Below are 55836 nucleotides of genomic sequence, written 5' to 3' on the forward strand. Positions count from 1 at the left end.
GGAAGATGCCGGTGGCCGCGGCCAGCGAGACGACGTCGCGCCGCCAGCCGAAACTATTCTCCAGCGGCAGCATCATGACTGCCGGTGCCGAACGCAGGCCCGCGGCGATCAGCAGGCAGAGGAAGATGACGGCGACCACGACGAAAGCGTAGCGCTGGCCAAACGGGCGGGATTGAGCTATCATGTTACTGACCGGTACGTTTCAGGTGTGCGGAACATACGTACCGACCGGTAACATTGTCAACCAGGCAATCGGCAAACCAGACATGAAAAGCATTGAACCAACGATCAAGGAGAATGGCGCACCGGTGCCTCGCGCCGCCGAACGGATTCTCCAGGTGGCGCGCGACCTGTTCTACCGGCAAGGCATCAGGGCGATCGGCGTCGACGAGATCGTACGGCGTGCCGGCGTCACCAAGCCAAGCCTCTACCGCAGCTTTCCGTCCAAGGATGAGTTGGCCGCATCCTATCTTCGGCACTATGACCTCGAATTCTGGGAGCGCTTCGACGAGGCGGTGAATGCCCATCCCGGCGATCCGCGCGCGCAGATCGTCGCCTTCCTGACGCGTGTCGGCAAGCGCACGCAAAGGCCCGACTATCGCGGCTGCGGCATGACCAATGCCGCGGTCGAATATCCCGAACACGGCCATCCGGCCCGCGTCGTGAGCGAGGCCAACAAGCAGGAATTGCGCCGGCGCCTGCGTGCCATGGCGGCGGCGATGGGCGCCGGCGACGCCGACACGCTGGGTGACGGGCTGCTGCTCCTGATCGAGGGCGCCTATATCAGCGGCCAGTTGTTCGGTGCCGGCGGACCGGCGCAGTCGGTGGCCCGCAACGCCGATCTTCTGATCGAGGCAAGCTTGAGGAAATAGCGTTCCGTTTACCAGGTCACTGTGAGCAGCCTGACTTCGTCTAGGCTGCTGCTGAATTTGACGGTACGCTGCGGCAGCCCGAACGGAGTTGTCCGCCATGCGCGCTCTTTTGATCCCGCTTGTCCTCGCCGGTTTCTGCCAGGCGGCTCGGGCTGGCGACATATCCAGCGTCTATACCGATCTCGTCTGGGAGAAGGACTGCGTGACTTATGCCCAGGCGGAGGAAGGCGACGGCGACTGGGCCGACCTCGCCTGTTCGGGCTATGGCGGCTACCCGGTGATGGTTTCCTACGACGACGCGCGGGAATCTCTGTTCTACGGGTTTCCACCTGGCGACATGACCACGGTCTGGGAAAGCTTTTCCGGCCTCAACTCGGCTGGACCCAAAGTCGAGTGGCGTATCGAAACCAAGGGCGATATGGCCGTTCCTTTCGCAGTCATCCATCGTCGCTCGATCAGCGATAGCGAGGGCGAGAACAAGTCGACGGAAGTGCTGATCGTCGCCAAGGTTGCCCAGCCTGGCGCCCACGAAGGCTGCACGATCGCTCTTGTGCTCGCCACCGGCAATCCCGCCGCCAACGATCAGGCGCGCAAGCTTGCCGACGAGAAGGCACGCACCTTCGCCTGCGGCAAGGACAAGCGTGTGGTGATCGGCAACACGCCCGATTTCGGCCGCGTCGACAACTGACGATTTGCGCCCGTTAATTACTTGCGCTTGGCCCGCTCGATTGCCTCGACGATCATCTTCTTGGCATAGGCGGCATCGTACCAGCCCTCGATCTTGACCCATTTGCCGGGTTCGAGATCCTTGTAGTGCTCGAAAAAGTGCTGCACCTGCTGGCGGGTGATATCAGGCAGCTGCGTGTATTCGTGAACGTCCTCATAGCGCAAGGTCAGCTTGGGCGAAGGAACCGCGATGACCTTCTCGTCCTGGCCGGCATTGTCCTCCATCACCAGCACGCCGATCGGCCGCACATTGATGACGCAGCCCGGCACCAGCGCGCGTGTGTTGCAGACCAGCACGTCGATCGGGTCGCCGTCGCCCGACAGCGTGTGCGGTACGAAACCGTAATTGCCGGGATAGCGCATCGACGTGTGCAGGAAGCGGTCGACGAACAGCGTGCCGGCCTCCTTGTCCATCTCGTACTTGATCGGCTCACCGCCGATCGGCACCTCGATAATGACGTTGACGTCCTCGGGCGGGTTCTTTCCGCTGGCAATCGCTTCGATACGCATCGCTTTATCCCTCTCTCGATTGAAGATCGATAGCGGGCGACGGCGAATGGTGCAATGCGGCGAATGGTACTGGGGGATCGTCCGAACCGAAACCGGTCGGATCATGCGCTGGCCGTCATTCCCAGACGAAAGCGACCTTCTTCAGCGCCTTCTGCTCGAATATCTCGACGCCCTCGGCCACATCGCGACCGCCGGCGCCGGCATAGAAGGCAAGTGCGTTCTGATTGTCTTCCAGCGCCCACACGACCATGCCCTTCAAGCCATGGTCGGCCAGCCGTGCCCGTGCCGCCGAGAACAGCCGGCTGCCGAGCCCGATGCCTTGATATTCCGGCCGCAGGTAAAGCTCGTAGATCTCGCCCTGCTGCCTGAGTTCGCGGGCACGGTTCTTGCCGATCGTCGCGTAGCCGGCAATTTTGCCGCCGATTTCGACGACCAGGACGGTGGCGGCGCGGCGAATGGCATTCGCCCACCAGTCGGCACCGCGGCGGTTGATCATCGATGTCAGAGTGCGGTGTGGGATGATGCCCGAATAGGCGCCGCGCCAGGCCTCGAGATGCACGTCGGCAATGGCGGCTGCATCGCGCGGCTCGGCTTTCCTGATGTCGATGCTCAGCGTATTCATGATTGGTTAACCATAAACCCGCGGCGCCCGATTGCAAGAGTCCGGTCAGCCACTGCGATGCTTTCGCACAGCCGAACGGTGCGTCCTTGAGACGCTGCAAAACCGCCTTTAGCGAGATCAAATCTCGACCAGATGGTCGTCCAGTTCGTTGCTGTCGCCGGTCGACACCGGAAAATGCTCGGCCAGTACCGCACCGACCGCTTCGACCGCCCTGACGAAGCCGTCGGCAAGCCGATCGTCGCCGGCATGCGCCGTAAGGTCGCGGACGACACCGTCCCAGACATGCTGGCCGACACGAGAATCGATGCCGCTGTCGGCGACCACTTCAGCATAGCGCTCGGCGATCGAGACGAACACCAGCACGCCGGTGCGCGCCGCGGTGCGGTGGACGTTGCGGGCGAGGAACTGCTTCATCGCATTGGCGTGGGCGGCCTGGTAGCGCAGCCGCCTCGGCACCAAATGGATGCGCAATGCGGGCAATGCCCACAACAGGATGAGCACACTGGCAAGCGCCAGAAGCTCGGCTATGACGAAATGCGGCAAGCGGATCGACAGCCACCAGGCTTCCAGCCCGTAACCGACGGCGAGGCTGACGACGAGCATGCCGAGCATCGCCATGAAGGCGGCCGGGAAGAAATAGCCGTCGCTTGCATGCGCCACGACGCAGTAGATCTCGCCGTCGGTCTTTGATTCGGCAGCGCGGATCGCATCGGCGATGCGCTCATGATCCTCGGGGCTGATCGGTCGTGTTGCCATGATTGATGTCTCACCAGCTTCCTGAAGAACCGCCGCCGCCGGACGAACCGCCGCCGCCGGAAAACCCGCCGCCGGAACTTCCTGACGACCAACCACTGCCTGAACTTCCCGACGACCAGCCACTGCCGGACGAGGTCCCCGACGTCCAGGCACCGCCACCGGAGGGTGACGAACCTGGCCCGCGGCCGTAGCGGAACGTCATGCCCAGCCACTTGTACACGCCCGGCGACAGTTTCGTGCCGAAGATCGGCGGCAGGAACGCCATTGCCAAGCCGCCGAAGAACATCGTCGCCCACAGGATGATGAACAGCATGAAGATGGGATCGACAGGATTGTCATTCGCCGGATTGCGCTTGCCGCGCGCCTCCAGCTCTTCGGGATTGCCTTCCAGCACCATGATCATGTCGTCGACGGCCTTGCTGATGCCGCCTGAGAAATCGCCGGCACGGAAGGCCGGCACCATGTCGTTTTCGATGATCAACTTGGTGTGCAGGTCGGTCAGCGTGCCTTCAAGCCCATAGCCGACCTCGATGCGCATCTTGCGGTCGTTCGGCGCCACCAGAAGCAGCACGCCGTTGTTCTCCTTCGCCTGGCCGAGTTTCCAGGCGCGAAACAACCGGTTGGCGTAAGGCTCGATCTCCTCGCCGTCGAGGCTGGGAATGGTCGCGACGACGATCTGGTCGGACCCCTTGGTCTCGAAATCGGCAAGCTTCTGCGTCAGCGCCACCTCGGTCGCGGCATCGATGATGCCGGCATTGTCGACGACCCGTCCGGTCAGCGCCGGCAATTCGGCGGCGAAGGCCGCGAAGCCGAACAGCAGCACCGCTATGGCCAACAGTGCGATGCCGGTCATTTTGATGAAACGGCCGGATTCCACCGGGCTGACGGCGTGTCTTGTCATCTCGTCACCAGCTTCCCGAGGAGCCGCCGCCGCCGGACGAACCGCCGCCGCCGGAAAACCCGCCACCGCTTGAACCCGACGACCATCCCCCGCCGGAACCTCCCGACCAGCCGCCGGACGACCGCCGGCTCGGCTCGAAGGTCATGCCCAGCCAGCGATAGCGGCCGGGACCGATCTTCTGGCCGAAGATCGGCGGCAGGATGGAGGCTGCGAGGCCGCCGAAAAAGATGATTGCCCAGATGGCTATGAAGATGGTGAAGAACAGATCGTCGCTGTTGAACGGCGGCTGCTGGTTGCGTTCGCCGCGCGCTTCCAGCTCTTCGGGATTGCCTTCCAGCACCATGATCATGTCGTCGAGGGCCTTGCTGATGCCGCCGGAGAAATCGCCGGCACGGAAGGCCGGCACCATGTCATTTTCGATGATCAACTTGGTGTGCAGGTCAGTCAGCGTGCCTTCAAGCCCATAGCCGACCTCAATGCGCATCTTGCGGTCGTTCGGCGCCACCAGCAAAAGCACGCCGTTGTTCTCCTTCGCCTGGCCGAGTTTCCAGGCGCGAAACAACCGGTTGGCGTAAGGCTCGATCTCCTCGCCGTCGAGGCTGGGAATGGTCGCAACGACGATCTGGTCCGAACCCTTGGTCTCGAAATCGGCAAGCTTCTGCGTCAGCGCCGCCTTGGTCGCGGCATCGATGATGCCGGCATTGTCGACGACCCGTCCGGTCAGCGCCGGCAATTCGGCCGCGAGAACGGTGAGAGGGAGGAGGAGAAAGCTTAGAACGAAGCCAAAAAAAATCCGGCCGGCATTTCTTCCCACCCCCCTCTGTGGGGAGATGGCCGGCAGGACAGAGGGGGGTGGGACGGAGTACAAGGCCAACGGGAACAGACCCGCTAAGCGCCGTTCACCCGCCCTGCTGCGTGCCGAAATCGACCTTCGGCGGCTGCATCTTGTCCTCCTCGATGGTGAAATTCGCAAACGGCTGGTTGCCGCGGAACCACAAGGTCGCCCAGATCACCGACGGGAAGGTCCTCAGCGTCAGATTGTACTCTCTCACCGCCTGGATATAGTCGCGGCGGGCGACCGTGATGCGGTTCTCGGTGCCTTCGAGTTGTGCTTGCAGCGCCAGAAAGTTCTGGTTGGCCTTGAGATCGGGATAGTTCTCCACCACCGCCAGCAGGCGCGACAGCGCGCTGGTCAGGCCGGCCTGGCTGTCCTGGAATTTCTTGAAGGCTTCCGGATTGTTCAGCGTGTCCGGCGTCACGGTCACCTGCGTCGCCTTGGCGCGCGCTTCGACCACGGCATCGAGCGTGTCCTTCTCGTGCGCGGCATAGCCCTTGACCGTGTTGACCAGATTGGGGATGAGATCGGCGCGGCGCTGGTATTGATTCAACACCTCGCTCCATGCGGCCTTGGCGTTTTCCTCAGCCGTCGGGATGGTGTTGTAGCCGCAGCCGGCAAGCAGCGGCAGCATGACGGCCATCACCAGGAACGCAGCTAAATTACGGAAGATTGGCGGTAAAGCAAGGCGCTGGACAAGCATGATAACGTCCCCTCGATAGCATTGGCACGCGAAGCATTAGCACAATCCTTGCGCAAGAAAATGACTTCGGCCGAGAAGCGTTACTGGTTTCTACCATTCGCCGTCAGGCCCTGTGACAGACGAGGCGAACGGGTTAAGCTCGGCATGAAACGGGATATCACCATGGCGAAACGCCACGACAGCGACGCGGAATCGCGCCGCATCATCGAACGGGTGGCGCGCGAGACCGACCCGGGCGGCACCTCGTTCCTCGCACGAACCGCCAGAGGCGCGCGAGACCACGTCACAGCGGCCGATGCCGACCGATCGGACCCGATCGAATATTGGGGCACCCGTATTGGTCGGGCGGCAGGCTTGCTTATTGCCATCGGCCTGTTGATCTGGCTCGTGCTTTTCATCACCAGGGGCGGTTAGGACAAAGATCAATGAGCGCCGAAAAAGCCGACGCGCCGCGCGCGGTCATCGTCGTCTCCAGCCATGTCGCACGTGGCTCGGTCGGCAACCGTGCCGCCGTGTTTGCGCTGGAGACGCTGGGGTTTCCGGTTTGGGCGGTGCCGACCGTCATTCTGCCCTGGCATCCGGGGCACGGCCGGGCCACCCGCATCGTGCCGCCGCTGGACCAGTTCAAGGCGCTGATGACCGACCTCGAGCGCGCGCCGTGGCTGGGCGAGGTCGGCGCCGTGCTGTCCGGCTATCTCGGCGAGGCTGGCCAGGCCGAAGCCGTCGCTTCGCTGGTCGGCGCCGTCAAGGCGAAGACGCCGGACGCCCTCTATATCTGCGACCCGGTGATGGGCGATTCGGGCGGCCTCTACGTACCTGAGCCGACCGCAATCGCCATGCGCGACCGGCTGATGCCGATCGCCGATATCGCCACGCCCAACCGCTACGAGCTGGAATGGATGGCCGGAGCGCCGCTGCCCGACCTGAAATCGGCAATGGCTGCTGCCCTGCAAGCCGGCCCACCGGCCATGCTGGTCACTTCGGCACCGGCGATGATGGCCGGCGGCATCGGCAATTTGCTGCTCAACGGCAGAGAGGCGCTGCTTGCAGAACACCGGCTAATCGACAAGCCTCCGAATGGGCTCGGCGACCTGACGGCGGCCGTCTACCTGGCGCGCATCCTGTCCGGCCAAACGGCCGCCAAGGCGCTGCAATCGACCACGGCAGCGGTCTACGAGATCCTGGCGCGCACCGCCAAGCGCGGCGGCGACGAATTGCAGCTCGAGACCGATGCCCAGAGCCTGTCGCACCCGATGGCGATGGTGCAGCTTCGCCATCTCCTGCATCCGGGACGGGATCGCCGGGCGTGACGCAGGCCGAAGACGCCGTGCCCCAGGATGATGCGCCCAAGGGTGCTGCGCCCGACCATGTTGTGCCTGGGGATGTTGTGCCCGAGGATGTTGCGCCTAGGGATGTTGTGCTTGTCGGCGTCGACGGTTGCAAGACCGGCTGGATAGCCGTCCGCCGCGATTCCGGTGCCGCACCGTCGACAGCCGTTTTCCCAAGCTTCGCGGCGTTGCTCGACCAGCTACCCGTCAATGCAATCGTAGCGGTCGATATGCCGATCGGCCTGCCCGATTTCTCGCAAAGAGGCGGTCGCGGTCCGGAGGCGCTGGTGCGGCCATTTCTTGGCGCCCGGCAATCCAGTGTCTTTGCCATCCCCTCCCGCGCCGCGCTCTACGCGGAGATCGAAGCCTTCACCACGGTCGAAGCCTGGTACGCGGCACATCGCAGGGCAAGTGACGTGGCCAAGACGACCTCAGATCCGCCGCGCGGTGTCTCGATCCAGGCCTTCGGCATCTTTGCCAAGATCCGTGAGATCGATTCGCTGCTGATCGCGCGGCCCGAACTGCGCAGCCGCGTCTTCGAATCGCATCCGGAAGTTGCCTTCTGCAGACTGAACGGCGACCGGGCGATGCGTCTGCCGAAGAAGATCAAGGGCAACATCAATCCGGCCGGCATGGCCGAACGCAAGGCGCTGCTTGCCCGGCATGGTTATGGCCAGCATTTTCTCGACCAGAGGCCGCCGCGCGGCGCGGCCACCGACGATTTCCTCGATGCCGCGGCGATGATGCTGATTGCCGGCCGCATCGCCAGAGGCGAGGCAATGCCGTTTCCGGATCCGCCGCTCGCCGATCGTTTCGGCATTCCCGTCGCCATCTGGGCTTGAGGACCAGGGCTAACGTTTTAGGTGGCATGCGTCAGGAGCGTGATCTGAGCGCCTCGTTGAGCGCCCACATATCCTTCTCCTCGGGCGCGGTCTCCAATCCGAGCACGGGAATTTGCTTGCGCAAATGGTCGTGGTGGGTGCGCACGCCATATTCGAGATCGGAGAGGTAAAAACCTCCGAAGGCTTCTGACAGCATGGATTCGTTCGACCATATCGAAAGCTGTACATCTTCGGCCAGCGTGTCGCGGTCGATGCGGTAGGATAGGTAGCGGGCAGCCGCCTGCTCCCTGCTCTCGTCGCGATAGCGGTAGATGGCGCCGCGCAGCAGCGTCTCACCCGTCGACAGCGGGAACTCCTGATAGAACTGCACCGACTCCGGCATGATCGACAGCGCGTTGTTCGGGAAGATGCCGTAATAGATCCAGGCCTTGCGCAGGTGCTCCGGCAGTTGCTTCGCCTCGGGTGCGAGCTTGATGTATTGCGCGACGCTCCAGCGCCGTCCGGCATGCGGGTTGTAAGTGGCGAACGAGCGCGACACGCCGTTGACGAACGGCTCGTCGAAGTAGGTCGCGCCATAAAGATCCTGCAGCGCCGGATGCGCCATGGCGACGTGGTAGCCTTCATTGTCGACGTCGCGCACCGACTTCCAGTTGACCGGCGTCTTTTGGGTCCAGATGCCCCAGGACGGCACCATCTCGGCGACGCCGTAATGGGCAATCTCGGCTTCGATCGGCTTCAACAACTCGGCAACGGATGGCTGCGGGCCACCCTTGCGGAAGCGGATGAAGATGAAGCCCATCCAGATTTCGAGCTCGAGCGGCATCAGGCCGAATTCGGTCTTGTCGAGGTCGGGGAAGGACCGCGGGCGGGCAGCGCCGCGCAACGTGCCGTCGAGATTGTAGACCCAGCCATGAAAGGGGCAGACCAGCGCATTCTTGCAAGTGCCTTGGCTATCGGCAACGACGCGACTGCCGCGGTGGCGGCACATATTGTTGAAGGCGCGCACCACGCCATCCTTGCCGCGCACGATCAGCGCCCGCTCGCCGACCACATCCATCGTCAGATAGTCGCCGGCGTTCGGCAGGTCGCAGACATGGCCGGCGATCTGCCAGTGATTGCGGAAGACGTGCTCTTTCTCGAGTTCGAGCAAGGCGTCGGAATGATAGCTCCAGCCCGGCAGGCCCCGCCGATCCCAATCGTTGGGGATTGCCACGTCACGCAGATGCGGGTTCATAAAAGGCTCTTATTTATTGAATGGCCGTTCAATACAAGCATATTTTCTGTTGAAATGCAATAGCTTGCGAGAATAGGGCGAATTCCCGACGCGAAACCGATCGGTAATTGAGAGCCGAGCTCGAACGATCGAAGCCGGGAAAATCCCGGGAATTCCGGGCGTTAATCCCCTTACGCTTGTTGAGCGCCCAGCCCTCCGTGGACCGGAAAAGTCGACGTGGATCCGGTGCCGTGGATAGCGGAAAACGAGCGCTGAATGTCACCGGTGCGGCCAGCTACGCATCATCGGTTTGCCCCCGGAATGGCCGCGGGCCTGGTTTCATGCCGGTTACACAATCGTTAATCCATCATCGTTGGCCCGTTACAAGGTGCGGTTAAGTTCGTTTCAACAGGGAAAAGAAGAACACCGAAGGAAACGACGATGCATACGAAAACCCAGATCACCGACAACGACCATCGCCTGCAGGGTCCGCAGCGCAACGACCGGCGCCCGAAGCTGGCGCTGCGCCAGCGCGCCAGCGATCACCCGATGGCGATGTTCCTGCTGCTTGCCGCTGCCGCGTTTGCCGGCATGGCGTTCACGCCGACCGTCGGTCCGGCCTTCGCCTCGCTGAACCCGCCGGTCAACCTCATCGACGGCGCGACGACCACGACCAAGACGGCGCGCCTGCCGATCCCGGACATCGATTTTGCCTGCAAGGGTCAGGCCTGGGGCGCCGAGAGCCTGGACTGCCTGCGCGCCATCGCTGCCCAGTCGGGCAAGGCACGGCCCGTCCGCATGATCGCCAACGCCGCCCCGCTGGCCGATACGCCGAACGTTTTTTGATCTTTTCGCGAGCGCCCTCCAGCACTCCAGTCAGGCTCCCGCCGCAATGTCGGCTGGGAGCCTTTTTTCTTTCCTTTTTGTCTCTCTGGGAGTCTAGCCGCCCAAAGCGACCTGCTCGGCAATGGCCGAGAGCACGCCGCGCACATCCAGCGTGCTGAACGGCTTTTCGAGGATTGGCGGCCGCTGCGGCGCCGGCAGCGCCTCGATTTCGCCTTTTGCGCCGATCAGATCGCCGGTGACAAGGACGAAACGCCGCGCCAGATCCGGCATTTCGGCAAGCAGCTCGCGATAGGCGGCTATGCCGCTGGTGCCGGGCATGCGCAAATCGGAAAACACGATGTCCGGCGGCATGTGGCCGCTCAGGGTCGCGGCGGCCGAGACCCAGGCCGGCACGATCCGCGACTTGATGCCCATCAACTCCAGAATGTCGGACAGCGACGCCGCGACATCCGGCTCATCGTCTATGATCAGCGCGTGACGCAAGCCGCTCGACCGCGACGGACTGTCGCCGGCGGCGACCGCGCCGGCAGCGATCGCCGGCAACTGCACGACAAAACGCACGCCTCTCGGCGAAACCTCCTCGAACCAGATATTGCCATTGTGCCGCTCGATGATCGATTTGGAAATCGACAGGCCGATACCGGTACCGACGCCGACTGGCTTGGTGGTGAAATAGGATTCGAATATGCGTGAGCGTATCGCTTCCGGCACGCCTGGCCCGTTGTCCTCGACCGAGAATCCGGGATTGCCGCGGTCGCTGCGAAACGTCCGGACCTTGATCCGCCGGTCGCCGGCAATGCCGGCCAAGGCATGCTGGCTGTTGATGAGGAAGTTGGCGGCTACCTGCGTCACGTGGTCGGCATCGGCCATGGCCAGCAGCGGGCCGCCGGCGAAATCGGTGTCGATGATGATGCCGCTTGATCGCGCGCCATAGGCGGTCACTTCGAGTGCCGCGCGGATCACCTGGTTGAGGTCGGTCTCGGCCTGCGCCGTCGGGTGCAGGCGGACCATCGACAGGAAGCTTTTGACGATACGGCCGCAGCGCTCGGCAGCGGCGCGCACCTTTTCGGCGCGTACTTTGGTCTGCGGATCGGCGGCGAATTCATGCAGCAGCGTCGACTGGGCGACGACCACGGCCAGCGGGTTGTTGAGCTCGTGCGAAACGCCCGCAAGCAGCGAGCCCATCGCCGCCATCTTCTCGTTCTGGTGCAGTTTTTCGCGCTGACGGTTGATTTCCTCCTCAGCGCGCAATCTGTCGCGCAGGTCGCGGATGGAGCCGAAGATCAGATGGCGATCGGCGACCCGCATCTCGGTCGCCGTCAGCTCGATCGGAAAAACCTCGCCGGCGGCATTCTGGGTGACCGTTTCGAGCCGCTGGCCGACCATCGGCGCGCCGCGGCCCGACATGTATTCGGCGCCCGACGCATAGCCTTTGCGGTAATATTCCGGCACGACCGTGTCGAGCAGGTCCTTGCCGAGGATATCGCCGCGTCGATAGCCGAACATCTTCTCGGCGGCCGGATTGAATTCGATGATCGAGCCGGTCTCGTCGATGACGATGATGGCGTCGAGCGAGGCCTGTAGCATGGTGCGGCGAATGACGTCACTGGCATGCGCGTCGGAGGGCGACCGTTCGATGGCGTCGCCAATGGCGAGTGCCACCATGTGCAGCGCCGCCTCTTCCTGGTCGGTCCATTCGCGTTCGTTGACGCAGTCGTTGACCGCCAGCGTGCCCCACAAATTGCCGTGCGAAAAGACCGACACCGACAGGAACGACTTGATGTTCTGCTTTTCGAAATCGGTCCGCAGAAAGCCTTCGAGATCGCGTGTGTGCCCGGCGAATATCTTGCCTTGGCGCTCGTCCTCCGCCAGCTGTTCCAGCAATGGGTCCGAATCGACGACCGACTGCATGATGACGGTCGGTGACGCCAGCTCGCCGCCAAACCGGGGGGCGATCCAATAAGCGGCGACCGACTGGGCGAAGCCCTGGCCGGGCAGTTCGCGCAGGCGAAACAGGATGCCGCGGTGACAATCCATGGCTTCGCAAAGCGTTTGGAGGATACCCTCCATCTCGCGCTGCCAGTCGCCGGCTTCGCGCAGCCGGCGAACCACATGCACGGCCGCCATCGCCGCGCCCTGCCTGGCGCCCTGCGAGTCCGCGCGTGCTGTTTCAGCCGTCATGGTCATTTCCTGGCCGTGGCTTGCTCAAGCCGCCGGGCCTCAGTTATTTTCGCCGGCTGGCAGCGAGAAGATATAGCCTTCGCCGCGCACCGTGCGCAGGAATTTCGGATTGGCCGGATCCGCCTCGATCTTCTTTCTCAGCCGCATGATGCGGATGTCGACGGCGCGGGACGATTCCGCGTCCTCGACGAAACCGATCGCCTCGGAGATCGCCGCCCGCGTCAACAGCCGGTTGGCGCGGGTAAGGAACACCTCCAGCACGTCGAACTCGCTCTTGGCCATGTCGATGACCGCACCGTTGGCGCCGGTGACGAGCCTGCCGTCGAGGTCGGCGTGAAAGGCGCCGAAGCTCACGGACCGGCGGCCACCGGATGTTTCAGCCTTGGCTTTTTGTGGCTCGGTCGGCTCCGGAACGCGGCGCAGCACGCTGCGCACCCTGGCCAGCACTTCTCGCAACTCGTAAGGCTTGACGATGTAGTCGTCAGCGCCGAGTTCCAGTCCGACGATGCGGTCGAGCGCGGTACCGGCGGCCGTCGCATAGATGATGCCGATCGGCATTTTCGACCGCATCCAGCGGCCGAGGGACAGGCCGTCCTCGCCCGGCATGGCGATGTCGAGAATGGCCAGATGGAAGGACTGGGCTTCCAACAGGTCGCGCGCCGCCGCCGCACTTTCGGCCGTGGCCACATCATAGCCGCTGGCGCCGAGATACTCGGCGACCGCGTCCCTCAGGTCGGGCTCGTCCTCGACAATGACAATTCGTGCCCGCACGATGCGTTCGCTCCCGCTTTCAGCGGAAAGTAGATTGGGTATAAACATGATGTCCAGCACTCTTCTTGGGTTGCCGTATGCGGGGTAGAAAAACATGGCTGCACGATCCGTCATCGCGCTTGTTTCCGTCGCTGAAGTAATTGCGACCGATCTCGCCGATCATCTCAAGCGACGCGGTCATGACGTCCGCGCCGCGCGACAGCCGTGGGAAGCCGAATCGCTGCTTTCTGAAAAGGGTATCGATGTCGTGGTTGTCGGCGACAGCGTCAGCCAGGCGGAGGGGCGCGACCTGCTCAGGCGACATGGCGGCGAAGGTGGACCGGATTTCATCCTGATCTGCCGCCCGGCCGATCTGGTCGACAAGGTGCTGGCGCTCGAGCTCGGCGCCGCCGACGTCGTCGAAAGCCCGCTCAATGTCAGGGAGCTTGCCGCCCGCGTTGGCGGCCTGCTGGCTCGGCGCGGCAGGAGCGCCGGGGAATTGATCGTGCTGGAGAACGCGACCGTCGATCTCCGGTCGGCCATCGTCATGCACCGCTCGGGCACGGAAGAACAGCTGTCCGCCGGGCAGGTGGCGCTGCTCAGGCTGTTCCTGGCCAGCCCGCGCAAGGTGCTGACGCGTGACGACATCATCGCCGCCGCGCCCGCCGAAAATGCCGAAGCCTTCGACCGGTCGATCGATTCGCGCATCGTGCGGCTGCGCCGCAAGCTCGACACCGAAACCATCACCACCATACGGGGTGCGGGTTACCGGTTCGATCCGCCAACGCAATTCGCCGATTGAATGCAGGACAGCCACCCCTTTTTTGAGTATCGGATTTTCCTAAAACCGGTTCCCGCTTTTGGGTCCGATGCTCTTTCCTCAGCGCGCCACGAGAAGCGACGGGCCTGACGGCATGTCACTGTTCGTGCTGACCTCGCCGGCATGCGCACGTTCCTTCAGCAGCACGGTTGCGAGGCCGGCAATGCCGAGCAGGCCCTGCACGTAGAGCAGGGCAGAAAGCACGGAAGCGGCGAATTTCGTTTTCATCCTGTTCTTTCCTCAAAATTGGGATTTACGGGCGCTTCAGGGGAACCCCCGAAGCGCCCGCGCCGCCAGCGGAGCCCCCCGTTGCGGCGCGGGCCTTCGGTCCTCTCGGCTGCAAGTTGCCGGAGGCGCCGCGCATCCTCAACGGCTCTAAGCCGCCCCCGCCAGAGGGGCTTGAGCCGGTCGACGCGCAGGCTGGAAACTGTCCAGACAATCCAGACCGTAGCGAAAACAGTGTTGGCTTCCGATCGTTCGTTGCCCGCTGTTTTCGTTACGTCAACTTTGCCCGTTCGCTGTATCCGGATCATGCCGCCGAGGCCGCGCTTTGTTGCAGCTCGGTTTCGGAGTCAGGTGGAATTCCTCTCAAACGAAAGACAATCGCGTATTCGTGCCGCGGTTTGGCTGATCCGCTTAGGCAAACACGCCGCCGCTGTCATGACGACGTCCAACAGCTGTAAGCCGCTTTGCACGGCGTTTTCTGTTAACCCGGGGGAAACAGAATCGAAACACAAACGAGCATCTAGCGAAATCGGCTCGAAACATGACGCCCCGATAAGCCGGTCATCGAATTGAGCCGGCCCCGACCGGCAGAATAGGGGAGACATCATGTACACCGCCATTTCCGCCAAGCTCATCAACATCGCCGCCGCCGTCATCACCGGTGCTGCCTTGCTTGTCAGTGCCGGCAACAGCGCAGCCCACGCCGCCGCCAACAAGATCGTCGCGCGTGTGTCGCTATCGCAGCAGACCATGGAAATCCTGGTCGACGGCCGGCCGACATTCGCCTGGAAAGTCTCGACCGGCGACAGGACGCACGTCACGCCGACCGGTTCGTTCAAGCCGACCCGCATGCATGAAATGTGGTATTCGAAGAAATACGACAACGCCCCGATGCCGCATTCGGTGTTCTTCAGCGGCGGCTACGCCGTACATGCGACAAGCGCCATCAAGCGCCTCGGCCAGCCGGCCTCGCATGGCTGCGTGCGTCTGCATCCGGACAACGCCGCCGATTTCTATCAGCTCGTCGAGGTGTTCGGCCCGGCCAACACCAGCATCGTCATCGTCAAATGAGCGATGCTTTTCGTAGCTCCCAAGAAAGGCCGGAAATCCGGCCTTCTTTATTGTGCAATGTTAGTACAATCTAATCCGGCATCACCGGCATCAGCTTGGGGTCCGGCTTTTCGGCGTGATGCGGCAGGTCCTTGCTGGCGATAAACGTGTAGAACATCGGCACCACGAAGAGCGTGAACATGGTTCCGACCAGGATGCCGGTGAAGATCACCAGGCCCATCGAATAGCGTGCCGCGGCACCAGCGCCGCTGGAGATGATCAGCGGCACCACTCCGAGCGCCATCGCCGCCGTCGTCATCAGGATCGGCCGCAGCCGCACCTTGGCCGACGCGATGATCGCATCGCGCCGCCGCATGCCGTGCATTTCACGCTGCTGGTTGGCGAACTCGACCAGAAGGATGCCGTGCTTGGTGATCAGGCCGATCAGCGTAATCAAGCCGACCTGGGTGTAGATGTTGAGGGTGCCGAGCCCGACATTAAGCGGCACGATCGCGCCGAAGATCGAGAGTGGCACCGCCATCATGATGATCAACGGATCGCGGAAACTTTCGAACTGCGCCGCCAGCACCAGATAGATGACGAGAACGGCTGCCGCGAAGGCGATGATGATCGTGTAGCCCTGTTGCTTCTCCTGCCGCGACTGGCCGGTATAGTCGATGAAGAAAGTGTCGGGCAGGCTCTCCTTGGCGATATCCTCGATCGCTTTCAAACCGTCGCCGGTGGTGACGCCAGGCAGCGGCAGGGCGGAAATCGTTGCGGAATTCAACTGGTTGAACTGCTCGATCGCCGCCGGCGACGCGTTGGTCGAGATCTTCACCACCGCAGAGAGCGGCACCATCTCACCCGAGACGCTGCGCACGAAATACTCCCCCAGTTTTTCGGGATTGTCGCGAAAGCTCTGCGGCACCTGCGGGATGATGTCGTAGCTGTTGGATTCGCGGTCGAATTGCGCCACCTCGGCGCCACCGACCAAGAGGGTCAGCGTCCGGCCGATATCGGCGATCGGCAGGTTGAGTGCCGCGGCGCGGTCGCGGTCGATCGTCACCGTCACTTGCGGCGCATCGTAGGACATCGAATTCTGCACCGCGAGGAAGCGACCGGAGGCCTGCGCCTTGTTCTTGATGTTCTCGGCCGCCTCGTACACTTGGGAGGCCTCGCCGGTCGAGCGCACCACCATCGTGATTGGCAGGCCGCCGCCGGAGCCGGGCAGTGTCGGCGGTGCGAAGACGAAAGCCTCGACGCCCGCCACCTTGGCAAGGCGGGCAGTGATGTCTTCCTGAAGTTCCTTCGAGCTGCGCGCGCGCTCGGCCCAGTCCTTGAACGCAAAGCCGACGAAAGCGCTGTTCGTCGGGCCTTGGAACGCGACGGCGGAGAACCGCGCCCTGGTTTCGGGGATATCATTCACTAGCCCGAGAATCTGGTTCACATAGGTCTCGGTGTAGTCCGACGTCGCATAGCGCGGTGCGTTCACAATAGACAGCAAGAAGCCCTGGTCTTCTTCCGGCGCCAGTTCGCTCGCGGTCTTGGTGAACATGAAGCCGGTCGTGGCGACCAGTGCGATGACGATCATCAGCGTCACCGGGCGATATTTCAGCGAGCCGCTGACCAGCCGCTCATAGACGTTTTCGACGCGCCCGAACGTGTTGTCGACAATGCGCTGGAAGCGGCTGTGCGAGCCGGCCCTCAGGATGCGTGCCGACATCATCGGCGTGACGGTTAGGGCAACGACACCCGAAAGGACCACCGAGCCGGCAAGCGTCACTGCGAATTCGCGAAACAGTGCGCCTGTCAGGCCGCCGGTGAAGGCCAGCGGCGCGAACACGGCGGCCAACGTTATCGTCATGGCGACGACGGCGGAGGAGATCTCCCGCATGCCGTTGAAAGCCGCCTGCATCGGCGACAAGCCGTCTTCCTCCATGTGGCGGTGGATGTTTTCCACCACCACGATGGCATCGTCAACAACCAGTCCGATCGCCAGCACCATGGCCAGCAACGACAAAAGGTTGATCGAATAACCCAAAGAAAACAGCAGGAAACAGACGCCGATCAGCGACAGCGGAATGGTCACGATCGGCATCAGCACCGAGCGGAACGAGCCGAGGAAGAGCAGGATGACGACGATGACGATGGCGACCGCCTCGCCGATGGTCTTGAACACCTCCTCGATCGACGCGCTGATCTGCTCGGTCGAGTCATAGACGATCTCGATCGTCATGCCGAGCGGCAGCGTCTCCTGGATCGTCGGCACAATCTTGTGGATCGCCGCCGCGGTGGTCAGTGGATTGGCGGCCGGCGTCGGAAAGATGGCGAGAAAGATGCCGGGCTTGCCGTTGAAGGTGACCCTGGTGTCGGTGTTCACCGCGGCGAGTTCGACGCGGGCCACGTCGCGCAGTCTCACCACATTGCCGTCTTTCGAGCGGAGCGGAAGGGCAGCGAAAGCCTCCGGCGTCTGCAGGGTCGAGCGAACCGTGATCGAGGAAGCCACATATTCGTTTTCGGTATCGCCGGGCGCGGAGAGGAAATTCGATTCGTTAATGGCGGTCAGCACTTCCGCCGCCGTCACACCGCGCGCCGCCAGTTTGATCGGGTCGATCCAGACACGCATCGAATATTCGGCGGCGCCGAAAATCTGCACGTCGGCAACACCTTCGACCGTCGACATACGCGGCCGCACGACGCGCTCGATATATTCGGTGAGCTGTTCCGGCGTCATGTTCGGGTTCTGCATCGAGATGTACATCATCGCGAACTGCTGGCCGGTGCCCTTGACGATCACCGGGTCTTTGGTTTCGTCCGGCAGATCGCCGCGAACGCTCTGAACCTTCGACAGGACTTCGTTCAGCGCAACGTCGGGGTCGGAGCCGAGTTTCATCTGCACTGTCACGGTGCTGGATGACGGCCGGCTCGCCGACGTGACATAATCGATGTTTTCGGTCGAAGCGACAGCACGCGCGATCGGCGCGGAAATGAACCCCTGGATCAGGTCGGCGCTGGCGCCGGGATAGGCCGTGGTGATCGTGATGGCCGTTTCTTCAACCTCTGGATACTGCCGGATCGAAAGGTTGAAGATGCCCTGAAAACCCAGAAGCAGGATCATGCAGGCAAGCACGGTCGAAAGGACCGGGCGGCGGATGAAGAGGTCGGAAAAGCTCATTGCTGGGCTGCCTGCTGGTTCCCCGGCTTGCTCGGATCGATTGTGTTGTCGACGGCAACGGACATGCCGTTGGAGAGCCGGTTCTGGCCGGCGGTAACGACTTCGTCGCCGGGCTGGATGCCTTCCAGGATCTCGACCAGGCCGGCGTTGTGGCGGCCTGGCTTGACGAACACCTGGGCGAGCACGAGCTGCGGCTTCTGTTCTTCCGCTGCCGGTTTGGCTTCCGCTGCCGGTTTGGCTGGGGTAGCGCCCGGCTTTTCTTCGGGTTTTGCCGCGGGTGCTTCGGCAGCGGGCTTGGCAGCATCCGCGGCTGGTTTTTCTTCCGGCTTTGCCTCGGGAGCCGCGCCGTTGACTTCTGCGGATTTGGCCGGGCGCACCACGAAGACGAAGTCACCGTACAGGCTGGAGGTCAGCGCAGTCTGCGGCAGCGCCAGCACGTTGTTCTCCTCCGGCAGTTCGACACGCACCTGGACGAACTGGCCGGGCGTCAGCTTGCCTTCAGGATTGGCGACCTCCGCCCTCACCGTCACCAGCCGGCTCGTCGGGTCGATCTTCGGATCGATACCGCGGATGCTGCCGGCGAACGGCATGTCGCCGCCGCCAATGCCCAGCCGCACCGTCTGTCCGATCTTCAGCAGCGGAAGCTGCTGCTCCGGCACGGTGAAATCGACACGCATCGTGTCCATGTCCTGCAAGGTCACCACGGCGGTGCCGGGTGTGAGATACTGGCCAATGTCGATTTTCGGAATACCGACGGTGCCCTTGAAAGGGGCCGTCAACTGCTTTTGGTCGAGCACCGCTTGCAGCTTGTTTACCTGCGCGGAGGAGACCGATGCTGCCGCCTGCGCCGTGTCCAGCGTAGCGTCGGTGCCGACCCCGCGCTTCTGCAGCTCAAGAGCGCGCATCAGCGTCGTCTGGTCGGATGTGGCTTGCGCCTTCGACGCCACGAGGTCGGCCCGCTCGACGGCATCGTCGAGCTGCAGCAGCACGGCGTTGGCGGCGACCTTCTGATTGGCATGAAACTGGATGTCCTTGACGATACCCGCGGTTTCGACGGTCAGGTCGACGCCGCGCACGGCACTGACAGTACCGATCGCCTCGACGCCGGGCGTCCAGGACATCGGTTTGACGATGACTGTCGACACGGTCGCGGCCGGCGGCTTCATGGTGGCGAAAAACTGTTTGATCGCATTGTCGCGGAACAGGTTGAAGCCGACGATGCCGCCGCACACCAGCACGAGCAGAATGAAGGCGATGATGAAGCGCTTGATCACGAACAGTCCCCTCGGCCATGGCCCAGCATAACGGTCGGATGACCGGAACACATACCTGTGACTGGTCCCAATTTCAAATGACGGCAATCTTACTGTACCGTCTGGACGGTCTTGTCAATTCCGCTTAAGCTAATGAATGGGGAACGATTGATGAAGGCCCGCAGAACAAATTCGCGCGAGAAGATCCTCGCCGCCGCCGCCGACGTGGCACGCGAGACGGGTCCTGGCAGCCTGTCGCTGGATGCGGTCGCCAGCCGCGCCGGCGTGTCGAAGGGTGGTCTTCTCTACAATTTCCCGACGAAGGCGAAATTGATGCAGGCGCTGGTGGAGGATTACCTCAGCGCGTTCCAAAAGGCGCTTGAGGCCGCCCGCACCAACGGCGTCAGCGGTGAGAGCCCGCTTGCGGCCTATATCAGGCTTTCGGCCGAGCATGCCGAGGAGTCGAAACCGTCGGCGTCCTGGATATTTTCGGCGATTGCCGAGGATCCCGATTTCCTGACGCCGATAAAATCGTTCAGGCGGCAAGTGTTCGAGCGGCTGAAGGAGGAGACGCCGAATCTCAAGGCGCTGCTGGTCTGCTATCTCGCTATCGAAGGGCTTCGCAGCATGAACCTGTTCGGTTCGGACATTCTCTCCGCCGACGAGCGCCGGCTGCTGATATCGACCCTGCTGGAGATCGCGGAATAGATCAGGAACCCCCGTCCAGCACTATCTGCTCCAATCTCAAAGTGCTCTGCCGTCACACAGGCTTCATTGTGCCGACATAGCGTCCTCCCATTCTTTGCTGCAACGCAAGAGGAGTGGGGTATGGTCGATATTGTTTCCAGCGAAGCAGGAATTCCAAGGCCGGAGCATCCGCTCGACCGGCCAAACAGCACCGGCAAATGGTTTCTGCCGGCCTTTGCCGTCATCATCCTGGGCGGCCTTGCCTATGTCGGCTACGCGCTCAGCCAGGACCTGACCAGCACCGTCGCGGTGCCGTGGATTCTGCTTGGCCTGGCGCTGCTGATCGCGCTCGGCTTCGAATTCGTCAACGGTTTTCACGACACCGCCAATGCGGTGGCAACGGTGATCTACACCCATTCCATGCCGGCCGAGCTTGCAGTGATGTGGTCCGGCTTTTTCAACTTCCTCGGCGTGCTCACCGCCAGCGGGGCGGTCGCCTTCGGCATCATTTCGCTGCTGCCGGTCGAACTGATCCTTCAGGTCGGATCAAGCTCCGGGCTGGCCATGGTCTTCGCGCTGCTGGTCGCAGCGATCATGTGGAACCTTGGAACCTGGTATCTCGGCCTGCCTGCCTCGAGTTCGCACACGCTGATCGGTTCGATCATCGGCGTCGGCCTCGCCAACCAGTTCACGGCGCCGGCCGATTCCATCACCAGCGGCATCGACTGGTCGCAGGCAAGCAATGTCGGCCTGTCGCTTCTGATCTCGCCGCTGGTCGGGTTTTGCCTGGCTGGGCTGCTGCTTCTGGCGATGAAGCTGCTGGTCAGGAACCGCGAGCTTTACGAGGCGCCGAAGTCGAGCGCTCCGCCGCCGCTGTGGATCCGGGCGCTGCTCATCTTCACCTGCACCGGCGTCAGCTTTGCCCACGGCTCCAATGACGGGCAAAAGGGCATGGGCCTCATCATGCTCATCCTGATCGGCGTGGTGCCGACCGCCTTCGCGCTCAACCGCACACCGGACGTGAACTATCTCGAAGCTTACAAGTCCGCAGCGACGCAGGTCGAAACGGTACTCGGCAAATACGTCAAGCCCGGCGTCGCCGTGACCGACGCGGCAACCGTGGTCGGTGACGCCGTTCGCACCAAGACCTGGAAGGACGAGACCACGCCTGCCCTGCAGAGCTTCATCCACGACACTAGCGCAATGTTGTCGCCCTATCCGTCCGTGGAAAAGCTGCCGACAACGCTGGTCAGCAACGCCCGCAACAACATCTATCTTATCGGTGAAGCGCTGAAACTGATCGACAAGAAGAAGCTGCTGCCGATGGAGGTCGACGACCTGAAGGCGGTGACGACCTATCACAAGGCGGTCGACAACGCGACGAAGTTCATCCCGCTCTGGGTCAAGGTCGCCATCGCGCTGGCGCTCGGCCTCGGCACCATGGTCGGCTGGAAGCGCATCGTCGTCACCGTCGGCGAGAAGATCGGCAAAAGCCATCTGACCTACGGCCAGGGTGCGTCCGCAGAGCTTGTTGCAATGGCGACCATCGCATCGGCCGACTATCTCGGCCTGCCGGTCTCGACCACCCATGTGCTGTCGTCGGGCGTTGCCGGCACCATGGCGGCGAACGGCTCGGGCCTGCAATGGTCGACAGTGCGCAACATGCTGATGGCCTGGATACTGACCCTTCCGGTCTCCATCTGTCTTGCCTTCGTGCTGTTCGTCATCTTCCGCCAGATATTCTGAGCGGGGATAGGACTTGGCCAGAATGTCGCGGCGCCGGCTCCGGCGCCGCCCGGATCCTGAACGTGCATTGTCTCGGCGGCGGCCATGAATGACGCATCGCATCTGACATTGCTTGCCGCGGACGACCAGCATCATGCCCCCGGGCTGGTCTGGGCCTATCATGCCGCTCCCGGCAAAGCTCCCGAATCGCTGGCGCCCCGGGACATGGAGGCCGCGCTGGCCTCACTGGACGGCTGGGTCTGGCTGCATGTCGACCTTGTCGACCGGCGCGCCCATTCCTGGGTCAGCCATGCCTGCGCGCTGCCGGCGTCGGCTCATGCAATCCTCGAAGGACATGAGGACAGCCTGGTGCTGGCGCATGAGAATGGCGTCGTCCACGGCATTTCCGCCGACCTGCATGGCGAGATCGCCCATCAGTCGACGACCATCGGCAGATTGCATTTTGCGGTCTCGGAGCGGCTGCTGGTCACCGGCCGGCGCCATCCGCTGGCGGCGGTGGAGGAAGTGCACACCGCCCTTGCCGCAGGGCTGCGGCCCGCCACAGCATTCGAGCTGTTCGAAACGCTTGTCATGGCTTTTTGCAAGACCACCAGCCTGCGGCTCGCCGCGGCGACGAAGCGGCTCGATGCGGTCGAGGACCATCTCGTGACCGAGCGGCTTGCCGACGAAAGACGACAGCTGAAGGATGTGCGCCGCCTTGCCGTATCCTTGCATCGGCCGATCTCGGCCCTGGCAGCACTTTTCCAGGATGAAGACCGTTCCGCCTGGAACCTTTCCGCCGGCGCACATGAAGTTCTGCGCCGGCTTGCTGCCCGCCTGGAACGGCTCGACCGCGAGGTCGTCATGATCAACGACCGGGCAAGGCTGCTGCAGGAGGAGCTTGCGGCCGAGCTTGCCGACGAATCGAACCGCAGCCTCAAGGCGCTGGCAGTGATGAGCACACTGCTTTTGCCGGGCACCCTGATCGTCGGCATATTCGGCATGAACACCGGCGGGCTGCCATTCACCGACAGCCCCAGCGGCTTCATCCTGGCGATGCTGCTCGCGGTCGGCGCGACCGGCCTGTTCTACTGGCTTCTACTGTGCGCCGGCGCCAAACTGCGGTTCTGAGGCCGACTAATGGCGGCGTTCGTTCGCCTGTATGCAAAGTACGGGCTGGCACGTCGAAACCACGCCGTCCCGCCTTCCGAAAATCGGTTCCGATTTTCGGGCCGATGCGCTAGAGCCTTTCGGGATTGAACCGTGCCTTTAACCCGGAAAGGCTCCCGCCGCTGCCCATGCCCCATCTTCCTGAGCATCTTCTCACCGGCTACCGCAATTTCATGAGTGGCCGCTATCTCACCGAAAGCGGGCGTTATCGCGCACTGGCCCGGGAAGGCCAGGCACCGGAAACTATGATCGTCGCCTGCTGCGATTCCCGCGCTGCGCCCGAAGCGATCTTCGATGCCGGGCCGGGCGAACTGTTCGTGCTGCGCAATGTCGGCAATCTGGTGCCGCCCTATGCGCCCGACGATCAGTTCCACTCGACATCGGCAGCGCTCGAATTTGCCGTGCAGAGCCTCAAGGTCAAGAACATCGTGGTGATGGGCCACGGCCGCTGCGGCGGCATCCGCGCGGCACTCGACACCACGGCCGCGCCGTTGTCGCCAGGTGATTTCATCGGCAAATGGATGAGCCTGATCGCGCCGGCGGCCGAGACCGTATCGTCCAGCACCTTCATGACCGCGACCGAGCGCCAGACCGCGCTGGAGCGCATATCGATCCGATATTCCATCGCCAATCTGCGTACCTTCCCTTGCGTCTCGATCCTCGAAGGCAAGGGGCGGCTATCGCTGCACGGCGCCTGGTTCGATATTTCGACCGGTGAGCTTTGGGTGATGAACAAGGAGACCGGCGATTTCGAGCGGCCGGAGACGGAGTAGGAGACAAGGGCATGGTGCGAATTCCGGTCGCGTTCGCGGCGGCAGCACTGCTGTGCTCGGCAGATTTCGCCCGCGCCGACGACAGCGCGATCATCGACCGCTGGTATTCGGCACTGCTCGTCGCCGACCGCACCGAATTGTCGGACCTGCTCGCCGACGACGTCCGCATCAAGCTCGACGACCTCGGCGTCGTGCAAAGCAAGCAGGAATTCATCGCTTCGATCGCCGAGTGGCAAGGCGCCGTCGCCGGCGCCGAAATCCGCCACCGGATCGAGAAGACCGAGGGCGGCGTCACCACTGTGATCGCCTGCTATGATTTTCCCAGCAACGACATGCTGATGCAGGAGACCTTTGCGGTCGCCAACGACCAGATCACCGCCAGTTCGCAAGCCGCGATCGCGGAAAACTGCGACGGCTACTGAGGAAATCATGAACGGGGCGTGCTGTTGCGTGGAACCGGCCGGCGCCTTACATCGGTGACGATCCGCTTCTCCCACCCACTCAGCGAAAGTTTGCCCATGCCGTCCACCGTCGACCTCGCCGCCCATCCGCTGACCGCATGGCAAGGGCCGCTCGGCCTGCCCGATTTCACGCGCATCGGCGACGGCGATTTTTCTCCGGTCTTCGACGCGGCCCTGAAGGCGCATGAGGCCGAGATCGAGGCGATTGCCGGCAACGGCGAGACGCCGACCATCGACAATACACTTGCCGCACTCGAACTCGCCGGCGAGGCTCTCGACCATGTCTCGTCGATCTTCTGGTGCCGCGCCGGCGCCCACACCAATGAGGCGATCCAGGCGCTGGAGCGCGACATCTCGCCAAAAATGTCGCGGCATTTCTCGGCGATTTCGATGAATGAGCGACTGTTTGCCCGCATCGACGATCTCTATCAGCGCCGCGATGCTTTGAAGCTCGATGCCGAAACGCTGCGGGTCTTGCAAAAGACCTGGAAAAACTTCGTCCGCTCTGGCGCCAGGCTCGACGCCGAAGGCAAGAAGCGGCTGGCGTCGATCAACGAGGAATTGTCGTCGCTCGGCACCAATTTCGGCCAGAACCTGCTTGCCGACGAGCGCGACTGGGCGCTGTTCCTCGACGAGGCTGACCTTGCCGGCGTGCCGGAATTCCTGAAAAGCTCGATGGCGGAAGCCGCCGAGATGCGCGGCCAGAAGGGCCGCTACGCCGTCACCTTGTCGCGTTCGATCTACGAGCCGTTCTCGACCTTCTCAGAACGCCGCGACCTGCGCGAGACGGCGTTCCGCGCCTTCATCATGCGTGGCCAGAATGGCGGCGCCACCGACAACACGGACGTAGTGCGCGACATGCTGCGCCTGCGCGCCGAAAAGGCGAAGCTGCTCGGCTACGAATCATATGCCGCGTTGAAGCTCGACGACACAATGGCCAAGACGCCGGAGGCGGTGCATACGCTGCTCGACCCGGTTTGGAAAAAGGCATTGGAGAAGGCCGCCGCCGACCAGGCCGAATTGCAGCGGCTGGCGGCCGAGGCCGGCAGCAATGAAAAATTCGCCGCCTGGGACTGGCGCTTCTATCAGGAGAAGCTGCGCGCCGAGAAATTCGCTTTCGACGAGGCCGAACTGAAGCCGTATCTGCAGCTCGACCGCATCATCGACGCCTGTTTCGACGTGGCGACACGATTGTTCGGCATTTCTTTCGAGGAAAAGAAGGGCATTGCCACCTGGCATCCGGACGCACGTGTTTTCGTCGTGAAGAATGCCGACGGCAGCGAGCGCGGCCTTTTCCTCGCCGATTATTTCGCGCGACCCTCGAAACGCTCCGGCGCCTGGATGAGTGCACTCAAATCCGGCTATAAGCTTGGTCCTGGCTCGAAGCCGGTCATCTACAATATCATGAATTTCGCCAAGCCGCCGGCCGGCGAGGCCGCCTTGCTGTCGGTCGATGAAGCCAAGACGCTGTTCCACGAATTCGGTCATGCCCTGCACGGCATGCTGACCGACGTCACCTGGCCGTCGGTCGCTGGCACCTCGGTCAGCCGCGATTTCGTCGAGCTGCCTTCGCAGCTCTACGAACACTGGCTGACGGTGCCGACGGTGCTGGAAAAACATGCGCTGCATGTCAGGACCGGCAAGCCGATGCCAAAGGCGCTGGTCGACAAGATGCTGGCGGCGCGCACCTTCGGCGCCGGCTTCGCCACGGTCGAGTTCACCGCCTCGGCCTTGGTCGACATGGCCTACCATGCGCGCCCGGAGGCGCCGCAAGAGCCGCTTCGTTTCGAAGCCGAAACGCTCGAAAGGCTCAATATGCCGGACACCATCGCGATGCGTCACCGCACTCCGCATTTCGGCCATATCTTTGCCGGCGATGGCTATTCGGCCGGCTATTATTCCTACATGTGGTCGGAAGTGCTCGACGCCGACGCCTTCGCCGCCTTCGAGGAAGCAGGCGATCCGTTCAACCCGGCGCTGGCCGAGCGGCTGCGCAAGAACATCTACGCCGCCGGCGGCTCGAAGGACCCCGAAGAACTCTACACCGCCTTCCGCGGCAAGATGCCTTCACCGGAAGCAATGATGGCCAAGCGCGGACTGGTCTAAGCCTTGCCCGGCCCTTCTCGGGCCGGCTCGGCCTCACCGGCCGCGGCTGTCTCGTTGAGGAAGCCGGCGATCCGCTCCGCCGTCTTGGTCGTGGCAACGGAGAGCAATCGGCCGCGATGGACCACGGGCTCGCCGCTCTCATTGTCCCAGATATCGAACCGGCAGCTTGGGTTCGCTATGGCTTCGAAGCGGTCCTTCATATCGACAGCTCCGGTCATGGTGTCGCCACGGGTGCCAGAGATTGAGCGGTGCGCCCGACGGTACTCGCGCCTTGCTGCGTTTGCGTGAAGCAGACGCCGCGCTGCAGCATCGGCAGGATTGCCGCCGGCACGTCGGCAACAAGACATGCCGTCGACACGTGGCCGCTGAGAAACCCCGCCTCCTCGAGATGATCGAGCAGGTCGAGCCAGGGCGACCAGAAACCGAAGAAGTCGGCGACCAGGATCGGCTTGTCGTGCCGGTCGAGCTTGCGCCAGGTCATCACTTCGGCCAGTTCCTCGATGGTGCCGATTCCGCCCGGCAGCGCTACAAATGCATCCGCATAGTCGAACATCAGCCGCTTGCGCATGTGCATGTCCGGAACCGCTATGATTTGGGCGACGCCGCGCGGCATCCGCATCCGCTCCAGAAGGAAGTGCGGCGCAATCGCGATCACCTCGCCGCCGGCGTCTGCCGCCGCGGAAGCCACGGCGCCCATCAACCCTTCACCGCCGCCGCCATAGACGAGGCGGATGCCGGCACTGCCGATTTCGCGGCCCAGCGCCGCGGCCGCTTGCGCGAGGCGCCGGTCGTTGCCGGCGCGGGCGCCGCCGAACACCCAGACGGTGCCGATACGGGTCTGCGTCGGATAGAGCAGCCCCTCCAGGGAAGGCGCATCGTCGTCATTGAAAATTCCGAACATGGCTCTGTCTCCATTTGGCTTCAGTTGAACGATGGTCCTGCGGGCGCGGCTCTAGTCGCCCTGCCCCGCCGCGGCGGAACGGGTTGGTGGGCTTTCGCCGGCGTCGGCAAACAGCAGAAGGTCGGCCCTCGCCCACAGCGCGTAGCAGGCGAGCAATGTCAGCGGCGCGGTGACAAGGGCGGGTGAGGCCCCCGACCACACTTCAGGCACGGCGGAGCCGGCCGAAAGGGCTGCCGCCAATGCCGCAGGCAGGCGGCTGGCCAACACTGCGCTGCGGAACGGATCGGGCCACCTGGCCGGCCAACCGGGCACAATCATGCCGGACACGGCGCTGCCGAATTTTCCCAACGCATGCAGCAGTCCGGCAGTCGCAGCCAGCACCGGTTGGCCGAGCAGGAACAGCGCTACGCCGAGCCCGATCGCGCCGAGCCCCGACAGGAGATCGGCGCGCCGGTTAAGCGCCGGATCGGGGACATCGCGGCCAGCCCAGGCGCGGTGATAGACTTCGCCGCTGCAGAAGAAGATCGACGTCGCCAGCGTCAACGCCACGGCGCTGCCGCTGCCGGCAAAATAGTCGAACAGGGTGCCGGCACCCCATTCAGGGCCGGTGGCGAGCTGCATCGCCACGCCCATTGCCAGCCCCAGCGCGTTGCCAAGATTGTAGTAGCCGCCCGGACCGGAAATGCGCGCCCGGATGGCAGCCGCAAATCGCGACACCGCCCGGGCGGTCCGACTGGGGCCGGCAGATTTCGGTTTTAAGTCGATAATCGACGGCTCGAAGGAGAGGCGATCGACCAGCCCGGAGGCATCACGCCAGCTGGCCGGCGCGTCGTTCCAGATTGAAAGCGCGAAATGCCGGCCGAACGGCGCACGGTCGTTGTCGAATTGCATTGGATCCTCCTTTTCAGCTGCGGTGGCATTTGACGGCACGATGAGCGGGCGTTTGCTACGGGCGGTCATGGCGAGACGAGCCCCACGGCCATGACCAATGCGACGGTGGACAGGATGAGCCCGGAGATGAGATCGAAGATGCGCAGGCTGGCACGGCTGCGCAGCAGCGGCGCCACGAGGCCGCCGCCGAGCGCATAGCCGTAACAGCCGAGCGCCGACATCAGGATCAGCGTCACCATGAATTCGAGCTGCGTACCACTCGCAGCGAAAGACTGGCCGAACGCCGCCGGCACGAACAGCCGCTCGACGTAGGTCAGCGGGTTCATCCCGACCACGCCCATGACGCGGGCTACGCAGGAGCGGCTGGTCTCGGCCTTGCCGGAGCGGTCCTCGGCCTCGCCGACGGCCAATGCTGCACGAAAGGATTTCACCGCAAACCAGGAGACCGCCGCCAGGCCAAGCCAGGAGAGCGCCGTTCCGAGTGAGGGATCGAGGCCGGCGATCGAGCTGCCGAGCATATAGGAGATGGCGATCAGGGCGACATAGGTCGCCCACACCAGGCTCGCCACGAACATCACCCGCCCGCGCAGCAAGCCTTCCCTGATCATCATCAGGTTGTTCGGCCCTATCGAGGCCATCGAGGCCATGCCGAGCGCAAGCCCAGCCTGGAATCCGCTCGCGTCGGCAAAGCTCATGGAGCTCCCTCCAGCGATGATATGACGGGATCGGCCGGATTCGCCGGCCCGGGCGAGGTGACGAGATAGAGGATGGTGCCGAGCATCATCATCGCGCCGAGAGCCCCCATGGGCGAGATCCGCTCACCGAGAAAAAGGGCGACGCCAGTCGCGCCGAACAGGCTTTCGGCGCTGACGATCACCGCTGCGTGGCTGGCAGAGGTAAAGCGCTGGGCAACGGTCTGGATGCCGAAGCCGGCGGCAGTCGAGAACACGCCGAGCACAAGCAGTTGCGGCCAGGCATCGAGTGCCGTCGCGACCGACAAATTGCCATGCGAGAGGGCTAGCGGCAGGGTGACCGCCGCAGTGCCGAGGAACTGCGCCGCCATGGTGGCAAACGGGCGCCCATGGGTTTGCATGTGGCGGCCGAGCTCGACCGTCCACAATGCATAGCATGCGGCCGACAGCACCACCGTCGTGTCGCTGCCATTGAAGCCGGCGATGCCGCCAGACAATAGCAGCGCGCCGATCAGGGTCATGCCGGCGGCAAACCCGACCGTCGCGGTCAGCCGCTCCCCGACCAGAACCCACGCTGCAACCGGCGTCATCACGGTCGCGGTGCTGATCAGGAAGCTGGCATTGGTGACCGAGGTGCCGAGATAGGCAATCTGCTGCAGAACGATCGAAATGGCGAATAGCGCGCCGACCCTTGCCAAGCTGGCGCGAAAACCTTTGGTCTTCGCTACCCGGCTTTCTCCAATCATCAGCGGCAGCACCAGAAGTCCGGCGATCAGGCAGCGCATGCCGGCCGCGCTCAGCGGGTCGAGATATCCGAGCACAGTCTTCTGCGAGACATTGCCGAAACCCCACAAAGCGGCGGCAAGCAGGAGAAGCAGGTTGGCGTGAAGCTTCGACATCGGCTCTTCCACCTAGAGCCGATTGCAGGCATGTGCCGATTCAAGCTGTTTGCGAGAGCCTGGCGGGCTTCGGCCGGCACGCCCTGAAGACGCGCTGGAACTGCGCTTGCAGGCTGCCGGTGGTGCTGTGTGCCGGCCGCGCTGAGAACCTTTGGAACCGCTCTGCGCGCTCGGTCCGGCGTCGCGGATTTTGTCTCGAAGTGCTGAAGTAGCCGCCATTTCAAACCCCCGCCGCCTGATCGATGGACACAGGCGAAGGGCCTGCGGCAATCGACTTTTATCGACGGGGTGAGGTTCCGATAACGTGGCTTACGGATGGCTTACGGGGCGTTTTTCGAGGTGGTCATGGTGCCGAAGCGACGCTCAGCGCAGCAAGGTTAGGGGGTCGTTCGGAAGGTTGGAGAAGGAGGCAACGCCCTCTGGCCTGCCGGACGAGCGACCTGAGAGGCTGATCTTTGCCGCCCGATGCCTAACGCGTTCGTAAAGCCGGTCGATGGCCGCAAGTCGCGAGCGGCCTTCTCTCGGCGTCGCGAAATCGCCCCTGCCCGAGTAAGCTTGCGCAAGCGGAACAGCGCCCAAGGCCGCTGTCTTCGGCATGCAACCAGGCAAGGGGATTCGAAAAATCCGCTGGTGGAGCTGAGGAGGATCGAACTCCTGACCTCGTCATTGCGAACGACGCGCTCTCCCAGCTGAGCTACAGCCCCGTCCAGCGGATGGGGCTTTTATCGGCCGCTGCGGTTTCCTGTCAAGACTGCGCTTGCTGCCGAAATGCCGTTCGGCCGCTCGTCCGGCTTTGCCATGCGGCGGAAGGCGGCTCTTGCCGCTTTCACCTACAGTGGCTACATGTCGGCAACAATCGGAGACCGGCATGATCGCCCTAATTCAGACCATTGTCATGGCGCTTGACCTTTACTGGTGGATCATCATCGCCTCGGCGATATTTTCCTGGCTCTACGCCTTCAACGTCGTCAACTCGCGCAACCAGTTCGTCGACACCATCAGCAACATGCTCTATCGGCTGACCGAGCCGGCGCTGCGGCCGATCCGCCGCTTCATGCCAGATCTCGGGGGCATCGACATCTCGCCGATCATCCTGCTGCTGATCCTGTTCTTCATCCGGCAGTTCCTGCTCACCACCGTGCTTTCGCTGGTCGTCTGAGTTCAGGCGTCCCATGAGCGCGCCGTTCCGCACGCGCGCCGACGGCACCGACCTGTTCGTCCGGCTGACGCCGAAATCAGCGATGGACAGGCTGGAAGGCATCGAGACATCGGCGGATGGGCGAAGCTATTTAAAAGCCCGTGTCCGCGCCGTGCCGGAAAACGGCGTCGCCAATCGAGCGCTGGAAAGGCTGGTGGCCAAGGCTCTTGATGTGCCGGCGTCAGCGGTCTCGATCGTCGCCGGCGGCACCGGCGCGGCTGAAGACGCTGCGCGTGCTTGGCGATCCCGCGGCGCTGACCAAACGCATCGATACGCTGGGCACGCCTGCGCCATGATCTCGGCTCACTCACCAACCCGCAGAAAAAAGGCCGGGCTGCAAAGCCCGGCCAGATGTGAAGGTCGAAAACCTTCAGAGGGGAACGCGCCGGACGAATGGGAGGAAACATCCGACGCGGATTGCATATGGGTTGGCGTCGACGACGTTTCAATGAGGTCGGGGGAACCACCTTCGCGATCAGGCTTTTAAACATTTCGATTATCTGATCAGCAGCTCGACGAGGCCGATCCGTCCTATCGCGACCGATGCGGCAGGACACCCACCGCAACCCGACCGGAAAGCTCAATATGACCGCTACTCGAGTTCTATTCTTCGACGTTCTGGGAACCGTCGTTGACTGGCGCAACGGTATTGCAAGGGAGGCTGGCGCCTTCCTCGCGCGAAACGGTGCACAGCAGGTCGATCCCGGTGAATTCGCGGATACATGGGCGTTGCGCTATGACGCCTCGACCGAGGCGGTGCGGACGGGGCACCGGCCTTTCGTTTCACTCGACGTGATCAACAAGGAGAATCTGGACGCCGCCTTCGTCCAGTTCGGGCTAACCCCATCCGCGCTGCCGGCCACCGAACTTGAAGAACTCAATCTCGCCTGGCACCGGCTGGAGCCGTGGCCCGATTCGCTGAAAGGCCTTGCGAGGCTGAAGGAACGCTTCATCATCGCGCCCTTGTCGGGGGGCAATACCCGGCTGTTGCTGGACATGGCCAAGCGCTCGGGCCTGCCTTGGGACACCGTCCTTGGCTCGGATGTGTTCGGCACCTACAAGCCTGCGCCACAGGCTTATCTCCGCGCAGTGGAGATCCTGGGGGTGCGACCTTCGGAGGCCGTGTTAGTCGCCGCGCATAACGACGACCTGGCTGCGGCACGAAGGTGCGGTATCGGAACCGCTTTTGTTGCTCGGCCGAAAGAGCATGGTCCGGCGCAGACGACCGATCTCTCGCCTCGTGAGAGCTGGGACTTTGTGGCCGACGACCTTGTCCATCTCGCCCAAGTTCTCCCGTAGGCCGAGGGCAAAAACCTAAGCGATGTCGTCGCGGATGCAGGCCTTCAGATGACCCTCGGCTGTCGCCCTCAGCGGCGGCATAGCCCCGGCGCAAGCCTCCAGCGCAAACGGGCAACGGGTCCGGAAAACACAGCCCGACGGCGGGTTTGCCGGGCTGGGAATATCGCCCTTGAGCACCTGCCGGTCTTGCCTGGCCAACGGATCGAGCGACGGAATGGCCGACAGCAGCGCGCGCGTATAGGGATGCTGCGGCCGGGCATAGAGCTCGGCCGCCGGCGCAACCTCCATGATGCGCCCGAGATAGAGCACGATGACCGTGTCGCAGATGTACTCGACCACGGCCAGATCGTGCGAAATGAACAGCATGGTCAGCCCAAGCCGGAGCTGCAGGTCGCGCAACAAATTGATGATTTGGGCCTGGATCGAGACGTCGAGCGCCGAGACCGGCTCGTCGGCGACAATGAATTCCGGCTCGAGCGTCAGCGCCCGGGCGATGCCGATGCGCTGGCGCTGGCCGCCCGAGAATTCATGGGCGTAGCGATCATAGGCGTCGACCGGCAACTCGACCGCGGCAAGTGCCTTCTCGGCCTTCGCCCGCCGCTCGGATTTCCTGCCAATGCCTTGAATGTCCAAGCCTTCGGTGAGGATCTGCCCGATCGTCATGCGCGGCGACAGGCTGGCGAAGGGATCCTGGAAAATATACTGCATCTTGCGGCGCTGGCGGCGCAACTGGGCGGCACCCAGCCTGGTGATGTCGGTGCCGCCATAGCTGATCTGGCCGGATGTCGGCTCGATCAGACGCAGCACCGAGCGGCCGATCGTGGTCTTGCCGGAGCCGGATTCGCCGACCAGCCCGACCACCTGACCACGCCTGACCTCGAACGAAATATCCTCCAGTGCCCTGACGATGGGGCCGCGCGAAAACGCGGTCGGCGCAAAATGCTTGGTCAGGTTTTTGACCGATAGGAACGGGGCGCCCTCCATCAGAGCTCCTCCCAGCGCAGGCAGCGGCTTTGCTGGGTCGGCGTCGCCGCAAACAATGGCGGCACCGCGGCGCGGCAGGCAGTGATAGCCATCGGGCAGCGCGGCGCGAAGGAACAGCCCTTGGGCAGCAAGGCGAGCGACGGAACATTTCCGGCAATGGTCGGCAGCGGCGTCCCCGCTATCTTCAGCGCCGTGGCCTCGCCGAGCCTCGGCACCGAGCGCATCAACCCCGCAGTATAGGGATGACGCGGGCGGGTGAACACTTCGCTCACCGGACCTGTTTCGACGATACGCCCGGCATACATCACCGCTACCCGGTCGGCAATTTCGGCTACGACGCCGAGATTGTGAGTGACGAACAGGATGCCCATGCCGCGCTGCGCCTGCAGCTCGGCCAAAAGATCGAGAATCTGGGCCTGGATTGTGACGTCCAGCGCGGTTGTCGGCTCATCGGCGATCAGCAAGCCTGGATCGCAGGACAGGGCCATGGCGATAGTGGCGCGCTGGCGCATCCCGCCCGACAGCTCGTGCGGATACTGTCGCGCCCGCCGCTTCGGATCGGGAATGCCGACCTGCTCCAGCAGCCGCACCGCGTCTGCTTCTGCCTCGCGATGCGATTTGCCGAGATGGATGCGGATCGGCTCGGCAATCTGCTCGCCGATCGTGTAGACCGGGTTGAGGCTGGCCATCGGCTCCTGGAACACCATGCCGATCTCGTTGCCGCGTATCTTGCGCAGCGACTCGGCATCGAGGCTGGTCAGCTCGGTGACCGCGCCGTTCTTGCGCCGCAGCGCGATCGACCCCTCAGCGATATGCCCGACCCTTTTCGGCAACAGGCCGATGATCGACAGGCTGGTGACGGATTTGCCGGATCCGGATTCGCCGACGAGCGCCACCGTCTCGCCGGAGCCGATCGTCAGGTCGACATCCGTTACCGCCGCGATGTCGCGCCCCGCAATGCGGAACACCGCGCGCAGGCCGGAAATCGAGAGTATCGGCGCGACACTCAGCGGAGCAGCCCCACGTCGCGAAGGATCATGTCGATCTTTGCGGTTTCCTCCCCGTTCAGACTGCGTTGCGGCCGCGCCATGGTGTTCGAGGCGATGATGCCGAGGCTCTTCATAGCTGCCTTGAAGGCGCCGACGCCGGCCGAGCCGGCGCTTGTCCTGCCGAGCGAGATCCAGACGATCTCGAACAGTTTCAACAATCGCTCCTGCTCTAGCCGTGCTTCGGCATGCTGGCCGGCCTGCGTCAGCTTCCACAGCCTGACGTAACCATGCGGGTCGACATTGGCGAGGCCCGGCACGACGCCATGCGCACCCATGGCCAGCGCGCTGTCGACCAGGATTTCGGAGCCGGTCATGCCGAAGAACCCCGGGTCATCGGCCATGTCCTTGAGCACGTAACGCAGATTGCCGTCATCGCCGCTGGAATCCTTGATGCCCGCGATGGCACCTTCCCGGGCAAGGCCGACGGTGGTCTTGCGCTCCAGCTTGATGTGAACGCAGACCGGGATGTCGTAGGCGATGACCGGAAGGTCGATCGCATCCTTGATGTAGCGGAAATGATCGCCGATCTCGGGCTGGCTGGTGCGGGTATAAAATGGCGCGGTGACGACAATGGCGTCGACGCCGGCCGATCTGGCGATGCGTGCGTGGTTGATGACACGATCGGTCGTCGGGTCGATGACCCCAGCGAAGATCGGAACCCGGCCGTTATTGACCTTGACTGCATGCTCGAGGATGGCCCTGCGGCCTGCCTCGTCGTGGAAGACCACCTCGCTGGTCGAGCCGAGCACGAACAGCCCGTGGACGCCGCCGTCGAGCAGGTTCTCGATGGTGCGGGTGAACGACGGGAAATCGATGCTGAAATCGGCATTGAGCGGGGTGACGACAGGTGGCACGACGCCGGTAAACAGGGGCATTTTGATGAACCTTTGAGGTCAGTTGAGATCGGAGCGAGGGTCGAATGCGTCGCGCAAGCCGTCGCCGATGAAGTTGATGGCGAGCACGGTGAGCACCAGTGCGGCGCCCGGGAACATCCATTGCCAGGGGTAATTTTCCAGCACGACGGTGGAGCGGGCGAGATTGAGCATGTTGCCCCAGCTGGCTTCGGGCGGTGCGATGCCGAGGCCGAGGAAGGACAGGCCGGCCTCGAGCAGGATGGCGTTGGCGATCTGCAAGGTGGCGTAGACGACCAGGATATCGATGCAGTTGGGCAGGCCATGCCGGAACAGCAGATGCGGCAGCCCCGCGCCCATGCCCCGGGCCGCAACGACGAAATCGCGCTCGCGCAGTTCGAGCAGCCGGGCGCGCACCATGCGCGACAGCACTGGCCAAGAGAGCAGCGAGATCACCAGGATGGTCGGGGCGATGCCGGTGCCGGCAATCGAAGCCAGCACCAGCAGGAAGATCACCGGCGGCAGCGTCATCGCCAGATCGACCAGGCGCATCACCGTTCCGTCGACGAGACGCCCGCCAAAGCTGGCGACGGCGCCGATCAGGAAGCCGATGACGGTCGAGATGGCAACCGAACAGATGGCAACCAGCAGTGAGATCCGCCCGCCTTGCAGCAACCGTGCCATGACATCACGCCCAACGCCATCGCTGCCCAGCCAATGAATGGCGGACGGCGCCTTGTTCATCGCCCTGAGGTCGATGGCGTTCGGGCCGAACGGCCACCACAGAGGATAGGTCGAAACCGCCAACAGGATCGGGATGACGATCAAAAGCCCGGCGCGTGCCGCTCGGTTTTCAAAAAAGCGGTCGAACGCGCGGCGAAGCGGGCCTCTGGTTTGCGGCACGGCTGTCGGGTCAACTGTAGGATCTGGCGCGGTGATTGCCATCATGCCACCTGAATGCGCGAGTCGACGACGGCATAGACGACGTCGGTCAAGAGGTTGACCAGGATGACGCAAACGCCGATCACCAGGGTAGCGCCCATGATCACCGGGTAATCGCGGGTGCCGACGGCGTTGACCAGAAGCAGTCCCATGCCCGGCCAGTTGAACACGCTTTCCAGGAAGATGGCGCCGCCGACGGCGATGCCGACGGTCGAGCCGATCAGGGTAATGACCGGCAAGAGCGCATTGCGGGTGGCGTGCTTGATGATCACCCAGAACTCGCGCACGCCCTTGGCGCGCGCCGTCCGCACGTAGTCCTGGTTGAGCACTTCCAGCAGCGAAGCGCGCATGTAGCGCATGATCAGCGCGGCATGGCCGATCGATAGCAGGCAAGCGGGCAGGATGAGGTGCGCTAGCACATCCGTCATCGAGAACGGCGCGCCGGCCGTCTGCATGCCGCCGGACGGCGCCCAGCGCAGCAGCACTGAGAAGAAATAGAGACCGAGCAGCGCCGTCAGGAAAGCCGGGCTGGAGATACCGATAAACGACAGCACCGACAGCGCGATGTCGGACGGTTCGTTACGGCGCACCGCGCTGAAAATGCCGGCGGAAATGCCGAGCACGATGGCGATCGCCAGGCCCGTGCCCATCAGCAGCGCCGTCGGGCCGATGCGTTCCATGACCAGTGGCAGCACGGCAACGCCGCTGCGCTGGATCGAATAGCCGAAGTCACCGCTCAGCGCCGCGCGCAGCCAGGCGAGATATTGCACGGGAAGCGGCCGATCGAGCCCGAGCCGTTCGCGCAGGCCCTCGAGGTCGGAAGCCGACATGGGGACCGACGGGTTGATATAGGCGTCGATCGGATCGCCCGGCGCCAGCCGCAGCAGGATGAAGATGAGGACGCTGAGCGCGACCAGCATCAGCAGTCCTGTGCTGCTGCGGCGGGCGATGAAGCTCAACATGGGCTTTCCGTGGCCGTGGCAGGGGGCGCCAAAGTGGTCCCGCCTGCTCGCTTCGTTTCGGGGTTCTTACTGGATGTCCCAGCGCTCGGGGTGAGCTGCGTAGGGGCCGCCGCCCGGCGCCGGCGTCCAGACGAAGTCACGCAGCCTGTTGGAGGCCACGCCATAGCGGTTGGCCACCCACAACGTCGCCCAGGGCAGCTCCTTGTTCATCACCTTGCAGACCTCTTGCCAGGAGGCGTCGAGCTTGGCCGGATCGGTCTGGCCGAGCGCGGCGTCTAACGCGGTGCTCAGGTCGTCGAACTCGATACGCATGGTGTTGAAGCCTGCCGGCGGGATCTGCGACTTGTTGAGGCCGGGATTGAGGCCGGCTGGATTGGGGCCGTTCTGCAGGCCGGCATAGACCATCGGAAATGCGTTCCAGTCCGGCGTGCCTTCCTTGTAGACGATGCCGTTATAGGTCGGCGTATCGACAACCCGCGGCACCACATTGATGCCGACCTCGGCCAGCATCGACTGGACAGCGGCCATCACGTTGGCCGCTTGCGGCGAGCCGTAATAGGTCAGCAAGGTGATCGGCTTGTCGCCATTGATCTTGTCCCAGCCCGCCTCGGTCAGCAGCGCCTTGGCCTTTGCCGGATCGTAGGCATAGGGTTCGAGGTCTGCCGGAACGAGATGCGGCGCGACATAGCCGCAATTGGCTGGCTTGGCGGCACCGCCGTAGAGGCTGTCGACGATGGCGTTGCGATCGATCGCATACATAATCGCCTGGCGGACACGGATATCCCTAAACAGGTCGACCTTCTGGTTCAGGCCGATATAGTTGACCACGTACGAGGCACCTTCGATCACCTTGAAATTGCTGTCGCTCTTGAAGGATGCCGCATCGTCGGGCTCGACATAGGTGAACTGGATCTCGCCGGCGCGGAGCGCGGCGACGGCCGCCGCCGGCGACTCGAAATAGCGGTTGATGAGCACGTCTACCTTCGGCTTGCCGCTGCGATAGTCGTCATCGGCTGCCAGTTCGACATATTGGTCGGTCACGTAGCGCTTGAACTTGAACGGGCCGGTGCCAACCGGAGCGGTCGACCACCAGGTGCTTGTCGCCAGTGATTCCGGCGGCAGAGCGACCAGGGCATGCTCCGGCAGGATCATTAGCTGCGAGAGGATGGATAGAAACGAGCCGTTCGGTTTCGATAGCTTCACCACTGCGGTGTGGTCATCCGGTGCATCGACCGAGGCGATGTTGGCGAGGCGGGCGGCAAACAGGCTGCCGGAGGCCTTGTTCTTGGCAAGCTCGAGGGTGAACTTGACGTCCTTCGAGGTGAACGGTTTGCCGTCATGCCAGGTCTCGTTGACCAGGTTGAACGTATAGCTCAGCTGGTCGTCGCTGATCTTGTAGTCCTTGGCGAGGTCGCCTTCGATCTCGGTCAGCCCGGCATTGAAGATGACCAGCGGTTCGAAATAGGTGCTGAGCCAGGTGTAGCCGCCGGTCGCGACCAGCGGGTTGAAGTTCTTGGGAAAACCGCCCGGGCCGACGTCGAAGCCGCCCGCAATGGTCTTGGCGCTTTGTGCCTGGACATTGGTCAATGGGGCAATGCTGGCGAGCAGCAGCCCGGCGACTGAGAATGCGATGGTCCTGATGCGCATGGTTTCCTCCCTTGGCATATTCAGGTTGTTCTTCAGCTTGCTCGGTTTTTGGCGATAACCTGCTGGATCCCCCGGTAATGGTCGTCGAGCCGCCGACGCGCCTGGTCGACATCCTTGGCGGCGACAGCCTCGACGATCTCGTGATGGTCGCGCCATGTCGCCAGCGGCGTCGGATTATCGAGATTGGTGAAATTCGAGGCCTTGTCGAACGCCGTCCAGAAGATGTCGATCAGTGCGCTCAGCATGTGATTGTTCTGGCAGCGGAACAGCAGCTGGTGGAATTGCTGGTCCTCTTCGGCGAAGCTCTCATGGCGCTCGGCACGTTGCCGCATGCGCTCGGTCAACTGGCGCAGCGCCTCGATATCCTCGGCACTGATCATCTCGATCGTCTTGGCGATGAGGCCGGTTTCCAGCACGCGGCGGATTTCGCGCAGCTCTTCGACATCGCGCAGCGAATCCTGCAAGCCGTATGCCAGGTTATCCAGCAGCGGCTTGAACGAGAACTCCTTGACGAAGACGCCGATGCCGCGCCGCGTCTCCAGGATGCCGATCGATTCCAGCGCCTTGATGGCTTCCCGCACGGAGTTGCGGCCGACGCCGAGCCGCTGCGCCAGGAACGTTTCCGGCGGCAAGGGATCGCCTGCCTTGAGCTGGTTGCTTTCGATATAGGCCCTGAGGCTTTCCTGCACGGTGACGTGAAGAAGCGGCGGTCTGCTCAACGGTTCGATCGACTTCAGTTCCGCCATCCCACTGCTTTCATCATCCGCCGGATTAGCCTGCCCGCTTGTCGTATAGCTACTTGTAGGATATCCTGCAAGCCCATAACAAACCTGCTGCCTTCGAATGAAGATTACCCTCGCCGGCTCGAGCCACTGGCACGCCGAAATGCACCTCGACGCCGCACGCTTTTACGGTGCGGAGATCGCCGGCATCTGGGACGAGGATCCTGGCCAAGCGCATGGGTTCGCCGCGCACCACGATCTGCCGTTTATCAAAGATTTCACGGAGATACTCTCCAGCCCGCCGGATGCGATCCTGTTGATGGGGCACCCTTCGAGGGTGCCGGCGCGGGCACGCGCGATCATCGCGGCAGGGATACCGCTGATCCTGGAGAAGCCGGCGGCCAGCCATACGAGGGAACTGATGGCGCTGCGCGAGCTTGCCAGGCAGCACCAGGCTTTTGTCGCTGTTCCCCTGCCCAACCGTTTCGGGCCGGCCGTTGCCGGCTTTGAACGGCTGCGCCGGCAAGGTCGCGCCGGGCCGGTGGCGCATTGCCAGTTCCGGCTGGTCAACGGCCCGCCGCAACGCTACATCGCCGACGGTGTCGCCTGGGTCGTCGATCCGGCGGTTGGCGGCGGGGGTGCGTTGAGGAATCTCGGCATACACGGCGTCGACGCGGCACTCAGCCTCGCAACCGGCAAGCTCGGCCTGAAAAGCGTTTCGATCGCGAACCGCATTCATCCCGGCCCGGTCGAGGACCATGCGCTGCTGGTGCTGGAAGACGAGGCCGGCGCGGTGTTCATCGTCGAGGCCGGTTACACCTTTGCCTCGATGCGCCCCGGCGGTGACTTCGAGTGGCGTATCGTCAGTGCCAATGCCACCCTCATCGATCATGGCGACCATGCCACCTGCGCAACGCTCGACGATGCGGCCGTTGCCGATTTGCCGGTCGAACTGCCGGCAACGCGCTATCGTCTGTTCATGCGCGATACGCTTGACCGGCTGGCCAGAAAGGCGCCTCCGCCGGTGTCCATCGAGGATTATGTTGCGGCGATGTCTCTGATCGACGCCGCTTATGAAAAGGCAGGATCATGATTGGGATAGGAATTATCGGCGCCGGCGATTTCGGCGCAGCCCATGCGCGGGCAATCCGTGAGGTGGGAGGGATTCGTCTCGTCGCCGCCTCTCGTGGAAATGCCGAGGCGCTGCAGCGCTTCACCGCCGAATATGGCGGCTGCGGCTACACTGATTGGCGCAAGCTGCTGGACGACAAGGAGGTCGACGCGGTCCTCATTGCCACCCCGCACCATCTCCATGCCGAAATGGCCATCGGCGCAGCAAACGCCGGCAAGCACATCCTGCTCGAAAAGCCGATGGCGCCGACGGCGGCTGCCTGCGACGCGATCAACGCCGCCGTAACCGATAGCGGCGTCAAGCTGATGGTCGCCCATCTCATGCATTTCGCCCTGCCCTGCATGGCAGCCAGGCAGAAGCTGGAGCAAGGAGAGCTCGGCCGGCCGCTCATCGGATCGAGCTGGATCATCAAGCTATGGATGGAGCACAATCGCCGCGACTGGCATCTGCGCAAGTCGACCGGCGGCGGCATGCTGTTGACGGCCGGCATCCACGCGCTCGACCGCCTGGTCTGGCTGATGGATGACGATGTCGTGTCGGTGAGCGGCATGCTCGGCGCCAAGTTCCATGACCAGGAAGCAGACGACAGCGCCTTGCTTGGGCTGCGCTTCGCCGGCGGCGGCATCGGCCAGGTGCAGAGCATCGGCTATCGCACCGGCGCTACCACCTACGCCATGGATCTGGTCTGCGAGCAGGGAACGCTGCGCATCGACATGGATCGCGGCACGATGCTTGGACGCGATACGGTCTGGACCGAGTTGCCCGGTTCATTCGAACCGAACTGGATGCACAACGCGCTGGTGCGCGAATGGAGCGCGATGCGCGATGCCATTGCCGACGACACGCCGGTGCCGGTCGACGGTCTCTATGCACGCAAGATCATCGGCATTATCGAGGCTGCCTTCGCGTCGAACGAAACCCGCCACGAACACGAGATCGCCGGTGCACGCTGACCTCGACGACCATCTGGCCCGCTTGCCCGCACACGCACCGCGCGGCGTCTGGGGCGCGGTGATGCTGGCCATCGACGATCGCGGAGCGATCGACTGGCAGGCGACGGAAGAGACGATCGCGCGGCTTTGCGCGTCAGGCGTCGACGGCGTCTATTCCAATGGCACGGCCTGCGAATTCCATTGCCAGACCGAGCCCGAATTCGACCGGCTTTGTGGGCTGGTCGCCGCAACAGCCGGCGGCGCGCGCCTTCCTTTCCAGATCGGCATCAGCCAGTCCAATCCGCGCGTCGCACTGGAGCGGCTGACGCGGGTCTCGGCGTTTGGCCCGGCGGCGGTGCAATTCACACTGCCCGACTGGTGGCCGCCCAGCGACGACGAGGTCATGCGTTTTGTCGGCCGCCTCTGCGAGGCCGCGCCCGAAACGCCGCTGGTGCTCTACAACCCGCCGCACGCCAAGCGTCGCCTGACACTCGAAGGCATCGCCCGGCTGCGCGCGGCCGTGCCGTCGCTGGTCGGCGCCAAACTGCCGGGCGGTGACGCCGACTGGTATGCCGATATGCGCCACAAACTGGACGGATTCTCCGTCTTCGTCCCCGGCCACACGCTGGCGACAGGCTATGCTGGGGGAGCCCATGGCAGCTATTCCAACGTTGCCTGCCTCAACCCGAAGGGTGCGGTACAGTGGTGGCAGATGATCCGCACCGACATGGCCGCCGCTGCCGAGGTCGAGGCCCGCATACAGGCCTTCCTCGCCGCACATGTCCTACCGTTTCGCACCCGTTACAATGTCAGCGATGCAGCGCTCGACAAGGCGATGGCGGCGGCCGGCGGCTGGGCGCCACTCGGCCCGCGACTGCTCTGGCCCTACAGCTCCGTTCCCGATCAGGAAATCCCGACGCTGGCCAGGGCCGCTCACGCGGCTTTCCCGGAATGGTGGTAGACCCGTCAGCAAGGCGCGGGACGACGGGGGCTCTTCAGCAGCCGGCTCTCGCGCCCTGTGTCGCACGGGACGCAAACGCCCCCGGCTGAGGGATATCGGCCTCGCGCCGCGCCAGCGAGTTGCGCAGCAGTGCGATCGCCTCGCGGCCGGCAGTCGCAATCTCGCGCGGCCTGTCGACGCCGACGATCATGAACTCCTTGATCCCCAAAGCGGCGTAGGAAAGCAGCGACAGCGCGACCTGCGCCGGCGGCCCGGCAAGTTCGAGCGCCTTCTGGCAGGAAGCGGCCGGCTTATCTTCCGAACGGATTCGGTCTTCCGAACGGATTCGGACGGGAAGCGCGAAACGCAGCTTGCCGGCCCGACCGTGTTCGGCGGCAGCGCCGCGTACGCGCTCCATTGACTGTCGGATTTCTGCAAGCGAGCCGGGCGCCAGCTCGAACACATCCGCATGCCTGCCCGCGACCCTGAGCGCCGTGCCCGACTGTCCGCCCATGCGGATGGTCACGTCGGCACCATGCGGCCCCTTGCGCGGCACATAGCCGCCGTTGACGCTGTAAAAGGCGCCTTCATGGTCGAACGGCCTGTCGTTCGACCACAACCGCTTCAGTAGCACCAGATATTCGTCGATGCGTTGCCAGACCACCGTATGGCCGGCCGGACGTGCCTCGGCATCGTCGTCGCTCAGCGGCTCGCTGAGCATCCTGAGCGACAGCCGGCCACGGCTTCTCGCGTCGAGGGCAGCGAGCTGCCGCGCCGCCACGGTTGGTTCGATCACGCCCGCCCAATGCGTGAGCACGACCTCGAGGGAGGAGGTCCGGTCCAGCGTCTGGGCGGCAAGGTCCATATTGGTCAGCAGCCCGGCCTGGTCGTCGATGACGATCTTCTGGAATCCGGCATCCTCGATCAGTGACAGCTTCGTCGCGGTCTCGACAAAGTCGTAGAAAAAGCTGGCGTCGGCAGCGTGGATCTTACCGGGAACATGCGTGAACTCGATCGGCATTGCCATCTCCTCCATCACGTTGAATCAGGGCGCGCGAAAGCGCACCGGCATTCGGTTCATTCAACTCCGGAATTTCTGCAAACGGCAGGCCGCTATCCCGAGGAAGCCTCGACGATCAGAGCCTTTACAAATCAGGGGATCAGCCCCAGTACCACTGCCCCGGTGAATACGAACGCAAGGGCAAAGACGAGATAAGCGAAAGCGCCGGCGTAGGCCGGCCGCCATACCTGGTCGGAACTCAGCCTTTGGCCTTTGCGGGCAGTCTGAGCGTTCTGGCTATAGGACATATCGACCTCCGTCTCGGCGCTTAATCTATAAAATCAGTAGACTTTGTCGAGTGCTATTTTCGCGCGATCTTTAGAACAATTTTCTCCAACTGCTAGACAAATTAGTGCTTTTACTGCTTAGCGCTGCCTTTTTGAGGCGTGCCGGGGTGACGGCAGAAAACGTCCGGTCCATGTGTCTGTGGCTCCTTGGCCATCCAATGGATGAGGGATAGCATCGCTGCTTGAGCGGAAAGCCGCGACGTCACGGCAAGGCAGCAGGGAGCAAAACATGGGTACAAGACTGGCCGGCAAGGTCGCCATCATTTCGGGCGGCGCGACGGGAATGGGCGGTGCGGCCTCGGAGCTTTTCGCGGCGGAGGGCGCCAAGGTGGCGATCATCGACCGCAACGGCGAAGCGGCGGCTGCCACCGCAGCGGCAATCAGGCAACGCGGCCAGGTCGCCGAGCACTGGGTCGCCGACGTATCGGACGAGCGGCAGGTCGAAGCGGCGGTGAAGGGCGTGATGGAAAAATTCGGCCCGGTCACGGTTCTGTTCAACCATGCCGGCACCATCGTCATCAAACCCTTCCTGGAGACCACGCTGCAGGAATGGGACTGGCTGCATGCCGTCAATGTGCGTTCGATGTTCCTGATGACGCGCGCCGTGCTGCCCGGCATGATCGCCGCCGGCGGCGGTTCCATCGTCTGCACCTCGTCGATCTCGGCGGTGGCGGCGACGCCGATGGAGGTGCTTTACGACACCACCAAGGGTGCCTGCCACATGTTCGCGCGTGCCATTGCCGTCGAATTCCGCGACCGCAACGTCCGCTGCAATGCGGTCTGCCCCGGCTTCATCAGGACGCCGCATGGCCTGCGCGAGGTCGCCGATCTCGACAAACTCGGCGTCGATGTCTCAGACGCGGCAATGGCGGCGCAGCAGGGGCGGATCGGCGAGCCGGAAGAGGTGGCGAGGGCAGCCCTGTTCCTGGCCAGCGACGAGGCCAGCTTCGTCAACGGCGCCCATCTGTTCGTGGATAACGGCTTTACCGCGATGTGAAGGACGGCGCGCCGCTACCGCTCTTCGCGCCGGAACGGCTTGAGCAGTGCCGAAGGAGCCACCGCATTGCGCGACATCACCGCCATGGCGACGATGGTGAAGATGAAGGGCAGCATCAGGAACGCCTCATAAGGAATGTGGCCGAGCCCACTTGCCTGCATGCGCAATTGCAGCGCGTCGACGAAGGCGAACAACAGTGCGGCGCCTGCCGAGCGCCATGGATCCCAGCGGCCGAAGACGACGAGTGCGATCGCCACCCAGCCACGCCCCGAAACCACGCCGAAGGTGAAGGCGTTGAACTGCGCCATCGACAGGAAGGCACCGGCCAGCCCCATCAAGGCACCGCCGAGGATCACCGCCTGGAAGCGCGTAGCGATGACGCTGACGCCGGCCGAATCAGCGGCGCGCGGGTTTTCACCGACCATGCGGACCGACAGGCCCCATGGCGTGCGGTAGAGCACGAAGGCGGCCAGGGGAATAGACAGCATTGCCATGTAGACCAGCGAAAACTGGTTGAACACCGCCGGCCCAAGCACCGGAATACCGGATAATATCGGGATCGGCAGCGTCTCGAACCCCTTGATGTTCGGCGGTACCGATTGCTGGCCGAAGATCAGCCTGTAGAGGAAATAGGCAAGGCCTGAACTGAACAGCGTCACGCCGATGCCGCAGACATGCTGGCTGAGGCCGAGCGCCACCGTGAACAGCGCATGCACGGCGCCCATCAGCGCGCCGGTCAGCACGGCGGCGAGCACGCCAAGCCAAAGGCTGCCGCTGAGGCTCGCCGCGGTGAAGCCGGTCATTGCCGACAACAGCATGATGCCTTCGATGCCGAGATTGAGCACGCCGGCGCGCTCGGAAAACATCTCGCCCAGCGTCGCGAAGGCAAGCGGCGTGGCGATGCGGATGATGGCGGCCAGGAAGCCGACCTGGAATATCTGCTCCAGCACCACGCTCATTTGGCTATTCCCACGCGACGGATGCGATAGGCGGTGAACAGCAGCGCCACCAGCATGGCGAGCAGCGCCGTTCCCTGGATGACATCGCTGAGGAAGGCCGGAACGCCGGTCGCCCGCGACATCGCCTCGGCGCCGGTCATGACGGCAGCAAGGAAGATCGCCGCCGGCACGACGCCGAGCGGATTGAGCCTCGCCAGCATGGCGACGACGATGCCGGAATAGCCATAGCCCGGCGAGATGTCGCTCATCACCTGGAAATGCACGCCGCCGACCTCGCCGACGCCGGCAAGGCCGGCCAGCGCGCCTGATAGCAGCGCCGTCGAAATCAGCACCCGCTCGACATTGATGCCGCCATAGCGCGCGGCTTCCGGGTTCTCGCCGGTGACCCTGATGCGGAAACCAAGCGTCGTGCGCGCGACCACGAACCAGATGACCGGTGCGGCGACCAGCGCCGCGACGACGCCGAGATGCAGTCGCGTGCCTTCGAGCAGCACTGGGAAATTCGCTGAATCCTCGATCGGCGGCGAGATCGGGTAGCCGCTGAAACTATCCTTCCATGGGCCCTCGATCAGCGCCATCAGCGCGTAGAAAATGACCGAATTGAGCAGCAGCGAGCTGACCACGTCATCGACCCTGAATTTTACCCGCAGTGTGGCAGGGATCAGGGCGACGGCCGCGCCGGCGGCGGCGCCCGCCAGCGCCATCAGCAACATGGCGAGCGGCCCCGGCATCGGGATGGCGCCGACGGCACAGCTCGCCACCGCACCGGCCAGCAATTGCCCTTCGGCGCCGATGTTCCAGAATTTGGCGCGGAAAGCGACCGCCACGGCAAGACCGGTGAAGATCATCGGCGCGGCACGCACCAGCGTTTCGGTGATGGCGTAGCTGTCGCCCAACGACGCCGAAAACATCACGCCATATGCCTCGACGACGCCGGCGCCGGCCAATGCAATGAGGCCGCTGCACAGGATCAGCGTCGCGCCGATGGCGAGCAGCGGCAGCGCCAGATTGAACCAGGCGGGCGTTGAGGTGCGGGCCTCGAGACGGAACATCAGGCCTCCGCCCCGGTCATCATCAACCCGAGTCTGGCGACGCTGGCATCGGCGCTGTTCAGCGTGCCGACGATGCGGCCCTCATACATCACGGCAATGCGGTCGCAGAGCATCAGCAACTCTTCCAGGTCCTCGCCGATAACGATAATGCCGCAGCCCTTGGCGCGCATGTCGAGGAATTTTTCGTGGATGAAGCGCGCGGCACCAATATCGAGGCCGCGTGTCGGCTGCGAAACGATCAGCACCTTTGGGTCGAAGGCGAGTTCGCGCGCCAAAAGCGCCTTCTGCAGATTGCCGCCGGACAGCGCCCCGGCGCGCGTCATCGGCCCGGGGCAACGTATATCGTAGGCCTTGATCTGCGCCTCGGCGAAGGTGCGGATCGCATCCTGTCTGAGCAGGCCGTTGCGGCTGAACGCCACCGTGCCGATGCGCGGCAGCACCATCGAATCGGCAAGCGGCAGATTGGTGACCAGCCCGGTCGTCATACGGTCTTCCGGGATGCGGCCAAGGCCGAGCGCCTGCACTGCGCTCGGCGAGAACCGCGAAACGGCTTTGCCGGCTATCGTCATGCGGCCGGCATCGGGCGCTCGCACGCCGGAGATGACCTCGGCAAGCGCCCGCTGGCCGTTGCCGGAGACGCCGGCAATGCCGAGGATCTCGCCGCCGCGTACCGACAGCGACACATCGCGCAGCGCCATGCCGGAATGATGCGATGTCGAGATACCATCGAGGGTCAGCACCGCCGGACCCGGTGTCGACGGTCCCCTGGCCGGAGGCACGATCTCGTGGCCGCACATCAGCCGCGCCATCTCCGAAGATATCGTGCTGGCCGGCGTATCGACGCGGCCGGCAACGCGCCCGTGCCTGAGCACGACGCAGCGATGCGTCAGCGCCCGCACCTCGTTGAGCTTGTGCGAGATGAAGATGATGCCGAGCCCCTGTGCCGCCATCGAGCGCAGCGCCGAAAACAGTCCGTCGACCTCGGTTGGCGCCAGCACCGCCGTCGGCTCGTCGAGGATCAGCAGCCTTGCGCCGCGAAACAATGCCTTGACGATTTCGAGCCGCTGTTGCTCGCCGACCGACAGCGCCGAAACGGGAAGGTCCGGGTCGAGCGCCAGCCCATGCTGGCGGCCGATCTCGGCGAGCCGCGCCAGCCCCCCGGCGCGGTCGATCCGGCCCGATCTGCCGGGAATGCCGATCAAGAGGTTCTCCAGCACCGAAAGTCGCGGTGCGAGATGAAAATGCTGGTGCACCATGCCGATGCCGGCGGCCAGCGCATCGGCCGAGCTGTTGATCGCCACTGGCCGGTCCTGCACCAGGATCTCGCCGGCGTCGGGCGCATAGGCGCCGAACAGCACGTTCATCAGCGTCGTCTTGCCGGCGCCGTTTTCGCCGAGCAACCCGAGGATTTCACCCGGCGCGACGCTGAGATCGACGGCCTCGTTCGCCTTGACGGCGCCGAAGCTCTTGGTGATGCCGCGCATTTCGATGAGAGGGGCGGGCAAGGGCACTCCTGGTGAGAGATGGCGCGGATACCCCCCTTGCGGGGAGGTGCCGAGCGAAGCGAGGCGGGAGGGGTCCCCTCAACCGCCTCGACGTTTCAACCGACAAGGATGGAGCGGGTGGCAGGGGACCCCACCCGGCCCTGCGGGCCACCTCCCCTCAAGGGGGAGGGGCGGGCGCACTCAGTCCGAGACCGGCGTATTCTCGTCCACGTCGACTCGGAAATTGCCGTCGAGGATCTCGGCCTTCTTCTTCTCGACCAGTTCCTTGACCTCGGCCGGCAGCGTCTTGTCGAATTTGTGGTACGGCGCGAGGTAGGAGCCGCCCTTGGCCATGCGCGAGAAATCGCCGTAATCCTGCGCGGTGAAGACGCCGGCCTTGACCAGCTTGATCGCCTGCTCGACGGTCGGATACATGTCCCAGACCGGCCCGGTGATCACCGTGTCGGGGCCGAGGCTCGACTGGTCCGACATGTTGGAGATGGCGAGGATCTTCTTCTCCGCCGCCGCTTCGATGACACCGAAGCGCTCGGCATAGATGACGTCGACGCCGGCGTCGATCTGGGCGACGGCCGCTTCCTTTGCCTTCGGCGGGTCGAAGAACGAGCCGATGAAGGCGACCTTCTTCTTGATGTTGGGATTGACCTCCCTGGCGCCGGCAAAGAAGGCGTTGACCAGCCGGTTCACTTCCGGAATGCCCATCGCCGCGACCGCGCCGATCGTTCCCGATTTTGACATCTTTCCGGCGATCATGCCGGATAGATAGGCCGGCTCGTGGATCCAGTTGTCGAAGACACCGAAATTCGGCTCGGCCGGCCCGGCGCCGGAACCGAACAGGAAGGCGGTCTTAGGAAACTGCTTGGCCGTCCTGCGCGATTCGCGCTCGGCGGCGAAGGCATCGCCCAGCACCAGCTCATAGCCGCCTTGCGCATATTCGCGCATGACACGGCTGAAATCGGCGGTCTGCACCTTCTCCGACCATTTGTATTCGATGCCGAGTTCCTTCTCGGCCTTCTGCAGGGCGACGTGGATCTGGTTGTCCCACGGCTCCTCGATCGGCGTGGCGAAGATCGCCGCCACTTTCAGCTTCTTGGTCTTAGCAAAGGCGCTGCCCGGCAGCATCGCCGCCGCCAGGCCGAGCGCGCCCAGTTCCAGCACGTTGCGTCGCGAAAGCCCTTCGCGTTTCGATTGGATTCTGCTCTTCCCGTTGTCCATTGCATGCCCCTCTGATTGGCGCCGTGTCGAGCCGGCTCTCTTCTCTGGAATATCAGCGAAGGAACTATGGAACGGTGCCCGGCTTTTGTCCACATGGTCAAATTTGAAGGGCGGAACGACGTGGGAATTCGCGCAGCCGCACCTTCAGAACGGCCGGAATTGCTCGCTCACAATCTCTCCAGCGCCACCGCTATGCCCTGGCCGACACCGATGCACATGGTGGCAAGCGCATAGCGGCCGCCGACTTCGCGCAGTTCCAATGCCGCCGTGCCGGTGATGCGCGCCCCGGACATGCCGAGCGGATGACCGAGCGCGATGGCGCCGCCATTCGGGTTGACGTGCTCCGCATCCTCGGCAATGCCGAGTTGGCGCAGCACGGCGATGCCTTGCGAGGCGAAGGCCTCGTTGAGCTCGATGACATCGAATTGCTGCGGCGTCAGGCCGAGCCGGGCGCATAGCTTTTGCGTGGCCGGCACCGGGCCGATGCCCATGAGGCGCGGCGCCACGCCGGCCGTGGCACCGCCGAGAATACGGGCGATCGGCGTTAGCCCGTAGTTTTTCACGGCTGCTTCCGAGGCAACGATGAGCGCCGCCGCGCCGTCATTGACGCCCGACGCGTTGCCGGCCGTGACCGTGCCGCTTTGCCGGAACGGCGTCGGCAGTTTGGCCAGCGCCTCGATCGTGGTACCCGAGCGCGGATGTTCGTCCTTCGAGACGACGATCGGGTCACCCTTGCGCTGCGCGATCGTCACCGGCGTGATTTCCTTTGCCAGCCGGCCATTGGCTTGTGCGGCGACCGCCTTGTCCTGGCTGCGCACGGCAAACGCATCCTGGTCGGCGCGAGAGACGGCGAACTCTTCCGCCACGTTCTCGCCCGTCTCCGGCATCGAATCGACGCCGTATTGCTTCTTCATCAGTGGATTGACGAAGCGCCAGCCGATCGTGGTATCGTGAACTTCGGCATTGCGCGAAAACGCGGTCTCGGCCTTCGGCAGCACGAACGGTGCGCGCGACATCGATTCGACGCCGCCGGATATCATCAGCTCCGCCTCGCCGGCCTTGATCGCGCGCGCTGCGATGATGACGGCATCCATGCCCGAACCGCAGAGGCGATTGACGGTCGAGCCGGAAATCTCCTTCGGCAGGCCGGCCAGCAGCAGTACCATGCGCGCCACGTTGCGATTGTCCTCACCGGCCTGATTGGCGCAGCCATAGACGACGTCGTCGATGGCAGCCCAGTCGATGCCGGGATTGCGCTTGACCAGCGCCCTCAGCGGGATTGCGCCGAGATCGTCGGCACGCACCGCCGACAACGAACCGCCGAAGCGGCCGATCGGCGTGCGGATATAGTCGCAGATATAGGCCTCGGCCATTATGCAGCTTCCCTTTGCGCTGACGATTTCTGCTCCCGGCCCAGCCATGTTGGCCGCATTCTCCTTGAGACGAAAGCACATCTTGCCGCCGGCCGTTAGGCCAAAGGGAATTTCAGCTCCCGCCCGCCGGGAGCTGCGGATCAGCCGATGCTTTCACCGCCGTCGATCACCAACGCCTGCCCGGTCATGAAGGACGAGCGGTCGGAAACGAGAAACAGGATCGCTTCGGCGATTTCCTGGGCGCTGGCCCAGCGCTGCATGGGGATCTTGGTGCGGACATAGTTTTCGATCGCCGCCCGCCCGCCCATCTGCGCGATAAACGGTTCGTTGAAGGGCGTGTCGACCCAGCCGGGGCACAACGCGTTGACGCGGACATTGTGCCGGGCATAGTCGAGCGACATCTGCCGGGTCATCGCCACCACGGCATGTTTTGAGGTTGCGTAGGCGATCATTTCGCGGTCGTAGAACACACCCGAATTCGAGGCGGTATTCAGGATCACCCCGCCGCCTTGCGCGATCATCGACGGCATGACCAGCCTGGCCGCGAGGAACTGCGCCCGCACATTGATCCGCCAGGAGGCATCCATGCCGTCGGCGCCGACTTCGGTCAGCGTGCCGCCGACCTGGATCCCGGCATGATTGTGCAGGATGTCGATCCGCCGATGCCGGCCCAGCGTTCCTGCGACGAGCTGCTCGACCGCCGCATCGTCGCCGACATCGGTGGCGACGGCTTCGGCCCGACCGCCGGACGCACGAATGTCGGAAGCGGTTGCTTCCCCCGCCGCCTGGTCCCTGTCGGCGATCACCATGAGCGCGCCTTCCCTGGCCATTATCATGGCGCCGGCACGCCCGATCCCCGACCCGGCGCCCGTCACCACGGCGATGCGATCTTTCAGAATCATGTTTTTGTCTTTCAGTGGGATGGTTTTCGCTGGCGCAATTGCCATTGGGCGAGCACCACGAGCAGAACGGAGGCGACGAGCACGATCGTCGCGATGGCATTGATCTCCGGCGTGACCCCGCGCCGGATCGAGGCAAAGACATAGATCGGCAATGTCGTCTGCGCGCCGGCGACGAAAAAAGCGACGATGAAATCGTCGAAGGAGAATGTGAAGGCGAGCAGGAAGCCGGCGACCACCGCCGGCATGATCTGCGGCAACACGATGCTGCGGAACGTCGTCAGCGGGGTGGCGTAAAGATCGCTCGAAGCCTCGACCAGATTGCGGTCGAGGCTGCCGAGGCGCGTGCCGACGATCATCGCCACCAGCGCCATCGAAAACAGCCCGTGCGCGGCGATGATCGAGCCATAGCCGAGCGCCAGGCGCGGTGGCTGATCGTTCGGCCACAGCGAAGCGACAAACGGGTTGACCACCCCGAATAGCTGGACCAGCGCGACCAGCGTCGAGATGCCGATGACGACGCCAGGAACGACGATCGCAGCACCCAAAAGCGCATCGAAGACGGCTCGCGTCCGCGCGCCGACACGCGCCAGGCCAAGCGCCGCCGCGGTGCCGCAGAGTGCCGCGAGCAAGGCGCTGGTCGTGGCGATTAACAGGCTGTTCTTCAGCGCTTCGACCAGGAACGGGTTCGCCAGTGCCTTGCCGTACCATTGCACCGAGAAGCCAGTGAACTCGCTGGCGTGGTGGCCGGCGTTGAACGAGAACAGCACCACCAGCGCGATCGGCAGGTAGAGAAAGGCAAAGACCGCAACGACGAAGGCACGCATCAGATCAGGTCCACCCGGCGGGCACCCGAAAGCCGTGTCGAAATGCGGTTCGCGGCAAGCAGCACGACCACGGAAACCGCTACAAGGGTTATGGCGATTGCCGATCCGAACGGCCAGTTGCGCGATTGCAGGAACAGATCGACCAGCGCGTTGCCGATGAAGAAGACCTTGCCGCCGCCGAGTAGCGTTGGGATCAGATATTCGCCGAGCAACAGGATCATGACCAGCGAGAAGCCGGTCATCACACCTGGCAGCGACAGCCGCAGCGTCACGCCGAGGAATGTCGAGATCGGCGTCGCGCCGAGATCGGCGGAGGCCTCCAGCAGCCGGCGATCGAGCCGCTCGAGGCTGACATAGATCGGCAGGATCATCAGCGGCAGATAACCATAGACGATGCCGAGCAGAACCGCTCCCGGCGTATTGATCAGCCGCACATCCTCCATCCCGACATAGGCCAGCAGAGCTGGGACGCCGCGCCCGCCAAGCACATACATCCAGGCATAAGTCCGCATCAGCAGGCTGGTCCAGAACGGGATGACGACAAGCGCAAGCAGGATCAGCCGCCACCGCTCCGGCGCGCGCAAGGCGAGGTAATAGGCGACCGGATAGGCAACGAGAAGACAGGCCAGTGCACCGGCCGGCGCCAGCACCATGGTGTTCCAGAAGGCGGTCGCCCGCGCCGGAAGATTGGCATACTGCGCCAAGGTGAAAGCGGCCTGATAGCCGCCTTCCGGCGCCCGCTCGCCGACGCTGAAAACGGCGATCGCCACGAACGGCAAAACTAAAAACACCAACAGCCATGCGGTCGCCGGACCGAGCAGCAGGGCGGTCAGGAGATTGTGACGAAGAACATTGCTGCGCATTGAAAAATCGCCCCGATGCCGGCGGACATCTGTCCGCCGGGGGAGTTGCCTGCATCGGACCTTTGGTCCGCCCGGTTCAAGCCGACTTGAAGCGTGCCATCAATTCGGCCCGGCCCGGGTCGGTCAAGGTCGCGGCTGCACCGAATTCGAGTGGCTTGAGCAGATCCGCCGCCGGATAGAGGATCGGATTTTCCAGCACCTCCTTGGGCAGCAGCGCATTGACCCGCGCATCGGTGGAAGGCGCACCGTTGGCCAGGTGCTCCTTGACCGCGACTTTCGGGTTCATCAAATAGTTGAGCAAGGCATAACCCGCAGGCTTGTTGGGCGCATCCTTGGGGATTGCGTAGAAGTCGGTCCAGATCTCGCCGCCTTCCTTGCCAAGCACGTAGGCGATTTCGGGGATGTCGCGGTGGAGCTGCGCCCCGTCATTGGTCCAGCACATCGTCATCCAGGCGTCGCCGGCACGCATCGACGGCTGGTAGTCGCTGGAGACCGCGAACAGATGCGGCTTGACCTTCAGCAGCAATTCCTCCGCCTTGGCGAGTTCGTCCGGCTTCAGCGAGTTGAACGAGAAGCCGAAATATTTCAGCGCGTTGCCGATCGTGGTCAGCTGGTAATCATGAACCATGGTCCGGCCGTCGCCCTCCGCCATCGCCGTGTCCCAGAATTCCTTCCAGCTCGTCATCGGCTTGGCCAGTTTCTTGGTGTTGACGGCAAAGCCGGTGGTGCCCCAATTCTTCGGCACAGCGTAGGCCACGCCGTCGATGGTGCCTTCCCCAGTGAAGCGCGGGTCTTCTTGCGAGCCGTCATAATTGGCAAGCTTGGCCATATCGAGCGCTTCGATGATGCCGAGCTTCTTGTAAGTCGAGATCGTGTAGTTGGTTGGAACGAAAAGGCTCCAGCCCGAGGCGCCGGCCTGCAGCTTGGCCAGCATCTCCTCGTTTGAGCCGAACACATTGACCTCGACGGCAACGCCGGTCTCGGCCTGGAAATTCTCGAACGTCGCCGGGTCGTGATAATTGGGCCAGGTGGCAATCGACATGCGGTCGCCAAGACCTTCCTGGGCGAAAGCCGGCGCCGGCATGATGCCGAGCTCGCGGGCCATCACCGCCGTTGCGATGCCCAGGCCGGTAAGGCCAAGGAACTCGCGGCGGCCGATGGAACCCCGCTTGAGGCGCATCAATTGATCGACGAACTTTTCAGGGCTTATCGGCAGTCCGTCACGATATGATTTCGACATTTTTGTTTTCCCTCTGGTTGGTCCCGTTATTCTCCGGAAACGCCAGCGGCGTTCCGGCTGCAAAGCCGATGGCAACAGGTTCACCCGGCTTGAAGAGATTTCCACCGCCAATCAGATGATCGGCCTTTGCGAGCAGCGTCCCGATGCCCTGGACCTCGATTGCATATTCCGCGGTCGGACCGAGAAAGATCCGGTTGCGGACAAGCCCGTTCAGCCGGCCGCTTCCGGGCGCGCCGAGGCTTAGCGATTCAGGGCGCAGGCTGACCGAAACGGCTTCACCCTGAGCCAGCGAAGTCCGCTTGCGCGCGGCAATGACAGTGCCATCGGCAAGCGCCACCTCGACGAGCTTGCCCGAGAGCCCGACGACCTTGCCGCTCAACAGATTGGTCTTGCCGACGAAATCGGCGACAAAGAGGTCGGCGGGTTCGTCGTAGATTTCGCTCGGCTGCCCAAGCTGGACGATACGCCCGCCATTCATGACGCAGACGAAATCGCTCATCGACAGTGCTTCTTCCTGATCGTGGGTGACCAGGACGAAGGTGATGCCGATCTCGCGCTGCAGGTTCTGCAGCTCTATCTGCATGTCGGTGCGCAGCTTCTTGTCGAGCGCCGCCAGGGGCTCGTCGAGCAGCAGCACCGCCGGTTTGTTGACCAGCGCCCGCGCCAGGGCGACACGCTGCTGCTGGCCGCCGGAAAGCTCATGGATCTTGCGGCGTCCATAGCCGGCAAGCCGCACCATAGCGAGCGCCTCGCCTGCTTTCAGGCTGATCTCGCGCGACGACAGGCGCGGCCGCGCCTGGCGCAGGCCATAGGCGATGTTGTCCTCGACATCCAGATGCGGAAACAACGCATATTGCTGGAACACCATGTTGACCGGCCGCCGATAGGGCGGCGTGCCGGCCATGTCGTGGCCACGGATGAATACCGCGCCTTCGCTTGGCTGTTCGAAGCCGCCGATCATGCGCAAACAGGTTGTCTTGCCGCAGCCGGA

Annotated in this window: 57 protein-coding genes, 1 tRNA gene and 1 pseudogene (2 of these 59 running past the window's edge); 21 read left to right on the top strand and 38 right to left on the bottom strand. The window is 63.6% G+C overall.

Annotated features, from left to right (window positions below; translation table 11 throughout):
• Window positions 1-184, bottom strand: the start of a protein-coding gene (locus NKH37_RS04325) for an MFS transporter (RefSeq protein WP_352494109.1). It extends 1100 nt beyond the left edge of the window; the window shows 184 of its 1284 coding nt (coding positions 1-184); its start codon is at window positions 182-184; its stop codon lies off the left edge, out of view.
• 82 nt (window positions 185-266) lie between these two features.
• Here NKH37_RS04325 and NKH37_RS04330 point away from each other — a divergent pair, with 82 nt between their 5' ends.
• Together NKH37_RS04330 and NKH37_RS04335 are read left to right on the top strand one after the other, a co-directional pair.
• Entirely contained in the window at window positions 267-872 is a 606-nt protein-coding gene (locus NKH37_RS04330) for a TetR/AcrR family transcriptional regulator (RefSeq protein ID WP_353003975.1), read from the top strand.
• Window positions 873-969: 97 nt separating this feature from the next.
• Entirely contained in the window at window positions 970-1560 is a 591-nt protein-coding gene (locus NKH37_RS04335) for a hypothetical protein (protein ID WP_352494108.1), read from the top strand.
• A 17-nt stretch (window positions 1561-1577) separates the two neighbouring features.
• Here NKH37_RS04335 and ppa read toward each other — a convergent pair whose 3' ends face one another.
• The 6 genes from ppa to NKH37_RS04365 all read right to left on the bottom strand — a co-directional run bounded on the left by ppa (window position 1578) and on the right by NKH37_RS04365 (window position 5925).
• Entirely contained in the window at window positions 1578-2108 is a 531-nt protein-coding gene (ppa, locus tag NKH37_RS04340) for an inorganic diphosphatase (protein ID WP_023721304.1), read from the bottom strand.
• A 115-nt stretch (window positions 2109-2223) separates the two neighbouring features.
• Window positions 2224-2730: a GNAT family N-acetyltransferase gene (locus tag NKH37_RS04345; RefSeq protein ID WP_023678138.1), complete on the bottom strand. Its 507-nt coding sequence runs from the start codon at window positions 2728-2730 to the stop codon at window positions 2224-2226.
• A gap of 117 nt (window positions 2731-2847) precedes the next feature.
• On the bottom strand, window positions 2848-3486 hold the full coding sequence (locus tag NKH37_RS04350) for a TPM domain-containing protein (protein WP_352494107.1): 639 nt from the start codon (window positions 3484-3486) through the stop codon (window positions 2848-2850).
• Between the two features lie 10 nt (window positions 3487-3496).
• Window positions 3497-4339, bottom strand: coding sequence for a TPM domain-containing protein (locus tag NKH37_RS04355; RefSeq protein WP_352494235.1), 843 nt, complete (start codon window positions 4337-4339; stop codon window positions 3497-3499).
• A 52-nt stretch (window positions 4340-4391) separates the two neighbouring features.
• On the bottom strand, window positions 4392-5201 hold the full coding sequence (locus NKH37_RS04360) for a TPM domain-containing protein (protein ID WP_502895830.1): 810 nt from the start codon (window positions 5199-5201) through the stop codon (window positions 4392-4394).
• Window positions 5202-5286: 85 nt separating this feature from the next.
• The gene (locus NKH37_RS04365) at window positions 5287-5925 is read right to left on the bottom strand and encodes a LemA family protein (RefSeq protein WP_353003978.1); all 639 of its coding nucleotides are present in this window, start codon (window positions 5923-5925) and stop codon (window positions 5287-5289) included.
• A 162-nt stretch (window positions 5926-6087) separates the two neighbouring features.
• On the opposite strand from NKH37_RS04365, the gene NKH37_RS04370 reads away from it, so the two are divergent.
• The 3 genes from NKH37_RS04370 (at window position 6088) to NKH37_RS04380 (ending at window position 8095) form a co-directional block, all read left to right on the top strand.
• Window positions 6088-6339 carry a hypothetical protein gene (locus tag NKH37_RS04370; protein ID WP_023721310.1) on the top strand — a complete coding sequence of 84 codons (252 nt, stop codon included), beginning with the start codon at window positions 6088-6090 and terminating at the stop codon, window positions 6337-6339.
• 11 nt (window positions 6340-6350) lie between these two features.
• Window positions 6351-7235, top strand: coding sequence for a pyridoxal kinase PdxY (pdxY, locus tag NKH37_RS04375; RefSeq protein WP_023721311.1), 885 nt, complete (start codon window positions 6351-6353; stop codon window positions 7233-7235).
• Between the two features lie 107 nt (window positions 7236-7342).
• Window positions 7343-8095, top strand: a complete 753-nt coding sequence (locus NKH37_RS04380) for a DUF429 domain-containing protein (protein WP_502895840.1) — start codon at window positions 7343-7345, stop codon at window positions 8093-8095.
• 31 nt (window positions 8096-8126) lie between these two features.
• On the opposite strand, the gene NKH37_RS04385 is transcribed toward NKH37_RS04380, so the two are convergent.
• The gene (locus tag NKH37_RS04385) at window positions 8127-9329 is read right to left on the bottom strand and encodes an aromatic ring-hydroxylating oxygenase subunit alpha (protein ID WP_352480981.1); all 1203 of its coding nucleotides are present in this window, start codon (window positions 9327-9329) and stop codon (window positions 8127-8129) included.
• Between the two features lie 420 nt (window positions 9330-9749).
• Between NKH37_RS04385 and NKH37_RS04390 the strand changes: the two genes are divergently transcribed.
• Entirely contained in the window at window positions 9750-10154 is a 405-nt protein-coding gene (locus NKH37_RS04390; RefSeq protein ID WP_023721314.1) for a hypothetical protein, read from the top strand.
• A gap of 93 nt (window positions 10155-10247) precedes the next feature.
• Here the strand turns inward: NKH37_RS04390 and NKH37_RS04395 are convergent, their stop codons facing one another.
• Both NKH37_RS04395 and NKH37_RS04400 read right to left on the bottom strand, forming a co-directional pair.
• On the bottom strand, window positions 10248-12335 hold the full coding sequence (locus NKH37_RS04395) for a PAS domain S-box protein (protein ID WP_353003980.1): 2088 nt from the start codon (window positions 12333-12335) through the stop codon (window positions 10248-10250).
• A gap of 39 nt (window positions 12336-12374) precedes the next feature.
• Entirely contained in the window at window positions 12375-13154 is a 780-nt protein-coding gene (locus NKH37_RS04400; RefSeq protein ID WP_198030534.1) for a response regulator, read from the bottom strand.
• A gap of 46 nt (window positions 13155-13200) precedes the next feature.
• On the opposite strand from NKH37_RS04400, the gene NKH37_RS04405 reads away from it, so the two are divergent.
• Window positions 13201-13887, top strand: a complete 687-nt coding sequence (locus tag NKH37_RS04405; RefSeq protein WP_352588153.1) for a winged helix-turn-helix domain-containing protein — start codon at window positions 13201-13203, stop codon at window positions 13885-13887.
• 78 nt (window positions 13888-13965) lie between these two features.
• On the opposite strand, the gene NKH37_RS04410 is transcribed toward NKH37_RS04405, so the two are convergent.
• Complete coding sequence (locus tag NKH37_RS04410; protein WP_352641299.1) at window positions 13966-14133, bottom strand: hypothetical protein; 168 nt, start codon at window positions 14131-14133, stop codon at window positions 13966-13968.
• A gap of 603 nt (window positions 14134-14736) precedes the next feature.
• Between NKH37_RS04410 and NKH37_RS04415 the strand changes: the two genes are divergently transcribed.
• Window positions 14737-15201 carry a L,D-transpeptidase gene (locus NKH37_RS04415; protein WP_023721319.1) on the top strand — a complete coding sequence of 155 codons (465 nt, stop codon included), beginning with the start codon at window positions 14737-14739 and terminating at the stop codon, window positions 15199-15201.
• Window positions 15202-15271: 70 nt separating this feature from the next.
• Here NKH37_RS04415 and NKH37_RS04420 read toward each other — a convergent pair whose 3' ends face one another.
• Entirely contained in the window at window positions 15272-18355 is a 3084-nt protein-coding gene (locus NKH37_RS04420; protein ID WP_352480983.1) for an efflux RND transporter permease subunit, read from the bottom strand.
• Window positions 18352-19629 carry an efflux RND transporter periplasmic adaptor subunit gene (locus NKH37_RS04425; RefSeq protein ID WP_502895831.1) on the bottom strand — a complete coding sequence of 426 codons (1278 nt, stop codon included), beginning with the start codon at window positions 19627-19629 and terminating at the stop codon, window positions 18352-18354. Before NKH37_RS04425 ends, NKH37_RS04420 begins: the two co-directional genes overlap by 4 nt.
• Window positions 19630-19779: 150 nt before the next feature.
• Between NKH37_RS04425 and NKH37_RS04430 the strand changes: the two genes are divergently transcribed.
• From NKH37_RS04430 to NKH37_RS04455, 6 genes are all read left to right on the top strand, one after another.
• A complete protein-coding gene (locus NKH37_RS04430) occupies window positions 19780-20316 on the top strand; it encodes a TetR/AcrR family transcriptional regulator (protein ID WP_353003984.1) in 537 nt (178 codons plus the stop codon).
• A gap of 120 nt (window positions 20317-20436) precedes the next feature.
• Window positions 20437-22041 (top strand): inorganic phosphate transporter, encoded by a 1605-nt coding sequence (locus tag NKH37_RS04435; RefSeq protein ID WP_353003987.1) that lies wholly within the window; start codon window positions 20437-20439, stop codon window positions 22039-22041.
• 84 nt (window positions 22042-22125) lie between these two features.
• Window positions 22126-23151, top strand: a complete 1026-nt coding sequence (locus NKH37_RS04440; protein ID WP_353003989.1) for a transporter — start codon at window positions 22126-22128, stop codon at window positions 23149-23151.
• A gap of 167 nt (window positions 23152-23318) precedes the next feature.
• Complete coding sequence (locus NKH37_RS04445; RefSeq protein ID WP_023721324.1) at window positions 23319-23963, top strand: carbonic anhydrase; 645 nt, start codon at window positions 23319-23321, stop codon at window positions 23961-23963.
• Between the two features lie 11 nt (window positions 23964-23974).
• Window positions 23975-24385, top strand: coding sequence for a hypothetical protein (locus NKH37_RS04450; RefSeq protein ID WP_023721325.1), 411 nt, complete (start codon window positions 23975-23977; stop codon window positions 24383-24385).
• A gap of 90 nt (window positions 24386-24475) precedes the next feature.
• Window positions 24476-26530, top strand: coding sequence for a M3 family metallopeptidase (locus NKH37_RS04455; RefSeq protein ID WP_353004159.1), 2055 nt, complete (start codon window positions 24476-24478; stop codon window positions 26528-26530).
• On the opposite strand, the gene NKH37_RS04460 is transcribed toward NKH37_RS04455, so the two are convergent.
• The 6 genes from NKH37_RS04460 to NKH37_RS04485 all read right to left on the bottom strand — a co-directional run bounded on the left by NKH37_RS04460 (window position 26527) and on the right by NKH37_RS04485 (window position 30617).
• The gene (locus NKH37_RS04460) at window positions 26527-26748 is read right to left on the bottom strand and encodes a hypothetical protein (RefSeq protein WP_353003991.1); all 222 of its coding nucleotides are present in this window, start codon (window positions 26746-26748) and stop codon (window positions 26527-26529) included. The two genes, NKH37_RS04455 and NKH37_RS04460, sit on opposite strands and share 4 nt — an antisense overlap.
• A complete protein-coding gene (locus NKH37_RS04465; protein WP_353003992.1) occupies window positions 26745-27431 on the bottom strand; it encodes an LOG family protein in 687 nt (228 codons plus the stop codon). The genes NKH37_RS04460 and NKH37_RS04465 overlap by 4 nt, the downstream gene beginning before the upstream one ends.
• A 51-nt stretch (window positions 27432-27482) precedes the next feature.
• Window positions 27483-28322 carry a hypothetical protein gene (locus tag NKH37_RS04470; RefSeq protein WP_031194636.1) on the bottom strand — a complete coding sequence of 280 codons (840 nt, stop codon included), beginning with the start codon at window positions 28320-28322 and terminating at the stop codon, window positions 27483-27485.
• Window positions 28323-28387: 65 nt separating this feature from the next.
• Window positions 28388-29017 (bottom strand): LysE/ArgO family amino acid transporter, encoded by a 630-nt coding sequence (locus tag NKH37_RS04475; RefSeq protein WP_023721330.1) that lies wholly within the window; start codon window positions 29015-29017, stop codon window positions 28388-28390.
• On the bottom strand, window positions 29014-29913 hold the full coding sequence (locus NKH37_RS04480) for a DMT family transporter (RefSeq protein WP_353003994.1): 900 nt from the start codon (window positions 29911-29913) through the stop codon (window positions 29014-29016). Before NKH37_RS04480 ends, NKH37_RS04475 begins: the two co-directional genes overlap by 4 nt.
• 628 nt (window positions 29914-30541) lie before the next feature.
• A tRNA-Ala gene (locus NKH37_RS04485) sits at window positions 30542-30617 on the bottom strand.
• Window positions 30618-30781: 164 nt separating this feature from the next.
• Here NKH37_RS04485 and NKH37_RS04490 point away from each other — a divergent pair.
• The 3 genes and pseudogenes from NKH37_RS04490 (at window position 30782) to NKH37_RS04500 (ending at window position 32410) form a co-directional block, all read left to right on the top strand.
• A complete protein-coding gene (locus NKH37_RS04490; RefSeq protein WP_023678162.1) occupies window positions 30782-31072 on the top strand; it encodes a YggT family protein in 291 nt (96 codons plus the stop codon).
• A gap of 13 nt (window positions 31073-31085) precedes the next feature.
• Window positions 31086-31407 (top strand): annotated as a pseudogene (locus NKH37_RS04495) (DUF167 family protein).
• Window positions 31408-31654: 247 nt separating this feature from the next.
• Window positions 31655-32410: a haloacid dehalogenase type II gene (locus NKH37_RS04500; protein WP_353003996.1), complete on the top strand. Its 756-nt coding sequence runs from the start codon at window positions 31655-31657 to the stop codon at window positions 32408-32410.
• A gap of 15 nt (window positions 32411-32425) precedes the next feature.
• Here NKH37_RS04500 and NKH37_RS04505 read toward each other — a convergent pair whose 3' ends face one another.
• The 7 genes from NKH37_RS04505 to NKH37_RS04535 all read right to left on the bottom strand — a co-directional run bounded on the left by NKH37_RS04505 (window position 32426) and on the right by NKH37_RS04535 (window position 39591).
• The gene (locus NKH37_RS04505; RefSeq protein ID WP_352788029.1) at window positions 32426-33394 is read right to left on the bottom strand and encodes an ABC transporter ATP-binding protein; all 969 of its coding nucleotides are present in this window, start codon (window positions 33392-33394) and stop codon (window positions 32426-32428) included.
• The gene (locus tag NKH37_RS04510; protein ID WP_353004160.1) at window positions 33394-34404 is read right to left on the bottom strand and encodes an ABC transporter ATP-binding protein; all 1011 of its coding nucleotides are present in this window, start codon (window positions 34402-34404) and stop codon (window positions 33394-33396) included. The genes NKH37_RS04505 and NKH37_RS04510 overlap by 1 nt, the downstream gene beginning before the upstream one ends.
• The gene (locus tag NKH37_RS04515) at window positions 34401-35318 is read right to left on the bottom strand and encodes a dihydrodipicolinate synthase family protein (RefSeq protein ID WP_353003998.1); all 918 of its coding nucleotides are present in this window, start codon (window positions 35316-35318) and stop codon (window positions 34401-34403) included. The genes NKH37_RS04510 and NKH37_RS04515 overlap by 4 nt, the downstream gene beginning before the upstream one ends.
• Before the next feature lie 18 nt (window positions 35319-35336).
• A complete protein-coding gene (locus tag NKH37_RS04520) occupies window positions 35337-36242 on the bottom strand; it encodes an ABC transporter permease (RefSeq protein WP_502895832.1) in 906 nt (301 codons plus the stop codon).
• A complete protein-coding gene (locus NKH37_RS04525) occupies window positions 36239-37198 on the bottom strand; it encodes an ABC transporter permease (RefSeq protein WP_353004002.1) in 960 nt (319 codons plus the stop codon). The genes NKH37_RS04520 and NKH37_RS04525 overlap by 4 nt, the downstream gene beginning before the upstream one ends.
• 66 nt (window positions 37199-37264) lie before the next feature.
• Window positions 37265-38845 (bottom strand): ABC transporter substrate-binding protein, encoded by a 1581-nt coding sequence (locus NKH37_RS04530; RefSeq protein ID WP_353004003.1) that lies wholly within the window; start codon window positions 38843-38845, stop codon window positions 37265-37267.
• A gap of 32 nt (window positions 38846-38877) precedes the next feature.
• On the bottom strand, window positions 38878-39591 hold the full coding sequence (locus tag NKH37_RS04535) for a FadR/GntR family transcriptional regulator (protein ID WP_031194640.1): 714 nt from the start codon (window positions 39589-39591) through the stop codon (window positions 38878-38880).
• 97 nt (window positions 39592-39688) lie between these two features.
• Here NKH37_RS04535 and NKH37_RS04540 point away from each other — a divergent pair, with 97 nt between their 5' ends.
• Genes NKH37_RS04540 through NKH37_RS04550 form a run of 3 tightly spaced genes read left to right on the top strand, consistent with a single transcriptional unit; the run spans window position 39689 to window position 42592 of the window.
• Window positions 39689-40660: a Gfo/Idh/MocA family protein gene (locus NKH37_RS04540; RefSeq protein ID WP_352480996.1), complete on the top strand. Its 972-nt coding sequence runs from the start codon at window positions 39689-39691 to the stop codon at window positions 40658-40660.
• Window positions 40657-41652 carry a Gfo/Idh/MocA family protein gene (locus NKH37_RS04545; RefSeq protein ID WP_353004005.1) on the top strand — a complete coding sequence of 332 codons (996 nt, stop codon included), beginning with the start codon at window positions 40657-40659 and terminating at the stop codon, window positions 41650-41652. The genes NKH37_RS04540 and NKH37_RS04545 overlap by 4 nt, the downstream gene beginning before the upstream one ends.
• Complete coding sequence (locus NKH37_RS04550; protein WP_280940428.1) at window positions 41642-42592, top strand: dihydrodipicolinate synthase family protein; 951 nt, start codon at window positions 41642-41644, stop codon at window positions 42590-42592. Before NKH37_RS04545 ends, NKH37_RS04550 begins: the two co-directional genes overlap by 11 nt.
• A gap of 34 nt (window positions 42593-42626) precedes the next feature.
• Here NKH37_RS04550 and NKH37_RS04555 read toward each other — a convergent pair whose 3' ends face one another.
• A complete protein-coding gene (locus NKH37_RS04555; RefSeq protein WP_352814958.1) occupies window positions 42627-43592 on the bottom strand; it encodes an LLM class flavin-dependent oxidoreductase in 966 nt (321 codons plus the stop codon).
• Between the two features lie 131 nt (window positions 43593-43723).
• The gene (locus tag NKH37_RS04560; protein WP_292657228.1) at window positions 43724-43879 is read right to left on the bottom strand and encodes a hypothetical protein; all 156 of its coding nucleotides are present in this window, start codon (window positions 43877-43879) and stop codon (window positions 43724-43726) included.
• Between the two features lie 268 nt (window positions 43880-44147).
• On the opposite strand from NKH37_RS04560, the gene NKH37_RS04565 reads away from it, so the two are divergent.
• Window positions 44148-44915 (top strand): SDR family NAD(P)-dependent oxidoreductase, encoded by a 768-nt coding sequence (locus NKH37_RS04565; RefSeq protein WP_352480998.1) that lies wholly within the window; start codon window positions 44148-44150, stop codon window positions 44913-44915.
• 14 nt (window positions 44916-44929) lie between these two features.
• Here the strand turns inward: NKH37_RS04565 and NKH37_RS04570 are convergent, their stop codons facing one another.
• The 10 genes from NKH37_RS04570 to NKH37_RS04615 form a co-directional block, all read right to left on the bottom strand.
• Window positions 44930-45874 (bottom strand): ABC transporter permease, encoded by a 945-nt coding sequence (locus tag NKH37_RS04570; protein ID WP_023721348.1) that lies wholly within the window; start codon window positions 45872-45874, stop codon window positions 44930-44932.
• Window positions 45871-46926: an ABC transporter permease gene (locus tag NKH37_RS04575; protein ID WP_023721349.1), complete on the bottom strand. Its 1056-nt coding sequence runs from the start codon at window positions 46924-46926 to the stop codon at window positions 45871-45873. The genes NKH37_RS04570 and NKH37_RS04575 overlap by 4 nt, the downstream gene beginning before the upstream one ends.
• Window positions 46926-48431, bottom strand: coding sequence for an ABC transporter ATP-binding protein (locus tag NKH37_RS04580; protein WP_502895833.1), 1506 nt, complete (start codon window positions 48429-48431; stop codon window positions 46926-46928). Before NKH37_RS04580 ends, NKH37_RS04575 begins: the two co-directional genes overlap by 1 nt.
• A gap of 180 nt (window positions 48432-48611) precedes the next feature.
• Window positions 48612-49643, bottom strand: coding sequence for a BMP family protein (locus NKH37_RS04585; RefSeq protein WP_352451297.1), 1032 nt, complete (start codon window positions 49641-49643; stop codon window positions 48612-48614).
• A gap of 167 nt (window positions 49644-49810) precedes the next feature.
• Window positions 49811-51016, bottom strand: coding sequence for a 3-oxoadipyl-CoA thiolase (gene pcaF / locus NKH37_RS04590; RefSeq protein ID WP_353004007.1), 1206 nt, complete (start codon window positions 51014-51016; stop codon window positions 49811-49813).
• 140 nt (window positions 51017-51156) lie between these two features.
• Entirely contained in the window at window positions 51157-51918 is a 762-nt protein-coding gene (locus tag NKH37_RS04595) for an SDR family NAD(P)-dependent oxidoreductase (protein WP_353004009.1), read from the bottom strand.
• 11 nt (window positions 51919-51929) lie between these two features.
• Window positions 51930-52742 (bottom strand): ABC transporter permease, encoded by an 813-nt coding sequence (locus NKH37_RS04600; RefSeq protein ID WP_023721354.1) that lies wholly within the window; start codon window positions 52740-52742, stop codon window positions 51930-51932.
• Entirely contained in the window at window positions 52742-53605 is an 864-nt protein-coding gene (locus NKH37_RS04605; RefSeq protein ID WP_352481004.1) for an ABC transporter permease, read from the bottom strand. Before NKH37_RS04605 ends, NKH37_RS04600 begins: the two co-directional genes overlap by 1 nt.
• A 76-nt stretch (window positions 53606-53681) precedes the next feature.
• Window positions 53682-54845, bottom strand: a complete 1164-nt coding sequence (locus NKH37_RS04610; protein WP_352588120.1) for an ABC transporter substrate-binding protein — start codon at window positions 54843-54845, stop codon at window positions 53682-53684.
• On the bottom strand, window positions 54826-55836 hold the 3' portion of the coding sequence (locus NKH37_RS04615; protein WP_353004012.1) for an ABC transporter ATP-binding protein. 120 nt of this gene lie beyond the right edge of the window; only the last 1011 of its 1131 coding nucleotides appear in the window; its start codon lies beyond the right edge, outside the window; it ends in the stop codon at window positions 54826-54828. Before NKH37_RS04615 ends, NKH37_RS04610 begins: the two co-directional genes overlap by 20 nt.

This window comes from Mesorhizobium sp. M1217 (assembly GCF_040318275.1).
Lineage (GTDB): Bacteria > Pseudomonadota > Alphaproteobacteria > Rhizobiales > Rhizobiaceae > Mesorhizobium.

Bases quoted from the DNA above. Each gene is read 5' to 3' on its own strand.
- NKH37_RS04330 (WP_353003975.1), top strand. From the start codon at position 267: ATGAAAAGCATTGAACCAACGATCAAGGAGAATGGCGCACCGGTGCCT.
- NKH37_RS04335 (WP_352494108.1), top strand. From the start codon at position 970: ATGCGCGCTCTTTTGATCCCGCTTGTCCTCGCCGGTTTCTGCCAGGCG.
- ppa (WP_023721304.1), bottom strand. From the start codon at position 2,108: ATGCGTATCGAAGCGATTGCCAGCGGAAAGAACCCGCCCGAGGACGTC.
- NKH37_RS04345 (WP_023678138.1), bottom strand. From the start codon at position 2,730: ATGAATACGCTGAGCATCGACATCAGGAAAGCCGAGCCGCGCGATGCA.
- NKH37_RS04350 (WP_352494107.1), bottom strand. From the start codon at position 3,486: ATGGCAACACGACCGATCAGCCCCGAGGATCATGAGCGCATCGCCGAT.
- NKH37_RS04355 (WP_352494235.1), bottom strand. From the start codon at position 4,339: ATGACCGGCATCGCACTGTTGGCCATAGCGGTGCTGCTGTTCGGCTTC.
- NKH37_RS04365 (WP_353003978.1), bottom strand. From the start codon at position 5,925: ATGCTTGTCCAGCGCCTTGCTTTACCGCCAATCTTCCGTAATTTAGCT.
- NKH37_RS04370 (WP_023721310.1), top strand. From the start codon at position 6,088: ATGGCGAAACGCCACGACAGCGACGCGGAATCGCGCCGCATCATCGAA.
- pdxY (WP_023721311.1), top strand. From the start codon at position 6,351: ATGAGCGCCGAAAAAGCCGACGCGCCGCGCGCGGTCATCGTCGTCTCC.
- NKH37_RS04385 (WP_352480981.1), bottom strand. From the start codon at position 9,329: ATGAACCCGCATCTGCGTGACGTGGCAATCCCCAACGATTGGGATCGG.
- NKH37_RS04390 (WP_023721314.1), top strand. From the start codon at position 9,750: ATGCATACGAAAACCCAGATCACCGACAACGACCATCGCCTGCAGGGT.
- NKH37_RS04395 (WP_353003980.1), bottom strand. From the start codon at position 12,335: ATGACGGCTGAAACAGCACGCGCGGACTCGCAGGGCGCCAGGCAGGGC.
- NKH37_RS04400 (WP_198030534.1), bottom strand. From the start codon at position 13,154: ATGTTTATACCCAATCTACTTTCCGCTGAAAGCGGGAGCGAACGCATC.
- NKH37_RS04405 (WP_352588153.1), top strand. From the start codon at position 13,201: ATGGCTGCACGATCCGTCATCGCGCTTGTTTCCGTCGCTGAAGTAATT.
- NKH37_RS04410 (WP_352641299.1), bottom strand. From the start codon at position 14,133: ATGAAAACGAAATTCGCCGCTTCCGTGCTTTCTGCCCTGCTCTACGTG.
- NKH37_RS04415 (WP_023721319.1), top strand. From the start codon at position 14,737: ATGTACACCGCCATTTCCGCCAAGCTCATCAACATCGCCGCCGCCGTC.
- NKH37_RS04420 (WP_352480983.1), bottom strand. From the start codon at position 18,355: ATGAGCTTTTCCGACCTCTTCATCCGCCGCCCGGTCCTTTCGACCGTG.
- NKH37_RS04430 (WP_353003984.1), top strand. From the start codon at position 19,780: ATGAAGGCCCGCAGAACAAATTCGCGCGAGAAGATCCTCGCCGCCGCC.
- NKH37_RS04435 (WP_353003987.1), top strand. From the start codon at position 20,437: ATGGTCGATATTGTTTCCAGCGAAGCAGGAATTCCAAGGCCGGAGCAT.
- NKH37_RS04440 (WP_353003989.1), top strand. From the start codon at position 22,126: ATGAATGACGCATCGCATCTGACATTGCTTGCCGCGGACGACCAGCAT.
- NKH37_RS04445 (WP_023721324.1), top strand. From the start codon at position 23,319: ATGCCCCATCTTCCTGAGCATCTTCTCACCGGCTACCGCAATTTCATG.
- NKH37_RS04450 (WP_023721325.1), top strand. From the start codon at position 23,975: ATGGTGCGAATTCCGGTCGCGTTCGCGGCGGCAGCACTGCTGTGCTCG.
- NKH37_RS04460 (WP_353003991.1), bottom strand. From the start codon at position 26,748: ATGACCGGAGCTGTCGATATGAAGGACCGCTTCGAAGCCATAGCGAAC.
- NKH37_RS04465 (WP_353003992.1), bottom strand. From the start codon at position 27,431: ATGTTCGGAATTTTCAATGACGACGATGCGCCTTCCCTGGAGGGGCTG.
- NKH37_RS04470 (WP_031194636.1), bottom strand. From the start codon at position 28,322: ATGCAATTCGACAACGACCGTGCGCCGTTCGGCCGGCATTTCGCGCTT.
- NKH37_RS04475 (WP_023721330.1), bottom strand. From the start codon at position 29,017: ATGAGCTTTGCCGACGCGAGCGGATTCCAGGCTGGGCTTGCGCTCGGC.
- NKH37_RS04480 (WP_353003994.1), bottom strand. From the start codon at position 29,913: ATGTCGAAGCTTCACGCCAACCTGCTTCTCCTGCTTGCCGCCGCTTTG.
- NKH37_RS04490 (WP_023678162.1), top strand. From the start codon at position 30,782: ATGATCGCCCTAATTCAGACCATTGTCATGGCGCTTGACCTTTACTGG.
- NKH37_RS04500 (WP_353003996.1), top strand. From the start codon at position 31,655: ATGCGGCAGGACACCCACCGCAACCCGACCGGAAAGCTCAATATGACC.
- NKH37_RS04505 (WP_352788029.1), bottom strand. From the start codon at position 33,394: ATGGAGGGCGCCCCGTTCCTATCGGTCAAAAACCTGACCAAGCATTTT.
- NKH37_RS04515 (WP_353003998.1), bottom strand. From the start codon at position 35,318: ATGCCCCTGTTTACCGGCGTCGTGCCACCTGTCGTCACCCCGCTCAAT.
- NKH37_RS04520 (WP_502895832.1), bottom strand. From the start codon at position 36,242: ATGATGGCAATCACCGCGCCAGATCCTACAGTTGACCCGACAGCCGTG.
- NKH37_RS04525 (WP_353004002.1), bottom strand. From the start codon at position 37,198: ATGTTGAGCTTCATCGCCCGCCGCAGCAGCACAGGACTGCTGATGCTG.
- NKH37_RS04530 (WP_353004003.1), bottom strand. From the start codon at position 38,845: ATGCGCATCAGGACCATCGCATTCTCAGTCGCCGGGCTGCTGCTCGCC.
- NKH37_RS04535 (WP_031194640.1), bottom strand. From the start codon at position 39,591: ATGGCGGAACTGAAGTCGATCGAACCGTTGAGCAGACCGCCGCTTCTT.
- NKH37_RS04540 (WP_352480996.1), top strand. From the start codon at position 39,689: ATGAAGATTACCCTCGCCGGCTCGAGCCACTGGCACGCCGAAATGCAC.
- NKH37_RS04545 (WP_353004005.1), top strand. From the start codon at position 40,657: ATGATTGGGATAGGAATTATCGGCGCCGGCGATTTCGGCGCAGCCCAT.
- NKH37_RS04555 (WP_352814958.1), bottom strand. From the start codon at position 43,592: ATGCCGATCGAGTTCACGCATGTTCCCGGTAAGATCCACGCTGCCGAC.
- NKH37_RS04560 (WP_292657228.1), bottom strand. From the start codon at position 43,879: ATGTCCTATAGCCAGAACGCTCAGACTGCCCGCAAAGGCCAAAGGCTG.
- NKH37_RS04565 (WP_352480998.1), top strand. From the start codon at position 44,148: ATGGGTACAAGACTGGCCGGCAAGGTCGCCATCATTTCGGGCGGCGCG.
- NKH37_RS04570 (WP_023721348.1), bottom strand. From the start codon at position 45,874: ATGAGCGTGGTGCTGGAGCAGATATTCCAGGTCGGCTTCCTGGCCGCC.
- NKH37_RS04575 (WP_023721349.1), bottom strand. From the start codon at position 46,926: ATGTTCCGTCTCGAGGCCCGCACCTCAACGCCCGCCTGGTTCAATCTG.
- NKH37_RS04585 (WP_352451297.1), bottom strand. From the start codon at position 49,643: ATGGACAACGGGAAGAGCAGAATCCAATCGAAACGCGAAGGGCTTTCG.
- pcaF (WP_353004007.1), bottom strand. From the start codon at position 51,016: ATGGCCGAGGCCTATATCTGCGACTATATCCGCACGCCGATCGGCCGC.
- NKH37_RS04595 (WP_353004009.1), bottom strand. From the start codon at position 51,918: ATGATTCTGAAAGATCGCATCGCCGTGGTGACGGGCGCCGGGTCGGGG.
- NKH37_RS04600 (WP_023721354.1), bottom strand. From the start codon at position 52,742: ATGCGTGCCTTCGTCGTTGCGGTCTTTGCCTTTCTCTACCTGCCGATC.
- NKH37_RS04605 (WP_352481004.1), bottom strand. From the start codon at position 53,605: ATGCGCAGCAATGTTCTTCGTCACAATCTCCTGACCGCCCTGCTGCTC.
- NKH37_RS04610 (WP_352588120.1), bottom strand. From the start codon at position 54,845: ATGTCGAAATCATATCGTGACGGACTGCCGATAAGCCCTGAAAAGTTC.